Origin of the sequence: Rahnella sp. BIGb0236, assembly GCF_004364755.1 — a bacterium.
GTDB lineage: Bacteria > Pseudomonadota > Gammaproteobacteria > Enterobacterales > Enterobacteriaceae > Rahnella > Rahnella victoriana.
Genome location: NZ_SOAO01000007.1, coordinates 145,765 through 203,435, shown reverse-complemented (window position 1 = coordinate 203,435; position 57,671 = coordinate 145,765). Strand labels below are relative to the sequence as shown.

The following is a 57,671-nucleotide window of genomic DNA, read 5'->3' as shown; positions in this document are numbered from 1 at the left end:
ACGCGCCACTGATGGATTCCTCTGACATGACGCCGGAAGACTGGCAACACATTGCCGACGATATTCAGGCGCATTACGACGAGTACGACGGTTTCGTCATCCTGCATGGTACGGACACCATGGCGTTTACCGCCTCCGCACTCTCTTTTATGCTTGAAAACCTGAGCAAGCCGGTTATTGTGACAGGGTCACAGATTCCGCTCGAAGCCCTGCGTTCTGACGGACAAATCAACCTGCTGAACTCGCTGTATATCGCGGCTAATCATCCGGTCAACGAAGTCACCCTGTTCTTCAACAACCGTCTGTATCGCGGCAACCGCAGCACTAAAGCACACGCCGATGGTTTCGATGCCTTTGCCTCACCGAACCTCTCGCCGCTGCTGGAAGCCGGGATCCACATCCGCCGTCTTTCCACGCCATCACTGCCGGAAGTCCCTGCCGCTAAACTGAAAGTGCATCACATCACGCCGCAACCTATCGGCGTGGTGACGATTTATCCGGGCATTTCTGCCGAAGTGGTACAGAATTTCCTGATGCAGCCGGTGAAAGCGCTGATCCTGCGCTCCTACGGCGTCGGCAACGCACCTCAAAAAGGTGATCTGCTGAAAGTGCTGAAAGACGCCTCAGAGCGCGGCATTGTGGTGGTTAACCTGACACAATGCATTTCAGGGCGCGTCAATATGGGGGGGTATGCCACCGGTAACGCCCTCGCACATTCCGGCGTGATCAGCGGCTTTGATATGACCGTGGAAGCGGCGCTGACCAAGCTGCATTACCTGCTCAGCCAGTCACATACGCCGGAAGAAATCCGCGAACTGATGCAGCAAAACCTGCGTGGCGAACTGACCGAATAAATAAGGGGCATTATGAAATCTGCGTTGTTGCTGGTCGATCTGCAAAATGATTTTTGTCACGGCGGTGCGCTGGCGGTGACTGACGGCGATGCCACGATTGCGGTCGCCAATCAGATGATGGCGTGGTGCAAAAGCCATGACATCCCCGTGCTGGCGTCTCAGGACTGGCATCCGGCCGGACATCGCAGTTTCGCCGCGAATTCCCACGCCGAACCCTGGACGCTGGGGGATCTGAACGGTTTGCCACAGGTCTGGTGGCCGGTTCACTGCGTCCAGCACGAACCGGGCGCAGAATTTCACCCGGCGCTGAAACTGCCGCTGGTAGATTTTGTGGTGCAGAAAGGCACCAATCCGGACATCGACAGCTACAGCGCCTTTTACGACAACGGCCACCGCGCCGCCACCGTGCTGAATGACTGGCTGAAAGCCGCGCAGATCACACATTTGTACGTGATGGGGCTGGCGACGGATTACTGCGTAAAATTCACTGTGCTTGACGCCCTGGAACTGGGTTATCAGGTGACGTTGCTGACCGATGGCTGTCGGGGTGTGAACTTACAGCCGGAAGACAGCGCACAAGCGGTTGAAGCGATGCGGGTTGCAGGTGTGAAGGTGAGTACGTCCGGGGCGGTGACGGCGTGAATTTTGTCGTCCTGCTAAAGAAATAGCAGGACGACAAAGAGCAGCAAAATCTTTAACCAGCCCACCACTTCAATGCAGAAAACTACTCAACGCAAAAACAACCAGCATTCCCCCGCCCGCAACGTTCACTGTCTTTTTCAGGGTCAGGGTGTTCATCTTGCTGGCAGAGAAAACAAGCGTCTGACTGAGGGTGATAAGCCACACAGACATCACTGCAATGTGCACACTCGCCAGAATCATATAATGCCCGATCTCTCCCTGACTGCCCGCAAATTGCGACACCACAGTCAGGTAAAACAGGATGGCTTTCGGGTTGAGTACATTCGCGATCCAGGCCTCTTTCAACGTCACCGCGCCGCCGCTGCCGTCAAACACCATTGCACGTGCGCTGAGGCCACTGCGGATAAGCTGGATGCCGAGCCAAAGCAGATAAACCATGCCGGCTATTTTCAGCATATTGAAAAGCGTCGGTGAAGCCACAAGCAATGACGTGATGCCAAGCCCGATAAGGATGGCATGGGTGTATATTCCGAGAGCCGTGCCGGTGAGCGTCTTTAGAAGCCCTTTCCGTCCACCTGACAGTGCACTGTTCATGGCAAGCGTGAAACTCGCACCGGGGGAAAGCGCAACGGGAAGTAATGCGGGGATGAAGCCGGTTAAATTGATGTCCATAGGCTGATAAGAATTTAGGGTAAATTCCTTTTTAAGTGGATTAACATCAATTTTAAAGGCGCGGCTCAGCGCCCTTTTTTTGCACCTGTGGGGTTCACTCAGGTTTGAGTTTGATCAGCGTGTCCTGCGCAAACTGCTGTTTCAGTTCCTGCTTACTTTTGGTGACGATTTGTCCGTCGGTGCCGATGCTCATATGCTGGGCATCAACGTTGTGACGCGACTGATACAGCATCACGGCCTGCAGGCTGTGCTCTTTTTGTTCCGGCGTCAGCGCGACACCGTCCGGCCATTTACCGAGTTCGACAGCCTGCGCGAGACGTGCGTAGATTTCCGGCGTCATTACATCAATAAGTTGATTAATTTCCATCTGAGCACCTTGTGTTCATCACTATTATTCAAGCGGTTTTGAATAATAGCTGAATCGATTTTGTCGGTTAGATTACAACATCATTTTCTGGCGGCTTAACCGGTGGTTTTCCCGCCATTCTGACCGTCGGTGAAACTCATCGAGGCCGAGTTTACACAGTAACGTTCGCCCGTCGGTTTCGGGCCATCGGGGAAAACATGCCCTAAATGCGCGTTACAGCTGGCACAGCGAACCTCGACACGCGCCATATTATGCGACTTATCAGTAAGATATTTAATCGCATCAGGGTTCACGGGCTGATAAAAACTTGGCCAGCCACAGCCGGAATCGTATTTGGTATCGGAGTAGAACAGCGCCGAGTCACACACCACGCAATGATAAAGCCCTTCACGGCGGTTGTGCAGCAACTTTCCAGAGTACGGAGGCTCTGTTCCGTGTTCCTGCGTGACATAACGTTGTATTTCAGTGAGTTGCTCAAGTGTAGAGGAAGATTTGGCTTCAATGCTCATGATTCTCGTTCTCTGACGAATATAAAAATCAACTAAAATAACAGTTTATAATAACAAAAAATTAACAACAGGTCTGTCTGTTTTGTCCTAAACTGTATGGCATCGGCGTTACCCTGCTCCAACTTGTGATGGCGATCACACTCCTGCTCTTCCGGTACTTTATATTCAGTTTTTCGCCCCCATGTGGTTGTGAGCCGATTAAAAAAACGGAACGTGCAATAAGCGAGCAACAGTAGGTCGTCGCTTTGACTTACAGCAATAATTGACACGATTCCGCTTGACGCTCAGCAAGGTTTTTGTAATTTTACAACCAACCTTTTATTCACTAAAAAAATAGCTGGTGGAATATATGACTATCAAAGTAGGTATCAACGGTTTTGGCCGTATCGGTCGCATTGTTTTCCGTGCTGCTCAAGAACGTTCTGACATCGAGATCGTAGCAATCAACGATCTGTTAGACGCGGACTACATGGCATACATGCTGAAGTACGACTCAACTCATGGTCGTTTCAACGGTACTGTTGAAGTTAAAGACGGTCACCTGGTTGTTAACGGCAAAACCATCCGTGTTACCGCTGAGCGTGACCCAGCTAACCTGAAATGGAACGAAGTTAACGTTGACGTTGTGGCTGAAGCGACTGGTCTGTTCCTGGATGATGCGACTGCTCGTAAGCACATCACTGCAGGCGCTAAGAAAGTTGTTCTGACTGGTCCTTCTAAAGACAACACGCCAATGTTCGTTATGGGTGTTAACCATAAAGAATACGCAGGTCAGGAAATCGTTTCTAATGCATCTTGCACCACTAACTGCCTGGCACCACTGGCTAAAGTGATCAACGACAACTTCGGTATCGTTGAAGCGCTGATGACCACTGTTCATGCAACTACCGCAACTCAGAAAACTGTTGATGGCCCGTCTCACAAAGACTGGCGCGGCGGCCGCGGCGCATCCCAGAACATCATCCCTTCTTCTACCGGTGCTGCTAAAGCAGTAGGTAAAGTTATCCCGGCTCTGAACGGTAAACTGACCGGTATGGCGTTCCGCGTTCCTACCCCTAACGTTTCTGTTGTTGACCTGACTGCACGTCTGGAAAAACCAGCTTCTTACAAAGAAATCTGCGCAGTGATCAAAGCAGCTTCTGAAGCAGGCGACCTGAAAGGCGTTCTGGGTTACACCGAAGACGACGTAGTTTCTACCGATTTCAACGGCGAAAAACTGACTTCCGTATTTGATGCGAAAGCAGGTATCGCGCTGAACGACAACTTTGTGAAACTGGTTTCCTGGTACGACAACGAAACTGGCTACTCAAACAAAGTATTGGATCTGATCGCTCACGTTTCCAAATAATTGGTTATGTGAATGAACTGATTGAAGGGCGACGCAAGTCGCCCTTTTGCTTTCTGTCGGATGCACTTTTTTATCAGCACATGAGTGCGATCAAACAGACAGGTTTGGTTCATGTGTAGTCTTGGTTGTAAATCGTAATTGTTTAACCCTGACAGGACTTTAGATAATGACAGAACAACTCTTTTCTCTTCCGGTCGTAAACCAAATCTCTACCTCCGTCAGCCAGCGTCAGATTGACGAACTGCCGGTGCTCGTTGTCACCCATCCGAAAGTTCGTGCCGCAATTGCCCTGCAAGGCGCGCACCTGTTGTTATGGCAGCCTGAAGGTGAAGAACCTGTGCTGTGGATGAGCAGCGCCAGTGCGTTCAAAGAAGGCGTCGCGATCCGTGGTGGCATTCCAATTTGCTGGCCGTGGTTCGGTCCGGCGGGTCAGCCTTCACATGGTTTCGCCCGTAATCTTCCATGGGAACTGACTGACCATAAAGAAAATGACGAAGGCGTCGTTCTTACCTTAACGCTGAAAAGCTCACCTGAAACACTGGCTCTCTGGCCACATGAGTTCACGCTGAGCGCACGTTTTTCACTGGGGGAAACCTGCCATATTGAGCTGGAATCTACCGGTGATTTCGAAGCCAACAGCGCCCTTCACACTTATTTCAACATTGGCGATATCGCGGATGTCAGCATTAAAGGTCTGGGCAACAACTTTATCGATAAAGTCGATGGCGCAAAAGCCAAGCAGGAAACGGGTGATCTGACCTTCACCGGCCAAACTGACCGCATTTACACCCAGCCGCAGGCCACCAGCGAAATCGTTGACCCGGTACTGAAACGTACGCTGGTTGTCGCACATGAAAACAATTCTGACGTGGTTGCGTGGAACCCGGGTTCTGCCCTGTCAGTCAGCATGGCGGATATGCCGGACGACGGTTACAAAACCATGGTCTGCGTTGAAACGGCACAAGTTTCCCACAAACATGTGTCTACCCATGCAGCACCTGCACGTCTGGCGGTGACTTTCTCCCTCCGTAAGTAGTTTGCAGCGCGCATGACAAAGGGGCCGGAAGGCCCCTTTTTGTCGTCTGATGGCGGGTAGGAAGCGGAGACTTCAGACCATATCCAGCGGCGTTTTATGGCGTGGCGCCGGGAACGCGGCATCAATGCGTGCAATTTCATCTGCCGTCAGGCTGAGCGTCAGCGCCGCCGCATTATCTTTTACATGCCGGGGCTGTACCGCTTTGGGAATGGCGATCACGTTACCGGAGCGTATTACCCAGGCCAGCGCAATCTGTGAACTGCTGACACCGCGTGCCTGGGCGATATCAAGCATCACCGGTGCGGTCAGCACGTCGTGGCGTAACTTACCTGCCTGTGCGAGAGGACAATACGCCATCACCGGTACGCTGTGCTCTTCACACCACGGCAGCAGGTCGAATTCGATCCCACGGGCCGCTGCGTGATACAACACCTGGTTGGTCATGCATTCATTGCCGCCGGGGATTTTCCACAGCGCCTGCATATCGTCAGTATCGAGATTCGACACGCCCCAGCGACGGATTTTGCCAGACTGCTGCAATTTTTCCATCGCCGCCACGGTGTCATGTAACGGAATCGAACCACGCCAGTGCAACAGGTACAGGTCTATACAATCGGTCTGTAATCTTTTCAGGCTTTGCTCACAGGCGGCGATCGCTTTCGCGCCACCGGCATGGTGCGGGTACACTTTTGATACCAGAAAAACCTCATCCCGACGCCCGGCGATGGCCTCTCCGACCACCCTTTCCGCGCCGCCATCGGCGTACATTTCTGCGGTATCGATCAGGGTCATACCGGCATCCAGCCCCTGCTGCAAGGCTTTCACTTCAGAGCGAATGTCACTGTTTCGCTCTCCCATATACCAGGTACCTTGTCCGATTGCGGGTACGGTCGTGCCGTCGGGGAATTGCACGGTGTTCGCTTTCATCTGTTTCCTCCGGTTGGGTTATGACTGTAATGTCTGATGATCTATAAATGTGCAAATGGGGCGAAACGCCCCATTAATGTGCAACTCATTCACTCTGACGGTGCATTGCATCAGAAGGTGTAGGTGACACCTGTCCACAGTACACCCGTCCAGTCTTTTTCGATGATCGGGCTGTCAGTCACTTCACTGCCGAGGCGCAGATAGCGGCCCGTCACGAAGCCCTGCCATGCAGGCGTGAAATTGTATTTCGCGGAAACTTCAACGTACGGGCTGAAACTGTCGTCTGCAGAATAGCTGTGGAAACCACTGCGACGCGATTCGTCTTTGGTCACGCCATAATAATAATCGTTGAGATTCGAGCTGAACCAGGTCACACCAAAGCCTGGTACCACGGCCCAGTTAGACCCTTTGATCGCATACAGATAACCCAGATCAGCGGTCATACCGTTACTGGTATCAAGGGTGTCCGCGTTAAAGCTGGCGCGAATCGTACCCCACTCAGCGTTATGAGAATAGGCCAGACCCGCCATCAGGGTGGAGTGACGTTTGTCCAGACGCTTCATGCGCTTGTCATCGCTGTCACTCGGGTCGAAGGTTAACGGGAAATAGCTGGCGGTGATGCTCAGTTTGTTCGCATCGTCATTCCACAAATAGTAACCCGCCATCAGGGTGTGGAAGTAGAAGTCATCATTGTCGTAATTGATGATCGGCACGGGATAAACGTGGTCGTTATTGCCACGGTACGGATCAGGGGCGACCAGCGCGGAACCACCGACCTGCCAGGTTCCCGCAACAGCAGCATGGCTGCAAACCACTGCCGCGCCCACGATGGACAGTGTTTTAAGAGTAATTTTTTTCATTGTCTTAATTCCATTAAGTAAAAAATCGCCGCTAGTGTAAATGAACCGTAAACGTCGCGCTTAGCAAATCTGGGTCTATGAAAAGACATATCCAGAAAAACCGGGTCGATCGCACAATTTAACTGCAAAATATGAAATAAAAATGACTAAAGAAACAACTTCCGCTCTGCAAAGCACGTCCTGCAAGGCTTTTCAGAGCATTCCTGATAACTGAGTCATTGATATGACTTAAAAAACGGCAAACGCATAGAGGAAATTTTCTTAATGCCAAACTACGCTTATAAATAGATGAAAGACTTAGCCTGAACGGTTGCCCATCCCACCGGGTCTGACAGTGAACAAATCATCGCATCTGTCGGCTTTGAAGGGGTTCTGCAAGTTGGCATAAGGGTTGCTGTATTCAGGTGGGAGATCTTTCTTCCGGGGGCGCTGAAAAAAGCTCTCATTAACCTGTGCTATACCCAACTCATTGGAATTGCAGCCAGTCGGCGGTTCCGGGGACGAAGGGTAAAATAACGAAGGACGGGCATCGTATGAACATATTTGACCACTATCGCCAGCGCTATGAGGCTGCCAAGGACGAAGAGTTCACACTGCAGGAATTTCTTACCATTGCACGGCAAGATCGCAGTGCTTATGTCAATGCGGCGGAACGTCTGTTGATGGCCATAGGTGAACCAGTGATGGTAGATACCGCGCTTGAACCACGCCTGTCGCGTTTATTCTCGAACCGTGTTGTTGCACGTTACCCTGCATTTGAAGAGTTTTACGGCATGGAAGAGGCTATCGAACAGATTGTCTCCTACCTGAAACACGCCGCGCAGGGTCTGGAAGAAAAGAAACAAATCCTTTATTTACTGGGCCCGGTGGGTGGCGGTAAATCATCTCTGGCCGAACGGCTGAAATCCCTGATGCAACGCGTACCGATTTATGTGCTGAGCGCCAACGGCGAACGCAGCCCGGTAAACGATCATCCTTTGTGCCTGTTCAACCCGCAGGAAGATGCGCATATTCTCGATAAAGAATACAACATTCCTCCGCGCTATCTCGGCACCATCATGTCGCCATGGGCGGCAAAACGTCTGCATGAATTCGGTGGCGACATCACCAGGTTTAAAGTCGTGAAAGTCTGGCCGTCGATCCTCGAACAAATTGCCATCGCCAAAACAGAACCCGGCGATGAAAACAACCAGGACATCTCGGCGCTGGTCGGGAAAGTGGATATCCGTAAACTGGAAAACCACGCGCAAAACGATCCTGATGCCTACGGATATTCCGGTGCGCTGTGCCGTGCAAACCAGGGCGTGATGGAATTCGTGGAGATGTTCAAGGCCCCGATTAAAGTACTGCACCCGTTACTGACAGCGACGCAGGAAGGTAACTATAACGGTACCGAAGGTATTTCCGCCCTGCCGTTCAACGGCATTATTCTGGCGCACTCCAACGAATCTGAGTGGGTGACGTTCCGTAACAACAAGAATAATGAAGCCTTCCTTGACCGCGTGTACATCGTGAAAGTGCCTTACTGCCTGCGCGTGTCGGAAGAGATGAAAATCTACGACAAACTGCTCAGCAACAGTGAACTTTCTCATGCGCCATGCGCACCGGGAACGCTGGAAACGCTCGCGCGCTTCTCGATCCTCTCGCGTCTGAAAACGCCGGAAAACTCCAGCAGCTATTCCAAAATGCGGGTGTATGACGGTGAAAGCCTGAAAGATACCGACCCGAAAGCCAAGTCCTATCAGGAATATCGCGATTATGCGGGCGTGGATGAGGGCATGAACGGGCTGTCGACACGTTTCGCGTTTAAAATCCTCTCCCGCGTGTTCAACTTTGACCATGCCGAAGTGGCCGCCAACCCGGTTCATCTGTTCTATGTGCTGGAACAGCAGATCGAGCGCGAACAGTTCCCGCAGGACATCGCTGAGAAATATCTGGAGCACCTGAAAGGCTATCTGATCCCGAAATACGCTGAGTTCATCGGCAAAGAGATCCAGACGGCTTATCTGGAATCCTATTCAGAATACGGACAAAACATTTTCGACCGTTATGTCACCTACGCTGACTTCTGGATCCAGGATCAGGAATACCGCGACCCGGATACCGGTCAGTTGTTTGACCGTGAAGCGCTGAATGCTGAGCTGGAAAAGATCGAAAAACCGGCCGGGATCAGCAATCCAAAAGATTTCCGCAACGAAATCGTCAACTTCGTGCTGCGTGCCCGCGCCAATAACAGCGGCCGCAATCCAAACTGGACCAGTTACGAGAAACTGCGCACGGTGATTGAGAAAAAAATGTTCTCAAATACCGAGGAATTACTGCCGGTTATCTCGTTTAACGCCAAGACGTCGACCGATGAACAGAAAAAACATGATGATTTTGTCGACAGAATGATGGAGAAAGGATACACACGCAAACAGGTACGCCTGCTGTGTGAATGGTACCTGCGCGTAAGAAAATCCTCGTAACAGAAGATCGTTGGCAACGTCGTTTGGGGGAAATATGACGTATTTTATTGACCGTCGGCTGAATGGCAAAAATAAAAGCGCGGTGAACCGCCAGCGCTTTTTGCGCCGCTATAAGTCGCAAATCAAACAGTCGATTGCCGAGGCCATCAACAAGCGTTCGGTTACCGACGTAGACAGCGGGGAATCGGTATCGATTCCCAACGCTGATATCAACGAGCCCATGTTTCATCAGGGTCGCGGTGGCTTGCGCCACCGTGTTCACCCCGGCAACGACCACTTTGTACAGAATGACCGCATCGAACGACCGCAGGGGGGCGGTGGTGGCGGCAGTGGTCAGGGCGATGCCAGCCAGGACGGTGAAGGCGAAGATGAATTTTCATTCCAGATCTCCAAAGACGAATATCTCGATCTGCTGTTTGAAGATCTGGCGCTGCCTAACCTGCGTAAAAATCAGCATAAACAGCTGAATGAATTTAAAACCCACCGCTCCGGTTACACGTCTAACGGCGTGCCGGCCAATATCAGTGTGGTGCGCTCTTTGCAAAACTCGCTGGCCCGTCGCACGGCGATGACCGCGGGTAAAAAACGGGAGCTGCGTGAACTGGAATCGACGCTGACCGAGGTCGAACACAGTGAACCGGCACAATTGCTGGAAGAAGAACGTCTGCGTAAAGAGATTGCTGAGTTGCGGGCAAAAATCGCCAAAACGCCGTTCATCGATACGTTTGATTTACGTTACCGCAACTACGAGCGTCGCCCTGAGCCTTCGAGCCAGGCAGTGATGTTCTGTCTGATGGATGTCTCCGGTTCAATGGATCAGGCAACCAAAGACATGGCCAAACGTTTCTATATTCTGCTCTATCTGTTCCTGAGCCGGACGTATAAAAACGTCGATGTGGTCTATATCCGTCACCATACCCAGGCCAAAGAAGTGGATGAACAGGAGTTCTTCTACTCGCAGGAAACCGGCGGGACCATCGTTTCGAGCGCGCTGAAACTGATGGATGACGTCATTCAGGAGCGCTACGACCCGGCGCAGTGGAATATTTACGCCGCGCAGGCCTCTGATGGCGATAACTGGGCTGACGACTCCCCTCTGTGCCACCAGTTGCTGGCACAGAAGATCCTGCCAATGGTACGTTATTACAGCTATATCGAAATCACCCGCCGCGCCCACCAGACGCTGTGGCGTGAATACGAAGTGTTGCAGGAGAAATTCGATAATTTCGCTATGCAGCATATCCGGGAACAGGAAGATATTTATCCGGTGTTCAGGGAACTGTTCCATAAGCAAACTGAAAACGGTTAAGAACGAAATAAAATACAACCGGCGATGAATCTGTCGCCGGTTTTTTTATGTTTTTTTACCGCGTTTCGATGCACCAAAATAATCCATTAAAAAAGCCGGGGGATTTCTCCTCCGGCTTTTTGCATTATTTCCCGACGGGAAAATTACAGACCGTAAACCAGGTTCACAGACGTCACGGTATCGGTTTTATCCGGTGCGCTGGCAGGTGGTTTAGTGTTGTAGGTGACGTCATAGGCCACTTTCAATGAGAAGTGGGTATTGATTGCCACAGTCAGTGCAGTTTCAGAATTCAGCGTGGTTTCGTCGTTCGCTAAAACGGAGAAGCCCTGGGTGAAACGTGCCGTGTCGCTGATCTGATAACCGTAAGTGCCGGAACCGTAGGCCAGAGCACGGGTGGTGTTACCGCCCTGTTCGAACTCATCGTGACGAACACCAGGACCTGCTTCCAGGTTCAGCGTATGAACCGGGCCGCTCCAGATCTGACGACCGTAACCGACCGCGCCGACAGTACGTGAACGGTAACCGTTATAACGGTCGCTCAGCCAGCTCGCCTGACCAAACACATAGTTCGCGGTATCCAGGTTGTAGCGCGTACGGCCGCCAGCCTGATATTTTTCAGATGAACGCACACCGGACGAAGACGTGTTACGCGCAGAACCCCACAGGCTGTAAGCCGTGTTGGTATCAAACCAGGTCATGGTGGTATCAGCATTCAGCGTGGAGTTGCTGGTGTTACCGGTTTGCGCACTGTAACCCGCCTGAACGTTGCCTTCGAACGGTTTTTTCGCCTGAGCAGGGTCATCTAACGCGGTGAAGATTGTGGTGTCTGCAAGGCTTGAAATACTGAACAGCGCTGCACCGCAGACTACGGCACAAGCTGGTAAACGACGTACAACCCGAAAAAACATTTTGTTTCCCCAATAAGACTTAAGGCAAATAACGACATTAGAACCACACGATGTATGCCATTAATTAGGATCCGTTAATCAAGCCTGGCAACTCCATTTCGATGGCACATGCATACAAATATTTCTACCGCAACAAATATAACGCACTCAGCCCAGGATATCTTAATAAAGCGGCTTTTTTAGATAGTTCCGAATGACATATATTTCCGGCAATAGAAACATACAAAATCATTACACTTCCCTTCATTGATTTCTTATTTCAATGCGGGTCAGTAATGGATCTTAACGCGCCACACTTTACTTCTTTCCTGCCGCTTTCGTTCGAAATATTGCGAGCTGGCAGCGTACAGATTTCCGCCGAACTCGTCGCTGAATCTTGTCCTTTTGAGCGATGCGGGGTAGTTTTATCCTGATAACGTCTTATTTTTGCCTCGGGTTCCTCGAAGGCAGCCTTCAGGAGGAGTGGTCATGGCTTTACAACAAGAGATTATTCAGGCTCTGCACGTTAAACCGCACATCGATGCCGCACAGGAAGTCCGTGTCAGCGTCGATTTTCTCAAAAGTTATCTGCTGGCCCATCCGTTCATCAAGACACTGGTTCTGGGCATCAGCGGCGGGCAAGATTCTACTCTTACCGGCAAACTTTGCCAAACAGCAATTAGCGAATTACGTGCGGAAACGACAGAAGCGGATTATCAGTTCATTGCGGTGCGTTTACCTTACGGCGTGCAGGCGGATGAAGCCGACTGTCAGGACGCGATCACCTTCATCCAGCCGGATCAGGTTCTGACCGTGAATATCAAAAATGCGGTGCTGGCAAGCGAAGCGACATTGCGTGAAATCGGCATTGAACTGAGCGATTTCATCAAAGGCAATGAGAAAGCCCGCGAACGCATGAAAGCCCAGTACAGCATCGCCGGGATGAAGAAAGGCGTGGTGGTGGGCACTGACCACGCAGCAGAAGCGGTCACCGGCTTCTTCACCAAATACGGCGACGGCGGCACGGACATCAATCCGATTTTCCGTCTGAACAAGCGTCAGGGAAAGGCATTGCTGAAAGAACTCGGTTGTCCGGCGCATCTTTATACCAAAGCCCCGACGGCCGATCTGGAAGAAGACCGCCCTGCCTTGCCGGATGAAGCCGCGCTGGGCGTGACCTACGAACTGATCGACGATTATCTTGAAGGCAAGAAAATCGACGATAACGCTGCCGCCATTATTGAAGGCTGGTATCTGCGTACGGAACATAAACGCCGTCCGCCGATCACCGTATTCGACGATTTTTGGCAGAAAATATAATTTCTGCGGTTCTTCGCATCAGACGGGCACCTCAGGGTGTCCGTTTTTATTCACGGCCCTGTCCCGCCTGTTTATCACAAGCCGCTTTCCATTCATTAACTAAATCATTACCCTTAGCGTCCTTTCGGATGACTGACAGTGATGTTTTCAATGCAAAAGTTTCTTTTTCTGTTGCTGAGCCTGGTGCTGCTCGGCCCTCTGGGTATTGATTTATATCTGCCCGCGATACCTGCCATTGCGCTCGGTTTACAGAGTACCGAGGCGGTCATTCAGTCCTCGATTTCGCTATTCATTCTGGTGATGGGCCTCGGTCAGCTGGTGGCCGGTCCGCTGGTGGATAAATTTGGCCGCCGCCCGATCGCGATTATCGGTGTGGTGGTTTATCTGGGCGGTGCAATAGTGGCCGCTACCGCCGTCGCGCCGTGGATGTTTCTGTTATCCCGTATTATTCAGGGGCTGGCGGTGTGCTGTACGTCGGTGGTGGTTTTCAGTGGCGTACGTGACCGGATGAATGGTAACGATGCGGCCCGTGCCTATGGCTTTCTTAACGGCACGCTGAACATCATTCCCGCGCTGGCACCGCTGATCGGTGGGCTGATTGCACAGTATTATGGCTGGCGTGCGCCTTTCTGGGCGTTAGCCGGTTATACGCTGGCGGTATTGCTGCTGGTGATATTCAAACTGCCGGAAACCCGCCCTGCCGGTACTCAGACCAACAATGGCCTGCCGTTTCGTCAGTACGCACGCATTTTGTTTAATGCCCGGTTCATTACCTTTGCCTTAGTCAACGCCGGTGCAATGGGCATGGCGCTGACTTATGTCTCGCTGGCGCCGACCGTATTGATGAATATTGCCGGGCTGACGCCTTTGCAGTTTTCCCTGGTTTTCGGCGCGAACGGTTTCTGGATTATGGCAGTGAGTTTTATCTCCAACCGCATCATCCATAAAGTGGGCCGTCCGGTGTGCCTGACGACGGGCGGCATTCTGATGTTTGCCGGTTGTCTCGGTCTGATTGCCGGTATCACGCTGGTTCCGCCTGCTGAGCAGAGGGCAACCTGGCTGTACATGCTGCCGGTGGCGAGCGCCTGTGCCGGTCTGGCATTTCTGGTCGGTCCGGCTACCAGTTACGCACTCGAACCGTTTTCCAGTGAGGCGGGTGTGGCCTCGGCGCTGGTGGGATCGGTGCAGATGGCAGGCGGCGCTTTATTCGGTTTTATCGCGATGGCATTACCGTTGCAGCCAAAACTGAGTCTGGCACTGGTGATGCTGGCAGGAGGATGTCTGGCGATGCTGGCGCGGCGTGCCAGTAAGACTTCAACGGGTCGCCTGACCCGTCTGGAAAAGTAATACGTTTTTGTTATCCGATGGTCGTCACCGGTACGCGGGGTGCCAGCGCACTCAGCAGTTCGTAGCCCAGCGTACCGGCTGCCGTCGCCACCTCATCTGCCGGAAGGTTTTTACCCCACAATTCAACCGGTGAGCCAATCCCCGCCTGCGGGCAAGGCGTTAAATCCACCGCCAGCATATCCATGGAGACTGTCCCCACCGTGGTGGTTCGTACGCCATCCACCCAGACCGGCGTACCGGTAGGCGCATGGCGCGGATAGCCGTCAGCATAGCCACAGGCCACCACGCCTATCCGTTGCGTTTGCGTGACACTGTAACGGCCGCCATAGCCCACCCGCGCACCGGCATTTAGTTCCTGCACAGCGATCAGTTCGCTTTTCAGCGTCATCACCGATTGCAGCCCGGTATCAGCGATATCCTGCCATTCCCCGCTCGGCGACGCGCCATATACAATGATGCCCGGACGGATCCAGTCGTAATGGGTATGCGGATGCCAGAGCGTGGCAGCGGAGTTCGCCAGGCATCGCGGACCGCTGATATGTTGCCCTGCGAAATTCACGGCAGCCATTTGGGCATCAACGCCTTCCACGCTGTCGGCGGTAGCAAAATGGCTCATCAGGGTTATCTCACCCACCTGCTTCAGTTCACGCAATTGTTGCCACGCGGCAGTCGTACGCTCAGGTGCAAAACCCAGACGGTTCATGCCACTGTTCACTTTCAGATAAACCTTTACCGGCTGGCTGAATTGCGCCTCCGCCAGTGCGCGGATCTGCCATTCGCTGTGCACGGCGGTGGTCAGGCGGTATTGCGCTACCAGCGGTAAATCCGCAGCACTAAAAAACCCTTCTAGCAATAATATCGGCCCCTGCCAGCCAGACTCACGCAGCAAAATGGCTTCATTGAAATCGAGTAACGCAAATCCGTCGGTGGCGGATAAACTGCGCCAGATACGGGAAATACCGTGGCCGTAGCCATTGGCTTTCACCACCGTCCAGACTTTGCTTTCCGGCGCAAAGCCGCGAATGATATTGAGATTTTGAGTTAACGCGGACAGAGATAATGTGGCTGAAATCGGGCGAGGCATACCAGCTCCGGCTATAGAAAAGTCGTGCCCGTGCACTGCTGCACGGGCGAAGAGTAACGGCAGGTTCAGCGCACAGGATGCATGCTGTGCGGGCCAGCAGGATGCGTGATAAAGCCTGGACTGTAGCGTTCGACCGATAAATCATCGGAAGGAATGGCGGGCGTCACGCCGGACATAATATCCGAGAGTAACTGACCGGAACCGCAGGCCATTGTCCAGCCCAGCGTGCCGTGGCCGGTGTTGAGGTACAAATTCCTGATGCGCGTGCGCCCGACAATCGGCGTGCCGTCCGGCGTCATCGGCCGTAACCCCGTCCAGAACGTGGCCTGCCCGATATTGCCGCCATTCGGGTAGAGATCTCTCACCACCATTTCCAGCGTTTCCCGGCGAGCCTGCGCCAGTTTCAGGTTAAAACCGACTATCTCGGCCATGCCCCCGACGCGGATACGATTGTCAAAGCGGGTAATAGCGATTTTATAGGTTTCATCCAGTACGGTTGATACCGGCGCCGATGCCGGATCAGTAATCGGAATCGTCAGTGAATACCCTTTCAGCGGATAAACCGGGATCGAAACCAGATCGGCCAGCAGTGCGGTCGAATACGACCCGAACGCCACCACATACGCATCGGCTTTCACTATTTCCTCGCCGCACTGAACGCCGGTGATTTCGCCGTTTACCACATGCAGTTTATCCACCGTGCGGTTGAATTCGAAAACCACCCCGGCCTGACGCGCCATTTCCGCCAGCTTGCGGGTAAACATCTGGCAATCGCCGGTTTCATCATTAGGCAGGCGTAATCCGCCCGTCAGTTTGTGTGCAACCTGCGCCAGGGCAGGTTCAGCGTTGGCCAGCTGGCCGGATTCGAGCAACTGGTACGGCACACCAGCATCTTCCAGCACGGCGATATCTTTCGCCGCGCTTTCAAACTGCTGTGCGGTGCGGAAAAGCTGTAACGTGCCGCCCTGACGCCCTTCGTACTGAATGCCGGTGTCATCGCGCAAGGCCTTCATGCAATCGCGGCTGTATTCCGCCAGACGAACCATGCGGCTCTTGTTGGTCTGATAGTGGTCCATGTCGCAGTTACGCAGCATCTGCCACATCCATTTCAGCTGGAACTGCGTGCCATCGAGACGGATCGCCAGCGGCGCGTGTTTCTGAAACATCCACTTCACGGCTTTCACCGGCACGCCCGGAGCCGCCCACGGTGCGGCATAGCCCGGTGAGATCTGTCCTGCATTCCCTGCGCTGGTTTCTTCTGCCGGGCCTGACTGACGATCAATGACCGTCACCTGATGACCCGCTTTAGCCAGATACCATGCACTGGCGACACCGACCACACCACTGCCTAAAATCACCACACGCATATCGACTCCACTCCACGACAAAACAAAGCATAATATTCTGATGACAGGAAACTAACCTGACTGAGAAAAATCACCAACACAGGCACGCATAACCGTGAGGTCTTTCACATTTATTTATCGTTCATGACGAGATTTATTTCAATAGTCATAAATAAATAACGATATCCCGCAACATTACCTCTGATGGCGGAGAAATTTATAGTTTTATGACAGCATTGACTTCATTGAAGTCACCCGCCCCTTCCGATAAGAAAGCGCCTTCCGTTGCAGGGCATTATTCTTGTATACAAGGATAAAATTAGCATTAAACACTACAAAGCGCGCCACCCGTGATATTACCTCAGAGAGTGACGGAAGAGGTGATGACGGCAGACCGGGGATTTATAAAGGTCAGGTGAAACGAGGAAAATCCAACGTCAGCGAAAACTGTCATCCGTATCTCGTTGTGACCGGGCTGTCTGCTCTTTTATTCGACGATTGACAGGTCCCGGTCATAAGGATATAGATTTGTGAAAGAAGGGATTCATGGTGTTTATCTAACGGCACACTCAGATTGAGCTACGATTATCAATGGACGTGCTAAATCTTAAGAAAAGGTTGTGAATCAAACACTCTGTAGCGTCCATAACTAATGAGGGTGCGGCTTATGACGACAGTGACCCAAAAGCAAAAAACTGAGGACAAACGTCTTAGCGATGGACCGGACTGGACGTTTGAGTTGTTGCAAACCTATCTCGCAGAGATTGACCGGGTAGCCAAGTCGTACCGGCTGGAAACGTATCCGCATCAAATCGAGATCATCACTTCTGAGCAAATGATGGATGCCTATTCAAGTATTGGCATGCCGATCAATTACACTCACTGGTCGTTCGGTAAAAAATTTATTGAAACCGAACAGCTGTATAAACACGGGCAACAGGGTCTGGCGTATGAAATCGTCATCAACTCCAACCCGTGTATCGCTTATCTGATGGAAGAAAATACCATTACCATGCAGGCGCTGGTGATGGCACATGCCTGCTACGGACATAATTCTTTCTTCAAAAACAACTACCTGTTTAAGAGCTGGACCGACGCCAGTTCCATCGTCGATTATCTGCTATTCGCCAAACGTTATATCAGTGAGTGCGAAGAACGTTACGGTGTCGATGAAGTGGAGCGCCTGCTGGATTCCTGTCATGCGCTGATGAATTACGGTGTCGACCGCTACAAACGTCCGCAAAAAATCTCCCTGCAGGAAGAACTCGCCCGACAAAAAAGTCGCGAGGAATATCTGCAAAGTCAGGTGAACACACTGTGGAAAACGCTGCCACGTAAAGACAGCGTGGACGCACCGGAACAGGCGCGCCGCTTCCCGTCTGAACCTCAGGAAAACCTGCTGTATTTCATGGAAAAAAATGCGCCTCTTCTGGAACCCTGGCAACGCGAGATTTTGCGTATCGTACGTAAAATCAGTCAGTATTTTTATCCGCAAAAACAGACACAAGTCATGAATGAAGGCTGGGCCACATTCTGGCACTACACCATCCTGAATCATCTGTATGACGAAGGGAAAGTGTCCGACCGCTTCATTCTGGAATTCCTGCACAGCCACACCAATGTGGTGTATCAACCGCCATATAACAGCCCGTATTACAGCGGGATCAACCCGTATGCGCTCGGCTTTGCCATGATGCAGGACATTAAGCGTATTTGTCAGGAACCGACCGAAGAAGATCGTTACTGGTTCCCGGACATTGCCGGTTCTGACTGGCTGGATACGTTGCACTTCGCGATGCGTGACTTCAAGGACGAGAGTTTTATCAGTCAGTTCCTGTCGCCAAAAGTGATGCGTGATTTCCGTCTGTTTACCGTGCTCGATGATGACCACAATAATTATCTCGAGATCGCCGCGATCCACAACGAGGAAGGCTATCGCGCCATCCGTCAGGAGTTATCAGCGCAGTATAATCTGAGTAATCATGAACCGAACATTCAGGTCTGGAACGTGGATTTACGCGGGGATCGCTCGCTGACCCTGCGTTACATACCGCAGGATCGTGCGCCGCTGGACAAGAGCCGTCGTGAAGTCATGAAACACGTTCATCGTCTGTGGGGATTCGATGTGTTCATCGAACAGCTTAATGAAGACGGCAGCGTTGAATTGCTCGAACGCTGCCCGCCGCGCCCCGCTCCACTCTAACCCGCGCCGTTTTCAGCCAGTAAAAAAGGGCGCTAAGCGCCCTTTCTGATATCTGTCTGTCTCACACTCAACGATGCTTTTGCTCAGTCAGGTCACCGGGCATCGCGCTCTGCATGCTGTGCCAGATTTCACCACTCTGTCGTCCATAATTGCGCACGCAATCCACAATCTGCTCGTAGCTTTTTTCGTGGCAGATATCTGACAGTTTTTTGTAGAAACTGATCGCCAGTTTACGCGCTTCAGGATTGGAGAAGTAATAGCGTCCGACGCGGGTATAAAGGCCACGCAATCCATTGATGATCAGGCCATAAATCGGATTACCGGAAGCAAAGGCCAGACCACGGAAGATGCCGTAATCAAGCGCCGTGAACGCTTCTGCGTGATCTTCGACTTCAGCGGCTTTTGCCAGCACCTGTTGGGTTTCTTCCGGATTGGTGCGCATGGCTTTGCGGATAAAGATGGTGGCGATGTTGGTGCGGACTGACAGCAGATTATCAATCAGTTGCGGCACGCTGTCGTGATCGAGGCGCGCAAGGGTTTCCAGAATATTCAGCCCCGACGTTTCCCAGAAGTTATTCACTTTCGTCGGTTTTCCGTGCTGGATTGTCAACCAGCCATCCCGGGCAAGTCGCTGTAACACCTCACGCAATGTGGTTCTGGTCACGCCAATGAGTTCTGAAAGTTCTCTCTCAGCAGGCAAAATTGAACCCGGAGGGAATCGGCTGTTCCAGATACTTTCGATGATATACTCTTCGGCAAAACCGGCAGGACTTTGTGCCTTAATAACCATGTGTTTGTCGTTCCGTGTGGGACTTTTATTAGGGATATAGTTCAGCTCATCATACCAGATGAAAATCGCCTGTTATAGCGCTCCGGCGGAACTAATGTTGAAACTGTGCAGGGGTTGGCAGAATTTCACATTTCTTCGCATGTGATTGCCTCGTCTTTTGCGGTGAAAATTTTTGGCCGGAAGAATAAACTGGGCTATCGTTTTGATACATCTATAAATTACTTATAAAGGATCTTTGGGGACTATGGAAACTACCTTCAGTCGTGCATTCATCAGAAACTTTTTGGGTCAATCACCCAACTGGTACAAGATTACTATTCTGGCTTTCCTGATCATTAATCCGCTGGTTTTCTTTCTTGTCAGTCCGTTTTTAGCGGGCTGGCTGCTGGTCATTGAGTTCATCTTTACACTGGGCATGGCACTCAAATGCTATCCGCTTCAGCCAGGAGGTTTGCTGGCTATCGAAGCCGTGATGATCGGCATGACCAGTGCAGAGCGCATCCGTGAAGAGATTTCGGCCAATCTGGAAGTCATCCTGCTTTTGATTTTCATGGTGGCAGGCATCTATTTCATGAAGCAGTTGCTGCTGACCGTGTTCACCAAGCTGCTGTTAAACCTGCGCAATAAAATCGCCCTGTCGATGGCGTTTTGTTTTGCGGCCGCCTTTTTATCCGCCTTCCTCGATGCGCTGACAGTGATCGCCGTGGTGATCAGTGTTTCCGTGGGTTTCTATACGATTTACCACAACGTTGCCTCAAACCAGTCTGAAAAAGACGCTGTTGATGATGACAGTTCATTTACCGGCAGCCAGCAACATGCCGCGGTGCTGGAACAATTCCGGGCCTTTTTACGCAGCCTGATGATGCATGCCGGTGTCGGTACCGCACTGGGTGGCGTCATGACGATGGTCGGCGAACCGCAAAATCTGATTATCGCCAAAAGCGCGGACTGGCAGTTTGTGGATTTCCTCATCCGTATGTCCCCCGTCACCGTGCCCGTGTTTTTCTGCGGCTTTATCGTGTGTGCCCTGGTGGAACGTTTCCGCTGGTTTGGCTACGGCGCGCAACTGCCACAGCCTGTGTTTGAAGTGCTCAGGCAATATGATCAAAAAAACAGTGAGAACAATACCAAACAGGAACGCATTAAACTGGTCATTCAGGCTGTTATCGGTGTATGGCTGATTATCGCGCTGGCCTTCCATCTGGCCGAAGTCGGCCTGATCGGACTGACCGTCATTATCTTTGCTACCGCGTTTTGTGGCGTCACCGATGAACATGCGATCGGTAAAGCCTTCCAGGATTCCCTGCCGTTCACCGCCCTGCTGACGGTATTTTTTGCCATCGTCGCCGTGATCGTCGAGCAACATCTTTTCAGCCCGATCATTCACTTCGTGTTGCAGGCCGCGCCGTCGAATCAGCTTTCGTTGTTCTATCTCTTCAACGGTTTGCTTTCTTCGGTATCAGATAATGTCTTTGTCGGTACGGTTTATATTAACGAAGCGAAATCTGCGCTGGTGAGCGGCGTGATCGACCTGAAGCAATTTGAGCTGCTGGCGGTAGCGATTAACACGGGCACCAACCTGCCGTCGGTTGCCACCCCGAATGGTCAGGCCGCATTCCTGTTCCTGCTGACCTCGGCTCTCGCCCCGTTGATCCGCCTCTCCTATGGCAGAATGGTCTGGATGGCGTTGCCTTACACGGTGGTCATGACGCTGGTTGGCTTGTTGTGCGTTCAGTATCTGCTGCCGGACATGACGCAGTGGTACACCGACATGGGATGGCTGAGCTTGCCACCGGTCAGTGAAGTGATGCCCGCACACTGATTCAGAGATTTACTGAAGTTAAAGTCGAATTGTCCGATTTATCGTAATTATTTACCGAATATTTATTCAGACAGGCTGGCAGCAGTGTGCAATTGGTTTACACTGCGTACCAGTTGCTCACTGCAGGGAAAATTTTTCTATGTTGCAATATCTTAACCGCTGCTCACAAGGACGCGGTGCATGGCTTCTGATGGCGCTAACCGCACTGGCTCTGGAGCTGGTTGCGTTGTATTTCCAGCACGTGATGTTGCTAAAACCGTGCGTCATGTGTATTTATGAGCGCTGCGCGTTGATGGGTATTCTGCTGGCAGGACTGGTGGGTGCGATTGCGCCTTCAACCTGGTTGCGTTATGCCGGTATCCTGATCTGGATTTACAGCGCTTACGAAGGGATCCGCCTGTCATGGGAACACACCATGATTCAGCTCCACCCTTCACCGTTCGCGACCTGTGATTTCGCCGCACGATTCCCGACCTGGTTGCCACTGGATAAATGGTTCCCGTGGATGTTTATCGCCAACGGTGACTGCGCAGAAAAACAGTGGGAATTCCTGTCATTGGGTATGCCACAGTGGCTGGTCGTGATTTTCAGCGTGTTTATGGTGATCGCGATTCTGGTGCTGATTTCTCAGTTCGTGAAACCGAAACGCCGCGATTTGTTCGGCCGTTAATTAGGCCCGGACTTAATAAAAAAGCGCCTTTTGGCGCTTTTTTATTAATAACTTTTTATTCGTACTGGAACGCAAAATGAACAAACTTCCCGTCTGGGCAATCTGGATCATTTGTGTAGGCCTTTGCATCGCCTTTTGGGCTGCAATCGGCTTCACTTTTTTCGGCTTGTTTGAATAACACACAAACGCAGGGAAGCGGTCATACCTTTAAGGATAAAAGCAGTTGTGGCGCTCAAAAAAACACCTTAGTGGGTAAAACTGGCAATTCGCTCTATGCTACGAGGGCAACAGGATCATCTGAGGAACAATTATGGTAGTTAAAGGATTTTCAAAAGGTTTTTTCATCGCGATTCTTCTCATCGTGACTTTGGCTTTTTTTGATGTATTACGGCCTTACTATTCTTCCGTACTCTGGGCGATTATTCTGGCGGTTATTTTTAACCCGCTTAAAAACAGGCTCAAACAGTATGTAGGTGACCGTAACGGAATTATTTCGCTGATAACCGTCCTGGTCATTTGCCTGATCGTTTTTACTCCACTGGCGATCATTACGTCTTCGCTGGCGATTGAATTCAACGCGGTGTACACCAAACTTCAGGGCAATGAAACCCAGCTGCCCGTCGTTCTTTCGGATTTCATCCATCACTTACCAAGATGGGCGCGGCATTTCCTGACAGATCACGATCTGGACAGCACGGCGGAGATCCAGAAGAAGCTTTCCGATGCGGCTATGCAGGGCAGTCAGTATCTGGCGGGAAGCGTCTTTGTCATCGGTAAGAGCACGTTCAGCTTCGTCGTGGGCTTCGGCATTATGCTCTACATCCTGTTCTTCCTGATTAAGGATGGTGCGTATCTGGTCAATCTGACGCTGGAAGCCCTTCCGCTGTCACGTCATGTCAAACATCACCTGTTTATGAAGTTTGCGGCAGTGTCACGCGCAACCGTCAAAGGTACGGTCGTTGTGGCTGTCGTACAGGGGGCTTTGGGCGGGCTGGCGTTCTATATTGCGGGGCTGGATGGCAGTCTGCTGTGGGGCGCGCTGATGGCTTTCCTGTCCATCATTCCGGCAGTAGGTTCAGCGATTATCTGGGTTCCTGCAGCGATTTATTTCTTTGCTTCAGGGATGCTGTGGCAGGGGATCTTTATTGTGGTCTTCTTCGTGGTGGTGATTGGTATCGTGGACAATGTCTTGCGTCCGTTGCTGGTCGGTAAAGACACCAAGATGCCGGATTATCTGATTCTGGTCACCACCCTGGGCGGTATGGAAGTGTATGGCATCAACGGTTTTGTCATTGGCCCGTTGATTGCTGCCCTCTTCATTGCCTGCTGGAATATCCTCTCCGGCCGGGACCATCAGAACAACACTGATGTCATCGATGAAGATTTTATCGAGGAAGGCAAAAACCATCCGGATGCCTGATGTGTATTGGGCAAACTGAGCGGTCGCATCTGGGGCCTCTCAGTTTAACGAAATATGATTATGCAGTTTTCAGAACCTGGCGTAGAAATATAAGGCACAACCCTTTCGATCTGCAGGAGTGACAAATGAAAAATATCATCTTAGGAATGATTGCAAAAATCTCCCGGATGGAAGCCGATTCCAAACAACTTACCGCACAGGTAGAAGCACAGTCACTTCTGTTGAGTGCCGTATTTCTGACTGTCGGGAAAAATGGCGGGCCGCAGGAAATCATCGAAAGCGTGAATAAAGCGATTAACTCTGCGCTGGATTCGGCGGATGAAGTGCTTAAATCTGATGCCAAAATTTTATTTGAACAGTTTCAGGTCCTGATAGACATGACACGTCTGATTGATAAAGCGGATCCTGAACTGGATTCAGATGCGCTGAACGCCCTGAACGGTATACGACCGGACTCAGAAATTTAAACTCAGACGAGCATGAAAAAAGCCCTGGCAAATTGCCGGGGCTTTTTGTTTGCGAAGCAGGGAATAAAACGCTTATCTCGCCCAGCTAGGCTTATTCATGATGTGATCCTGCCAGTCTTCCACGTCGTCTTCACGCACGGCAATATAGCGCACGGAAATCTGCGCGGTGTGCATGGCGGATTTAGACGCTTTGTTCAGCAGTGGATGCCACGGCAGTAACGGGCGGCCTTCACCGATCAGGCGATACGCGCAGGTGGGCGGCAACCAGTCAAAAGTGGTCAGGTTTTCGCGGGTCAGTTTGATGCAATCTTCTTCCAGCGTAAAACGACGCTCGTAGTTGCGGCACTGACAGGATTTGATGTTGAGCTGATTACAGGCGACGTTGGTGAAATAAATTTCATCGGTGTCTTCGTCGATCAGCTTATGTAAGCAGCATTGTCCGCAGCCGTCGCACAATGCTTCCCATTCTTCGTCAGTCATTTCAGACAGCGTTTTGTGCTGCCAAAAAGCGGGTTCAGTCATAGTGTGCATCCGGTATAAATAAAATGAGGGTGCTTATATAGACGCTTTGGCGAACAGATGCAAGCAAAGCCGCCGGAAATCCGCTCCGGCGACCTGCAACGTTGCGCTAAATCACGCGAGTGGAAACTTGCTTACCGTTAAGTGTAGCTGAGATTTCATCACCGGCTTTTAAAGGGCCGACGCCATGCGGTGTCCCGGTGAGAATGATATCACCGGCACGCAGTGTGAAGAACCGGCTCATATAAGCGATCAGCGGTAAAAGCGGCGTCAGCATGTCGCGGGTATTGCCTTGCTGACGCACTTCGCCGTTGATTTCCAAACGCAGCTCAGCCTGCTGTGCATCACCGAATTCACTCACCGGAATAAATCCGCTCATCGGGCACGAGCCGTCAAACCCCTTGGCCTTTTCCCAGGGTTGTCCGGCTTGTTTGAACGTCGACTGCAAATCCCGCAACGTCAGGTCAAGCGCCACCCCGTAACCGGCAATGGCATTGGCAACGCGGTCTTCCGTCGCCTGTTTCAGCGGCGTTCCGATCAGCACAGCCAGTTCCACTTCATGATGTACCGAACCCAGATCCTTCGGGATCGCGACAGGCTGGCGGAAATCACACAGCGCGGTTTCCGGCTTAATAAATAAAACCGGTTCCGCCGCCTTCTGCCCCCCCATTTCTTTGATGTGATCGGCATAATTGCTGCCGACGCACACCACTTTATTGACCGGAAAATCCAGTAATGCGCCGTGCCAGTCTCTGTGTTGGTACATACAGCTACTCCTTGTTATGAGGAATATCAGCCGCTAAACGGATTATGCGGCGCTGGCGCTAAGGGCGCAGGTGTGGTCTGAGCCGGTGCAGTATCACCCGAAGCCAGCGGTGTCTGCGCGCCCATGATGCCATCCGCCATCATGCCGATACTCAATGCGAAATAGGTTGAACGGTTCCAGTGCATGATCGTACGGAAGTTATCGTAAACCAGGAACGCGCGCCCCTGCGTATCATCCGGTGTGATAACCCATGCGCGGGTAGCCGTTGACGTCAGAGGGGTGCCGTCCACTTGCGTCACGCCCAATTGCTGCCAGTAACTGGCCGGATGCATCTGGTTATTTTTCAGTCCCGCCAGAGCGCCATCAAAATTAGCCGGTAATTTCACTTCCTGCCCCCAGCCCTGATTGCCCTTCCAGCCTTCTTTTGCTAAGTAATTGGCCGTCGAGGCAAATACGTCGTCAGTGTTTTTCCAGATATCAATTTTGCCGTCACCGTTGCCGTCAGCCCCGTAAGTCAGATAGGAACTCGGCATAAACTGCGACTGCCCCATTGCGCCAGCCCAGGAACCTTTCATCATGTCACTGCTGGCTTTTCCTGAATCGACGATCTTAAGCGCCGACATGAATTCTTTGGTGAAGAACGCTTCACGACGCCCTTCGAACGCCAGCGTGGCCAGGGCGGAGAACACGTCTTCTTTACCCTGAATTTTGCCGAAGCTGCTTTCCATCGCCCACAGCGCCACGATGTACTGTGGCTGCACGCCGTAACGGTCGCTGGCCTTGGTCAGCGCGGGCAAATTGTTCTGAAGCTGTTCCTGACCTTGTTTAATCTTCCATTCAGGCAGAACGCGGGTCAGATAATCGTCGAGGGTCACTTTCTTCTCGAGCTGATTGCGGTCGGAATTGATCACGCGATCAACGAAATGAAGATTAGCGAAGGTGCTGTCGATGGTTTGCTGGCTGATGCCTTGTGAAAGCGCCTGGGCTTTAAGCTGTTCGGCATAGGCCGGGAACTCGGCAGGGTCACGTCCCTGTTCGGCCAGTGACGTTTTGCCTGAGGTGGCGGCAGGTGCCGGTGCCGCCGTCTGGGTGGAGGTGGCTGACGGTGCGGGCGTTTGCCCGGAGGATGCTTTTTGTGCTGCACAACCACTCAGAATGATCAGCGGTGTTAACACGGCCAGTGCCGACAATTTCATCAATTTCTTCCTTTTGACTTCTGCAAATGATTCATCGTTGTAAGCTTTGAGCACGACAACGATGAATGCAAGTCATGACGTCTGAAAGTTCGAGAATTGCCGAAACAAATGTCAGGAATGTGTTATTTAGAGGTATCACCCAGATGGATATTCAATAAACTTTCTGCCGGCGGCGGAACCTGCAGATAATAACCTTGTTCTTCGAGCGACTGACGCACTTTGACAATATCGGCTGTGGCGAGTTTTTCGCGTTCGGCCAGATTGAGCATCATGGAGAACTGAGGCACACCGAAGCCTTTGAGTAATTCTTCCGGCACACGGGAAAAATCGTCTCTTTTTTCGACATACAGATAAGTCTGGTCGCGTTTAGTACTTCTATAGATCACACAAAGCATTTTTTTAACTCTATTTTATTGAAACGGTGGCTTGCCTAGATATAACTGTAACTATAACATGCTTATCGTACATCGGAATATCGCCCCCCGAGTGGTATTCCGGGGATTTAGAGTTGCTGAGACTGAGTCAGGATAGATGTCACAATCGCCAATAGAACTAAAAGGCAGCAGTTTTACCTTATCGGTTGTTCATTTACATAGTTCACAACCTGAGGTTATTTATCAGGCATTACAGGAAAAAGTGGAGCAAGCTCCAGCCTTTTTGAAAAATGCCCCTGTTGTTATCAACGTTGCCTCACTGACCGGTGAAGCAAACTGGAAAGACATTCAACAGGCTGTCGCTTCTGCAGGCTTTCGCGTTGTTGGCATCAGTGGTTGCAAAGATGAAGCGCAAAAACGCGCACTTTCCCGCACCGGTTTACCGCTGCTGAGTGAAGGTCGTGCCCAGCGAATCGCCGCAGAGCCACCGGTTCCTGTCGTGCCCGACAATGCCCCGGCCAAAACCCGCATTGTCAGTACCCCGGTCAGATCCGGCCAACAAATTTATGCCCGTAACAGCGACCTCATCGTGACCAACAGTGTCAGCGCAGGTGCGGAACTGATTGCCGATGGCAATATCCACATCTACGGCATGATGCGAGGCAGAGCGCTGGCCGGTGCCGCAGGCGATGCAAATTGTCAGATCTTTTGCACGCATTTAGGCGCTGAACTAGTCTCTATCGCAGGGCAATACTGGTTGAGTGATCAAATCCCGACTGATTACCTCGGTCAGGCAGCGCGCCTCAGCCTGTTAAATAATGTGTTAACCATACAACCTTTAAACTAAGCCCTTTTGACAAGGAATCCATTCATGGCACGCATCATAGTTGTTACATCGGGTAAAGGGGGCGTTGGCAAGACCACTTCAAGCGCGGCCATTGCTACCGGTTTAGCTCAAAAAGGCAAAAAGACCGTCGTTATCGATTTCGATATCGGTCTGCGTAATCTCGATCTGATTATGGGCTGTGAGCGCCGCGTGGTTTATGATTTCGTTAACGTGATCCAGGGCGATGCCACGTTGAATCAGGCGCTTATCAAAGATAAACGCACCGAAAACCTGTTTATTCTTCCGGCTTCGCAAACGCGCGACAAAGATGCGCTGACCCGCGAAGGCGTGGAAAAAATCCTGAACGATTTAGCCGAAATGGAATTTGACTTCGTGGTCTGCGATTCCCCTGCGGGTATCGAAACCGGCGCACTGATGGCGTTGTATTTCGCCGATGAAGCCGTGATCACCACCAACCCTGAAGTGTCTTCCGTTCGCGACTCCGACCGCATTTTGGGCATTTTGTCTTCAAAATCCCGCCGTGCGGAACAGGGCTTAGAGCCTATTAAAGAACATCTGCTTCTCACCCGTTACAACCCCGGACGTGTCAGCCGTGGCGACATGCTGAGCATGGAAGATGTGCTGGAAATCCTGCGTATTCCTTTGATCGGGGTTATCCCTGAAGATCAGTCTGTGCTGCGTGCGTCCAACCAGGGCGAGCCGGTCATTCTGGATCAGGAATCCGATGCAGGGAAAGCGTATGACGATACTGTCAGCCGCCTGCTTGGGGAAGAACGTGCATTCCGTTTCATTGAGGAAGAGAAGAAGAGTTTCCTGAAACGCCTTTTTGGGGGATAAACCATGGCATTGTTAGATTTCTTTCTGTCCCGCAAAAAATCGACAGCCAATATAGCCAAGGAACGGCTACAGATCATCGTAGCCGAACGGCGTCGAGGGGATAGTGAACCATCGTATCTGCCTGATCTGAAACGAGACATTCTGGCGGTCATCTGTAAGTATATTAAGATTGACCCCGAAATGTTGCAGGTTCAGTTCGAGCAAAAAGGTGACGATATTTCCGTACTGGAACTTAACGTCACCCTGCCAGAGTCGGAAGAAGCGCCTAAATGACAGCAGTCTATTTGCCTTGTTTGCAGGTGTTTTTTTCAGAATAGCGCCCTCTGTTTCCTCAGGGGGCCACTCACTTTTTGTTGATTTCCCTTCGCGTATTATTCCTTACCGCCAATAACTACTGTATATATAACCATTAAACGGATCTATTATTCGTTTATTTGCATCTATTCGTGAAAATTTTGATTAAGACTCATCTCATTCAGGCTGGAAATTAATATCCCTACACTGGCTTAATTCCCCGCTTTTTATCCTGAGTTACTGAAATTAATTCTTCAAAGTGCAGATTTTCTGAAGCCTGAATAAAAAAAGAGCGGGGAATTTACCCGCTCTTATTATCACGACCTGATGGCTAATTCCCCGCTGAGGAAAAAGAAATCAATAATTGCTCAGAATGGCATTCAATCTTTCAGCTAACAATTTTCCACGCCAGCCGCTGATTAATTCAGGCTGCGCTTCTTTATCTTTTAACTTCCAGTGGCTGTTCAGCAACTGGTTAATCTGACGACGTGAAGCCAGCAACTCAACACTCAGCTTACTCTCTTCACTGACGGTCTGGATCAGTGCTTTGATATCCTTGAAGACTTTACGGTAACCCGGCTGATCAATCAGATTCGAAATAGGTGCAGGCAGCTCTGATTCATCCAGTGCATTGGATTCCTCCACCAGCGCCAGCAACGTACGTCCATGATAGCGGATTTCAGGGCCGCTCAGCCCCAGGGCCTCCAGCTCGCCCAGTGATGTCGGCTGATAGCGCGCCACCTGCCAGAGGTTTTCCTCGCGTACCACAAAATTAACGGCCAGATCACGCTGACGAGCCTGATTGAGACGCCATGCCGCCAGCAACTTCAGACAACCCAGTTGACGCGGACGCAGCTGGAAGGCGTTGCCGATTTCCAGATACGCCAGCTCCGGTTGCAGCACTTCGCTGCGGCGACGGCACAATGCCAGACATTCATCCAGCGCGGCATCCATCCACCCTGCTTCTTCTGTTTCCCGCATCAGTTGTTCAGCCAGCGGCAGCAAATACCACACGTCAGCCGCCGCATACACACACTGTTTTTCACTCAGCGGGCGGGCGATCCAGTCGGTGCGCGATTCACTTTTATCCAGCTCAACACCCGTGGTTTCCGCCACCAGACGCGCAAAACCACAGGACAGCGGGCGTCCGCTGAACGCGGCGAGGATCTGCGTATCAATCAACGGCGAAGGCATCACACCAAACGCATTCAGAAACACTTCCAGATCTTCACTGCCCGCGTGAAGGAATTTGATCACATCAGGATTAACCAGCAAATCGATAAAAGGCTGCCAGGCGGTGATCGGCAAAGGGTCGATCAGCGTGAGCCGTTCGCCATCGAATAACTGGATCAGACCCAGTTGCGGGTAGTAAGTACGGGTGCGGACAAATTCGGTATCCAGCGCAATTTTGCTGTGCGCTTTTGCCTGAAGACAAACCTGCTCCAGCGCGTCATTGGTGGTGATCAACTGATAATTCAAATCTTAATTCTCTTAATCATTACTACGTTATAACGTGACAACGCCGGACTTCGCCGGCGTTAAGAAACTGACTATCACTGAACCCCTGAGCTGACGTTTATGCCGCATCCTGTTTCGGATCAGCCTTCGGCTTTGCCTGCTCGTCACGAAGCTCCCTTCTGAGAATTTTACCGACATTTGATTTCGGTAACTCGTCGCGGAACTCGACAATCTTCGGTACTTTGTAACCGGTTAATAACCGGCGGCAATGCGCGAGGATCTCTTCGCTGGTCAGCGACGGGTCTTTCTTCACCACGCAAATTTTGACGATTTCACCCGACGACTCGTTTGGCACACCGATGGCGGCAACTTCGAGCACTTTGTCATGTTGTGAAACCACCTCTTCAATTTCGTTAGGGTAGACATTAAAACCGGAAACCAGAATCATGTCTTTTTTGCGGTCAACAATCCGTAAAAAGCCCTGCTCGTCCACTGTAACGATATCGCCTGTCGATAACCAGCCATCTTTTAGCACCTCGTCGGTCGCCGCAGGCCGTTGCCAGTATCCCAGCATCACCTGAGGACCGCGCACCCAAAGTTCACCCGGTAATCCCGGCCCGACATCCTGACCATTATCATCGACCAGACGTACCTCTGTTGACGGCACCGGTAAGCCGATACTGCCACTGTAATGTTTCAGGTCATACGGGTTACCGGCGACCAGCGGTGAACACTCGGTCAGCCCGTAACCTTCCAGTAAATGTTTACCGGTCAGTTTTTCCCATTTTTCGGCCACGGATTTTTGCACCGACATTCCGCCGCCAACTGAGAGGCGCAGCGTGGAGAAATCCAGCTCGCGGAAATCTTCGTTATTGAGTAACGCATTGAACAGCGTATTGACGCCACTGATCGCCGTAAACGGGTATTTACCCAGCTCCTTCACCATCCCCGGCACATCGCGCGGATTGGTGATCAGCAGACTCTTCCCACCCAGTTCGAGGAACAGCAGGCAGTTCACCGTCAATGCAAAAATGTGATACAGCGGCAGAGCCGTAACCACCAGTTCGTGCCCCGGCTGCAACAACGGCGCGTACGCCGCTTTTGCCTGCTCGAGATTGGCCTGCATATTACGGTGTGTCAGCATTGCGCCTTTCGCCACGCCAGTCGTCCCGCCGGTGTATTGCAGAAACGCCAGATCGTCATTAATGATGTCGGGTTTGATGTACTGCAGACGACGCCCGCGCTGTAAGGCGGTACGGAACGAAATGGCATTCGGCAGATGGTATTTAGGCACCAGTCGTTTGACATATTTGACCACAAAGTTAACCAGCGTGCCTTTCGCTGCAGAAAGCTGATCGCCCATACGGGTCAGGATCACATGCTTAACCTGAGTTTTGTACACCACTTTTTCCAGGGTGTGGGCGAAGTTGGAGACGATAACAATCGCGCTCGCACCGCTGTCATTGAGCTGATGCTCAAGTTCACGCGGCGTATACAGCGGGTTGACGTTGACCACCACCATACCGGCGCGCAGCACGCCAAACAGGGCAATCGGGTATTGCAGCAGATTCGGCATCATCAGGGCAACGCGGTCGCCCTTTTGCAGACCCAGTTCATTTTGCAAATACGCAGCGAAAGCGCGACTGCGCTCTTCAAGCTTGCGGTAAGTCATCACCTCGCCCATGTTGATAAACGCCGGGGTATCTGCATAACGCAGCGTGGCATTTTCGAACATTTCGACCAGTGAACTGTAGCGGTCGGGATCGATGTTCTCGGGAACATCTGCCGGATAACGTTTTAGCCAAACCTTTTCCAAGGTATCACTCCTGAAATCATGTTCTGTTGCCGTCTCTATTCGACGAGTTTTATCACGTCTTTAACAATATTTTAACTCAGCTTACCAGTTGCGTTTCAAACAATGTCGAGGTTGAGAGGCGGGTCACTATTTCTGCAACCACTCGTTACAGCCATCCCTGGCTAAAAAAGAAAAAGGCGGCAATTAAGCCGCCTTAACAACGATCTTGTCTCAATGTGTTTTCTTTGGCGGGGGCACAACAGGGTGTGCCGGAGCCGGTTTTACTGCCGCCGGAGGGGGCGCGCCGTGAGGAGGCGGGCTACCGTGCGGCGGCGGTTTATTCTGTGACGACGCTTTCGACCCGTGCGGGTGTCGTGTCATACCAGCCGGGACCCCAACCGGGCCCAAACCCTCGCCCCCAGGAATCATAAGGCCCACCAAAACCGTAGCCCCACGGGCCGATAGGTTGCGGAGGCATAACCACCTGCTGCTGTACCCGCCAGCGTTTATAGCTGTTGACGTTTACAGTGACAAAGTCATACGACGTCTGCCCTACCGTGCCTTTTTCGACACCCGTAATCGGCCCGACCACGGTGACCAGTTGATCGCGGTAATCGACCGGATCGACGAAGCCATTAATGTAAGCCATGATGCGCCCGCGTGATGCCGCGCCTAATATCGGCCGGGCGGCATCATCAAGGGGAACGGTGGCGATTTCCAGACGTGTTTTGTTCTGCAGGTTGGTCACAGAGACCACCTTGCCACCAAAACGCGATTCCTGCCCGACATACAAACTCGGGGCGCCCTGCACCGCTTGTAAATTCATCTGCGGCGTTGCCGTCGTCCCGCGAATTTCTTCCGGTACGGTGACACAGCCTGATAACACCAGAACGCTGAGTGCCACCGCACTCAGGGCCATTCTCTTACCCGTCTTGCCTGATAACTGCTGAATGACAGACCACTTACGCATTACGATGACTCCTGTGCAAACTCTTCATTTTGACCGCTATTTAATGCACAAGTTGCCATCCCCTACCGGCCTGGCAGCTTTTTCCATGTCACTTCATTACGCAGATAGGTAGGTTCGGCATCTTCCGGATTGACCCGCACGCCGTTTTCCCAGAGCTGAAGCGCCAGCGGCAGCATGTCTTCCGCCTGTGGCAGTAACATTTTGCCATCAAATAAATCCGCCGCCGGAGATTCACCCAGCAAATGCGGATAGGCTTCCCAGCCCGTACCCACGGTGGCAAAACGTCCGTTTAGCTCAACGGCTCGCGCCAGCAGTTGTTCAGGTTTGATGACCGTCTCGGTATTTTCACCGCTCCAGACACCTTGTGCATTGCGGGTAAATTCACCCCAGTACACTTCGCCCATGCGGGCATCAATGGCGGCCAGCACCTGTTCCGCGCCGGTCTGGCGGTAAGCACCCTGCGCCATGGTTTGTAAGGTGGAAACAGGCAACAACGGCAACTCTGCGCCAAGTGATAAACCTTGCGCGATACCAATGCCGATACGCACGCCGGTAAAACTGCCCGGCCCCCGGCCAAATGCCAGTGCATCGAGTTGTTTCAGGGAAAGCCCCGCTTCGGCGAGGATCTGCTGCACCAGCGGCAGAATGCGCTGCGTATGCTCGCGGGCGCAGAGTTCAAAATGGGCGAGCGTTTCGCCCTGATCATAAAGCGCAACCGAACAGGCTTCTGTCGCCGTATCAATTGCTAAAATTCGCGTGGACATGCCAAACCTCAGGCGGGGAAATTAATAAGTTATACCCTCAATACGTCGCGCGCAGTCAACGCATCTGCAACGTGATATATGACGGGTACAAGAGCCTTTTTCGGGGCGGCATCTTAGCATAAACAAAGGGCTAATTCTGCTCTTCAACGTTTTGTAAAAAGCGGATCGCTTGCGTCAGATCACGCGTGCGTGGCGTCGGCGGCAAGCTGTTGAGGAAAACTTCGCCATACGGACGCATCACCAGCCGGTTGTCACAAATCACCATCACACCACGGTCATCCGTATCGCGGATCAGACGTCCGACGCCCTGTTTAAGGGTAATGACCGCATCCGGTAATTGTACGTCATTGAAAGGATCTCCGCCGCGCAGACGGCAATCTTCTATGCGCGCTTTGAGCAGCGGATCGTCCGGTGAGGTAAATGGCAGCTTATCGATGATGACGCACGACAGCGCATCACCGCGCACATCCACCCCTTCCCAGAAACTGCTGGTCGCTACCAGTAACGCATTACCGGCTTCGACAAACTGCGCCAGCAACTGTCCCTTACTGGTTTCGCCTTGTAATAAAACCGGCAGCGTCAGACTGGCCCGGAACTCTTCCGCCAGTTCACGCATCATTTTGTGGGAAGTACACAGAAAGAAACAACGGCCTTTATTCGCTTCAATCAGCGGACGCAACATTCGCGCCAGCTGCTTCGAACTGCCGTGAACATTCGATTCGGGCAGAAAACGTGGAACACATAACAGGGCCTGTTTGGCGTAATCAAACGGACTCGGCAGCAGCAGCGTTTCTGCCTGATCCAGACCCAGACGTTCGGTAAAATGATGCAGCTGATCGTTCACCGAAAGCGTTGCCGAGGTAAAAATCCACGCTCCCGGTTTTTCTTTCATCATCTCGCTGAATTTATCGGTGACCGATAACGGCGTCAGCGCCAGCACAAAGTGGCGGGAATTACATTCGTACCAGTAACTGTAGCCGGGAATGGAGACATCTTTCAGGCGCTTGAGACGGTTGCGGTAAAGCGTGGCGCGTTCGAAAGCTGCGTCCAGCAGTGCAGAACGGCCGAGTGATAATTTGACCACGTCATAGCACAGCTCCAGTGCGTCATCGAGCAGCAGCAAGGCTCGCTGGATGGCAGGCTGGCTGAGAACATCACGCAGATTGCCGCGAAAACCCGGCTCGCCGAGTGCCAGACGGAAATCCATGGTGCTCTGGCTCAGGCGGTCAGCACTTTTCTGCAACTGTACGGAGTCACGCACTTCGGTGCGGTAAGCGATGTTGATATCTTTTGCCATATCGAGCAACTGACGGCTGGTGACCTGCTGGCCGAAATACTGGCTGGCAATATCGGGGATCTGATGAGCTTCGTCGAAAATCATCACGTCAGCTTCGGGGATCAGCTCACCAAAGCCGCTCTCTTTCACCACCATATCCGCCATGAACAAATGATGGTTTACTACCACCACATCGGCGTCCATGGCCTTACGGCGGGCTTTTACCACGAAGCATTCTTTATACAGCGGGCAATCACTGCCGAGGCAATTGTCGTTGGTGCTGGTCACCAGCGGCCAGACAAAGCTGTCTTCCGGCACCACGGTGCAGGTGCTGATATCGCCCTCTTCCGTGCTGCTTGACCAGTGACGCAGATGTGCCAGTTCGCTGAGCGCCTGACTGGCGAGATCGCCGCCGGCCAGCGATTGTTGCTCCAGACGTTCCAGACATAAATAGTTTGAACGCCCTTTCAGCAGCGCCAGACGGCCTTTAAATTTCAGCGCATTGGCCACTTTGGGCAGATCGCGGGAATACAGCTGATCCTGTAAGTTTTTGGATCCGGTGGAGATGATGACTTTTTTGCCGGAACGCAGCGCCGGAGCCAGATAGGCATAGGTTTTCCCGGTCCCGGTACCGGCTTCCACCACCAGCCCTTGCTTAGCGCTGATGGCTTTGCTGACAGCCTGCGCCATCAGACGCTGAGGTTCACGGGGTTTAAAACCTTCAATTTTCTGCGCCAGTGCGCCGTCTGTTGCGAAATCGTCTGTCACTCTGTCTCTCTACCTGTACGGATCAGCAGTGATTATGCCAACCCAACGCCGTTACGGCTACCGCCATCTGCCAATCCAACGCATTCATCCTTTGTGATACCCTTAGCGCCATCAAAAAAAGTGACTAACTGGAGCCAAAAATATGACCATCGAACGTATCCGTCCTGAGCCACGGATGTCCGACATTGTTATCCATAACGACACCATTTATTACACGGCGGTGCCGGAAAATCTGGAGGCGAATGCGAAAGATCAGACTGCGGAAACGCTGGCCATTATTGATGCTGCGCTGACTGAAGCCGGTTCAGACAAAAGCAAAATTCTGGATGCCACGCTGTTTCTGGTGAATAAAGAAGATTTCCCGGCCATGAATGAAGCCTGGGATGCGTGGGTGTCGCCGGGCAATGCACCGGTGCGCTGTACCGTGCAGGCCAACCTGATGAATCCGAAATACAAAATCGAAATCAAGATCATTGCCGCGCGTTAATCATTGATTTTCAGGCATAAAAAAACCTCCCTCGGGAGGTTTTTTATTATCCGTGCAATGCCCGGTTACGCTTTTGCACCCGCGACCGCTTCTTTCGCGAGTTCAGTGATGCGTGCATAGTCACCGCTTTCCAGCGCATCGGCTGGCACCAGCCATGAACCGCCGATACACAGCACGCTTTTCAGCGCCAGGTAATCACGGTAGTTCTTCGGTGAAATCCCACCTGTCGGGCAGAAACGCACCTGCGGGAACGGACCGGCAATCGCCTGCAACGCTTTCACGCCGCCATTGGCTTCAGCCGGGAAGAATTTAAACTCGCGCAGACCGGCATCCAGACCCATCATCAGTTCGGACACGGTGCAAATTCCCGGAATCAGCGGAATAGAACCCGCGTTGGCGGCTTTGAGCAAAGCATCCGTCAGCCCCGGGCTGATGGCGAACCGGGCACCGGCTTCGGTCACTTCGGCCAGTTGCTCAGGATTCAGTACCGTGCCCGCACCAATGATGGCGTCCGGTACTTCTTTTGCGATAGCGCGGATCGCATCCATCGCGCACGGGGTACGCAACGTCACTTCCAGCACACGTACGCCACCGGCAACCAGTGCTTTGGCCAGCGGGACCGCATGCTCCAGTTTGTTGATAACAATCACAGGAACAACCGGCCCTGAGGTCAGAATTTGTTCCGCGCTTGTTTTCCAGTTTTTCATCTTGTTCTCCATTCATGCCCGCAGGCACCGTTGTGATTGATGGCGCGCCCCTGCCACAGGGACCCGCAGATTTCTCTGCAGGTGACCGACCACACCCGATTGGACGATACTACCCTCCCCGTCATACTTGAAGCCGCAGCGGCGTTGGCTGCGCTTGTTCACCCGAATCACTGACTCATGTCAGCTCATCGGGATTCTCTCACTTGCCGCCTTGCTGCAACTTCAATTATTTTGGGGAGTAATAACTTAAAGAATTATTCGTTACTCGAACTCGTTCCAGGAACGGCCGTCGCGGGTGATCATCGCCACAGACGCTACCGGACCCCATGTCCCGGACTGATACGGTTTTGGTGCTTCGCTTTCTGCCGCCCACGCATTCATGATGGAGTCGACCCATTTCCAGGCTTCTTCCACTTCGTCACGACGCACAAACAGCGCCTGGATCCCACGCATGGTTTCCAGCAGCAGACGCTCGTAAGCATCGGCAATATGCTGTTCATTGAAGGTTTCAGTGAAGCTCAGATCCAGCTTGGTGGTTTGCAGACGGTGTTTGTGCTCAAGACCCGGCACTTTGTTCAGCACTTCGATCTCGATACCTTCGTCCGGTTGCAGACGAATGGTCAGTTTATTCTGCGGCAGTTGCTGATAAGAATCACGGAACAGGTTCAGTGCCGGGTTTTTGAAATACACCACAACTTCTGAACATTTGCTCGGCAGACGCTTACCGGTACGCAGGTAGAACGGCACACCCGCCCACTGCCAGTTGTCGATATCCACGCGGATAGAAACAAAGGTCTCAGTGCTGCTGGTTTTTTTCGCGCCTTCTTCTTCCAGATACCCCGGCACTTTCTTGCCCTGCACGAAACCTGCGGTGTACTGACCACGCACGGTGTTTTCACGCACGTTGGACTGGTCGATACGGCGCAGGGAGCGCAGCACTTTCACTTTTTCGTCACGGATGCGGTCCGTGCTCAGATCCGCCGGTGGTGACATGGCGATCATGGTCAGAATTTGCAGCAAGTGGTTCTGGATCATGTCGCGCATCTGACCCGCGTCATCGAAGTAGCCCCAGCGGCCTTCGATACCCACTTCTTCCGCCACGGTGATCTGCACATGATCGATAGTGCGGTTATCCCAGTTGCTGGCGAACAGGTTGTTGGCGAAACGCAGCGCCAGCAAGTTCAGAACCGTTTCTTTGCCCAGATAATGGTCGATACGGTAAACCTGAGACTCGGCGAAATACTCCGCCACCTGATCGTTAATGACCTGGGAAGACTCCAGAGAGTGTCCCAGGGGTTTTTCCATCACCACGCGCGCAGGCTCTTTATTCAGCCCTGCTTCACCCAGACCCCGGCAGATCGCACCGAAGTGGCTTGGCGCAATGGCGAAGTAGTTAATGGTGGCGCGATTTTGCTGGTCGAGCATTTTGCCCAACACTTTGAAATGCTTCAGATCATTGACATCAAGGTTACAGAAATCAAGACGGGCACTGAGTTTTTCCCACAGTTCCGGATCAATTTTTTCTTTCATGAAGGTGGTCAGTGCTTCTTTAACCACTTCGGTATAGGCCGCTTTGTCCCATTCCGCACGTCCGACACCGATGATGCGGGTGTCCGGGTGAATGTGACCCGCTTTCTCTAACTGATACAGGGAAGGCAACAGCTTACGGCGCGCAAGGTCACCCTTTGCACCGAAAATTACCAGATCACAAGCCTGGGCTGTCTGAGTTACCGCCATGTTCTTCTCCTCAATGCAGGAATACCCTTAGTTATTGGGGTACATATTGTAATTTTATTTCAGCAACAATGTACTCTGATTGCCCGTGAGCCGTAAACCTTGATCTGACAGGGGGATAACTCTGCGGAAAACCTTATTTTTATCATAAGTCTCTCAGGTGCTGTTAAAACCCACAACATTCTGTAATTTTATGACAAAACTGAACAGAATTTACCATACTGAAAGTTAGATCTCGGTCAAACTCTGACAAAAAAAGCGGTATTTTCGCCTGACTGACGCTGCCAACGGCATTAAGCGCGTAGTATATTTTCATCAAATCAACACGATTTCCTCTTTTCAAAGAAATCGTTGAAACCTATGAGTGTCATGCTTATGAATACGTTGGAAAAAATCCAGACCCACCTTGACATTCTGAGCAAGTCAGAACGCAAAGTTGCCGAAGTTATCCTGGCCTCGCCTCACATCGCTATCCACTCCAGTATTGCCACTCTCGCCCGCATGGCCGACGTCAGTGAACCTACTGTAAACCGTTTTTGCCGTCGCCTCGACACAAAAGGGTTTCCAGATTTTAAATTGCATCTGGCACAAAGTCTGGCAAACGGTACACCTTATGTGAACCGCAACGTGGATGAAAGCGACAGCGTCAGCGCCTACACCAGTAAAATTTTCGAATCGGCCATGGCCAGCCTCGATCAGGTGAAAAATACCCTCGATATTGCTGCCATTAACCGTGCGGTGGATTTACTCACTCAGGCGAAAAAGATTTCGTTCTTTGGTCTGGGCGCCTCCGCTGCCGTGGCGCATGATGCCATGAACAAATTCTTCCGCTTTAACATTCCCGTGGTCTATTTCGATGACATCGTCATGCAGCGCATGAGTTGCATGAATTCCAGCGAAGGCGATGTGGTGATGCTGATTTCCCACACCGGCCGCACCAAAAATCTGGTGGAACTGGCACAACTTGCCCGCGAAAACGATGCCACCGTGATTGCCATCACATCCTTTAATACGCCGCTGGCGCACGAAGCGACCCTGGCGCTGTTACTGGATGTCCCGGAAGACACCGACGTGTATATGCCGATGGTCTCGCGGATCGCTCAGCTGACGCTGATTGATGTGCTGGCGACCGGGTTTACCTTGCGCCGTGGCGCAAAATTCAGAGATAACCTGAAGCGGGTCAAAGAAGCGTTGAAAGAATCGCGCTTTGATAAGGGGATGGTCGTCCCTAACCTGCCAGAGTAAGCTCGCCCTGCGGGTTGGCATACCGAATCATTCACAGATTATATGAACGAAGCACCATTGATTTAATAGGGAGTCTGGCGGGAAATCTACGCGCAACGTGCGCAGGGAGAAAGTCAGACATGAGGTCAGCGGGTCACACAGGTGAAACCCTTTTGTATTACAATTACACCAAACCCAATGTGGGCTCGCTGTTTTTTGCACTACCATGTTTCATCAGTTAACGGAGTACGGCATGTCCAGAAGGCTCAGAAGAACGAAGATTGTTACCACCCTCGGTCCTGCAACTGACCGCGACAATAATCTTGAGAAGATCATTGCTGCCGGTGCAAACGTTGTACGTATGAATTTCTCCCACGGTACCCCTGAAGATCACATCCTTCGCGCCAACAAAGTGCGTGAAATCGCGGCCCGTCTTGGCCGTCATGTTGCCATCCTCGGCGACCTGCAGGGTCCAAAAATCCGTGTGTCTACTTTCAAGGAAGGCAAAGTTTTCCTCAATATCGGCGACAAATTCCTGCTCGATGCCAACATGAGCAAAGGTGAAGGCGATAAAGAAAAAGTGGGCATTGACTATAAAGGTCTGCCTGCTGATGTGGTGCCGGGCGATATCCTGTTGCTCGATGATGGCCGTGTGCAGCTGAAAGTCCTGGAAGTTCAGGGCATGAAAGTCTTCACTGAAGTCACCGTGGGCGGTCCGCTGTCCAACAATAAAGGCATCAACAAGCTGGGCGGTGGTCTTTCTGCCGAAGCCCTGACTGAGAAAGATAAAGCAGACATCATTACTGCGGCCAAAATGGACGTAGATTATCTGGCAGTTTCATTCCCACGCACCGGCGAAGATCTTAACTATGCGCGCCGTCTGGCACGCGATGCAGGCTGTAACGCACAAATCGTCTCTAAAGTTGAACGTGCTGAAGCGGTAGCAACGGACGAAGCGATGGACGATATCATTCTGGCTTCCGACGTGGTGATGGTGGCCCGTGGTGATCTGGGTGTAGAAATCGGTGACCCTGAACTGGTCGGTATCCAGAAAAAACTGATCCGTCGCGCCCGTCAGCTGAACCGTGCGGTGATCACCGCCACGCAGATGATGGAATCGATGATCACCAACCCGATGCCCACCCGTGCGGAAGTCATGGACGTGGCAAACGCCGTGCTGGACGGTACCGATGCGGTGATGTTGTCAGCCGAAACGGCTGCCGGTCAGTATCCTGCGGAAACCGTGGCGGCAATGGCGCGCGTGTGTCTGGGTGCAGAAAAAATCCCAAGCATTAACGTCTCCAAGCACCGTCTGGATGTGGAATTCGATAACATCGAAGAAGCGATCGCCATGTCGGCGATGTACGCGGCGAACCACCTTAAAGGCGTTACCGCGATCATTTCCATGACGGAATCGGGGCGTACCGCACTGATGCTCTCCCGTATCAGTTCCGGCCTGCCCATCTTCGCCATGTCCCGCCATGAACACACCCTGAACCTGACGGCGATTTACCGTGGCGTCACACCGGTCTTCTTCGACAGCGTCAATGACGGCGTCGCAGGGGCGCAGGATGCAGTGAATTTGCTGCGTGATAAAGGTTACCTGCTTTCGGGTGATCTGGTCATCATCACGCAGGGCGATGTCATGAGCACTGTGGGCACCACGAATACCAGCCGTATTTTGCGTGTCGAATAACGGCGAAATGTAATAAAATATGTATATAAGGCCGATCATCATGATCGGTCTTTTTATTTTGCACTGTCCGAGTGTTTAGTTTCACCTTCTTCACCTCGCTTCCGTGATCTTAATTTGATCATTATTTTGCCATTTTCTTGAAATAACACTCTCCGGCGTATAAACCATCACATAGCGTAAATTAATTACACCTACATTCACTGCGTATAAATATAACTTTTCCTATCAAAAAACCTCACAAATAACAGCAATAAACGAATAACAAATACAGATTCATCCCATGGGATCTTAGCTGAACTCAGTGAGAGCAAGATTTTTATGTGAAGCAGATCACATTAGAACACCAAAAAATGCCGTTATGGGCAAATGTTCAATGTCGTTGTTGAATGATAATGATTTGCATTTATAATGATTCTCATTCGTTAAAACCTTGTATACGTCCGCACTAAGGAAATCACACAAGACATATCACTGATTATTTCAGATAACAAAACACATATATCCATACACTTTACAGGCGTGGCCATCAGCCCTGCCTGCTGATGCTTACGTTCACTGAAAAAATCCTGACTTTATCCGGGCGGCCTCCCCACGCCCGCTGCGGATAAAAAGGACACACATTAAGGGTCCATGATGAGCCAGATAAATAATTGGGAAATAATGCCGGTCAGCGCCAAAGACCTTACAATGACTCAGGCGAAAATAAGCCAGAATGAGGGTTATATTTTTAACCAACACAGCACGCAGGAATGGCAGGCACACATTGAGCAAGGGATTGAATTAATTAAATCCCATATTAACCATACTGAGAAACCTTTTTCAGGTGTCTCCCCCGCGGAATTAGCCGAGCAATTTCGCCATATTGATCTGACTAAACCTTTAGACGGAACACGGCTGGCGCTGGAGGAACTGGATGATTTATATCTGCAACACGCCGTCTATTTTCATCATCCCAAATACCTCGCGCACCTCAACTGTCCGACGGTGGTCCCTTCCCAACTGGCGGAACTGTTTATCAGCGCCATTAACTCCTCGGTAGACACCTGGGATCAGAGCGCAGGCGGCACTTTAATCGAACAAAAAGTCATCGACTGGACACTGGCCCGTATCGGATTTGGTGCGCAATCGGATGGCATCTTCACCAGCGGCGGTACCCAGTCAAATCTGATGGCGATGCTGCTGGCGCGTGACAGCCACTGCAAACGTACCCGCCCGCAACACAGCATCAAATATCAGGGGCTGCCGCCGGAAGCTAACCGCTGGCGCATCTTCAGCTCCCAGGTAAGCCATTTCAGCATTCAGAAATCTGCCGCCCTGCTCGGCCTGGGTTATGACGCCGTGGTGCCGGTTGCCTGTGACAGCGCCTTCCGTATGGACATGAGTGCGCTCAAAGCCGAAATCGACCGTTGTCATGCCGAAGGGCTGATCCCGATTGCCGTTGTTGCCACCGCCGGTACGACAGACTTTGGCAGCATCGATCCGCTGAATGACATTGCAGAAATCTGCCGCAAAGAAAAAATCTGGATGCACGCTGACGCCGCATACAGCTGTGGCCTGCTGGTATCTCCTCAGCATCGCCAGCGTATTGGAGGCATTCATCTGGCGGATTCCGTCACCGTGGATTACCACAAATCCTTCTTCCAGCCGGTCAGTTGCAGCGCGTTCCTGGTTAACGATCACAGCCATCTGGAGCATGTCACCCATCACGCCGAATACCTGAACCCGCTGAGTGCAAAACTGGAAGGCACGCCGAATCTGGTGAACAAAAGCATTCAGACCACCAAACGTTTCGATGCGCTGAAAATGTGGCTGACGCTGCGGATTATGGGCCAACAGGCGCTGGGTGAATCCTTCGATGTGCTGCTGGCGCGCGCAACAGAAACCCATCAGATGATGGAGCAGAACCCGAATATCGAGGTGCTGCACAAGCCGGAACTGAGCACGCTGGTGTTCCGTTTCGTTCCGCGTATGTCGATGAACCATGAACAAATTGATGCGATCAACGCCGGGATCCGCAAGGCGATTTTCCGCGACGGCAGTGCCGTGATCGCCGGTACCAAAGTGCATGACCGTCAGTATCTGAAATTCACCTTACTGAACCCGACCACCACCACGGAAGACGTTGCCGACGTGCTCAGCCTGATCACGCATTACGGCAAAGAACTGACAGCCGCCGCGCTGAGCGCCGCGAAAAACCGGTAACAGGAGCTGCATCATGAACATCACCCCAGACACGCAAATCTACGATTTTATCGCCATCGGCATCGGCCCGTTCAATCTCGGGCTGGCCTGCCTGACCGAGCCGGTGAAAGAGCTGAACGGTCTGTTTTTAGATCAGAATGACAGCTTCGACTGGCACACCGGCATGATGCTGGAAAGCGCGCATTTACAGACACCGTTTATGGCGGATCTGGTGACGCTCGCAGACCCGACCAGCCCTTACAGCTTCCTCAATTACCTGAAAATGAAAGGTAAACTTTACTCTTTCTACATCCGTGAAGATTTCTTCATGATGCGCAAAGAGTTTAACCAGTATTGCCAGTGGGCCTGCCAGCAACTGACCAGCCTGCAATTCTCCACGCGCGTGGAACTGGTGACCTGGGATGCGGAACAGGAATGCTATCTGGTCGCGGCGCGCTCTACCAAAGGCGGTGATAAGCAGGTTTACCGCACCAGACGGCTGGTACTGGGCACCGGCCCGTCGCCGTGGATGCCTGCCTGCGCCCGTGATGCGGGCAAAAACGTGCACCATTCCTCAGCCTATCTGCCGAACAAAGAGCAGGTACAGAACGCCCGATCCATCACCGTGGTCGGCAGCGGTCAGAGCGCCGCTGAAATCTACTACGACCTGCTGTCCGACATCGATAAACACGATTACCACCTGACGTGGGTCACCCGCGCGCCGCGTTTCTACCCGCTGGAGTACAGCAAACTGACGCTGGAAATGACCTCGCCGGAATACATCGACTATTTTCACAACCTGCCGATGGCCAAACGCGATCAGCTCAACCGGGAGCAAAAGTGCCTGTATAAGGGCATTAACATCAGCCTTATCAACGATATCTACGATCTGATGTACATCAAACGCCTCGACGGTCCGCTGAAGGTGGATCTGTACACCCATTCCGAACTGACCGCGATGACCCGCAACCGCAGCGGCGAACTGGAAATGAGCCTGCTGCATCACGAACAGCAGCAGGAATACCGCCACCGCACCGAGTCGGTGATCCTCGCGACCGGTTACGGCTATCAGCCGCCGCAATTTATCGAAGGCATTTACCCCCGCATTCAGTGGGATGAGGCAGGCCGTTATGCGGTCAACCGCAATTACAGCATCGATGCACACAACCAGATTTTTGTGCAAAACGCCGAGCTGCATACCCACGGTTTCGTCACCCCCGATCTGGGCATGGCGTGCTACCGCAACAGCACCATTATTCGCGAAATGCTGGGGCGCGAAGTCTATCCGGTGGAGAAATCCATCGCTTTCCAGACCTTCTGCACCCGCGGCCTTGCCGGAAACTAACGGAGAACGTATCTATGTCTGAACCCTTACCCGCCCGCGTCTATTCGTGCCAGCGCGCCGCCGGAACAGTGACCTTCCGCCCGCTGGATTTGCAAAAAGATGCGGCCGTGTTACACGGCTGGATGATCCAGTCTTATGCGCATTTCTGGGGCATGCAAAACAGTACCGTCGCCGACGTCGACAGTTTTTACCGCGACCTGACCAGAGGAAAACCTCAGGCCGCGCTGATGGGTGAAATCGACAGTCAGCCGCAATTTCTGATCGAATGTTATCCGGTGCAGGACGACCCGCTGCATGAGCATTACGAGGTGCAGCCGGGGGATATGGGCATGCATATTCTGCTCTCTCCGGCGGACAAACCTGTCGCAGGTTTCAGCTGGCAGGTATTTTCCGCCGTGATGGAATACCTGTTCAGCCAGCCGGAAGTGAAACGCGTGGTGGTCGAGCCGGATGTGCGCAACGAGAAAATTCACAAGCTGAATAAGCGTGCCGGTTTCCGCTATCAGAAACAGATTCAACTGACACATAAAACTGCATGGCTGGCATTTTGCCAGCGTGAAGATTTCATTAAGGCCAGCCAGAAGGAAAAAACCACTATGACTCCCGCGACTCTGCAAACCGGTCAGCACCTGCAACCGGACATCTGGGCGAAAGCCAATGCCCTGCTGTTGCGTAAATGCCTGTCAGAACTGACGCACGAACGTCTGCTGGCCCCGCAGGCACTGAAAACTACCGGCACCTGGACGGATTACCAGCTGGTAGTGCCGGCGTCGGAAATTGAATATCGCTTCCGTGCGCGTCAGTTGCCCCTGAACGACTGGATGATTGACCTCGACAGCATTCAGCGTCTGGATAATTTCAACCCGCAGCCGCTGGATGCCGTCAGATTCATCATTGAATTCGCCGATCAGATTGGCATTTCCCAGGCCATGCTGCCGACCTATCTGGAAGAAATCAGCAGCACGCTGTACAGCAGCGCCTACAAACTGGTGAATAACCACACCACAGCCAAACAGCTGTCTGAAGCCGATTTCCAGACCGTAGAAGCCAGCATGACTGAAGGCCATCCGAGCTTTATCGCCAACAATGGTCGTATTGGTTTCGATGCCGGTGACTACGTGCGCTATGCGCCGGAAGCCGCCAATCCGCTGCCACTGGTGTGGGTCGCGGTTCACCACGACAAAGCGCATTTCGCCAGCGTCGCGGGTTTGCCGTATGAAAAACTGATCGCTGAAGAACTGGGTGATGCGCAAATTTGCGCCTTCACGCAAAAGCTGGTGGATAGCGGTGTTGACCCGAAAAAGTACTATTTCATGCCGGTTCACCCCTGGCAGTGGCAGAACAAACTGCTGACCGTTTTTGCCCCGGACATCGCCCGCCAGTTCCTGATTTATCTCGGTGAAGGTGAGGATAACTATCTGGCGCAACAGTCAATCCGTACCTTTTATAACGCCAGCCGTCCCGAAGGTCGCTACGTCAAAACGGCGTTGTCGATCTTGAACATGGGCTTTATGCGTGGCCTGTCGCCTTACTACATGGCGACCACGCCGGGGATCAACGAATGGCTGGCCGAGTTGGTCGAAAACGACGCTTACCTGCAATCCACCGGCTTCAGCATCCTGCAGGAAGTGGCTTCCCTCGGTTACCACAACCATTACTTTGAACAGGCCATTAAAGGCGACAGCGCGTATAAAAAAATGTTTGCGGCGCTGTGGCGCGAAAACCCTGTCGCCCGGTTGCAGCCAAATCAGCGTCTGATGACCATGGCCGCCCTGCTGCATACCGATAAACATGGCGATGCGTTGATTGTCGAGATGATCAAATCATCCGGTCTGGCGACCGGTGACTGGCTCAAACGCTACATGCACGCTTATCTCAGCCCGCTGTTGCACTGTTTCTATCAGTACGATCTGGTGTTTATGCCGCACGGTGAAAACCTGATCCTGCGCTTTGAAAATAACATCCCGGTGAATGCCTTCATGAAGGATATTGCCGAAGAAATCGCGGTAATGAACCCGGACGCCAATTTGCCTGAAAAAGCCAAACGTCTGGCGGTGGACGTTCCGGAGGATCTGAAAATCCTGTCGATCTTCACCGACGTGTTTGCCGGTGTGTTCCGCTTTATCGCCCGTATTCTTGAAGAGCATGGCGATTATCCGGCCGGTCAGTTCTGGCAGGTGGTCGCCGACGTGGTGCGTGATTACCAGATTCAGTATCCGGAACTGGCGGAGAAATTTGCCCGTTATGACATGTTCGGTGCCGAGTTCACGCACTCCTGCCTGAACCGTCTGCAACTGGCGAATAACCAGCAGATGATTAACCTGTCGGACCCGGCACAGAACCTGAAATTTGCCGGAACGCTGGAAAACCCGATCGCGGCGTACGCTAACCGCTACTGAATAAAACGTTAACGTAATGCACTTTAGCGCGGCTTTCACAGGCCGCGCTTTTTCAATGTTGAGTACCGGAGAATTATCGTTATGTCGTCCCTTTCACCGCCCGCCTCCACACTCAGCGCGCGCCAGTGGCTGTTCCCGTTGTCGCTGGTATTATTCGAGTTCGCCACCTATATCGCCCACGATATGATCCAGCCCGGCATGTTGCAGGTGATCAGTGACTTCAGCGCCAGCGCCGACTGGGTGTCGACCTCGCTGACCGCCTATCTGTGCGGCGGAATTTTGCTGCAATGGCTGCTCGGTCCGCTGTCCGACCGGCTGGGTCGCAGACCGGTTTTACTGGCTGGCGTGGCCTTTTTCACCGTCACCTGTTTGCTGACCGTTTTCACCCGAAATATCGAACAGTTCATTCTGATGCGCTTTTTGCAGGGCATGAGTCTGTGCTTTATCGGTGCTGTCGGGTACGCCGCCATTCAGGAAGCGTTCAGCGAAACCCTGAGCGTCAAACTGATGGCGCTGATGGCGAACATTACCCTGATCGCCCCGCTGCTCGGACCGCTGGCGGGCGCGGCGTTTATTCATTACGCACCGTGGAAAGCGATGTTTGCGTTGTTTGCTCTGGTCTCGGCTTTGTCATTCTGGGGATTATGGCGCAGCATGCCGGAAACCGTGTCAGGTCGTGGCGAACGCTTCTCCCTGCGCCGACTGCTGAGCGATTACCGTGAAGTCTTCAGCAATTCCGGCGTGATGCTCGGTTCGCTGTCCATCGGGCTGATCACCCTTCCTCTGCTGGCCTGGGTGGCACAGTCGCCGGTGTGGCTGATTCAGGATGCGGGAATGACGCCGCTTCAGTACGGAGGGTTGCAGGTGCCGGTGTTCACCGGGCTGATCATCGGTAACATCACCCTGAGCAAACTCAGCGGAAAAGTGAATATCCGCACACCGGTCTGGTCGGGCATCATTCCGATTGTCCTCGGCCTTGCAATCAGCGCGTATGCGTCGCTGTTTATGGTGCATGCCTGGCTGTGGATCATTGGCGGGCTGAGCCTTTATGCGCTGGGATCAGGGCTGGTGAATGCCGGACTTTACCGCCTGACGCTCTTTTCCAGCCCGACCGGCAAAGGCACCGTCGCGGCCGCGCTGGGGTTGATCACCATCGCTGTGTTTGCGGCGGGCATCGAAGTCGCCAAGCAATTCTATTTTGCCTACGGCAACGGGATTTTTATGCTCACAGGCATGTTCTCCGGCGTGGCCGGGGTGGTGCTGATCGCGTTATTTCTCCGACGTTCCGGGAAAAAAACTTAAAAAAAAGCTGAGGTGCGAGCCTCAGCTTTTCAGATCTTTATTCGCTTACTTTTTAGGGTAAAGTTCTTTGCGCGAATAGGGTTCCGGCTCGCCCGGTTTACGGGTTTTCAGCAGTTTGAGGATCCAGGTGTACTGCTCCGGATTCGGCCCGACCAGCACCTCCACTTCCTCATTCATTCTGCGCGCGATACGGTTATCGTCCGCCGTCGCCAGATCGTCCATCGGCGGGCGTACATAGATATCGAGACGTTGTTCGTGGCCGTTATACACCGGGAACAGCGGTACGATCGCGGCGCGGCAGACTTTCATCAGGCGACCCACCGCAGGCAATGTCGCTTTATAGGTCGCGAAGAAATCCACGAATTCACTGTGTTCCGCACCGTGATCCTGATCCGGTAAATAGTAGCCCCAGTAACCCTGACGTACCGAACTGATAAACGGCTTGATGCCGTCGTTGCGGGCATGCATGCGGCCACCAAAACGGCGGCGCACGGTATTCCACAGATAATCAGTCAGCGGGTTTTTCTGATTATGGAACATCGCCGCCATTGGCTGACCTTCCGCCGCCATCAGCATCGCCGGAATATCCACCGCCCAGCCGTGGGGCACCAGGAAAATCACATTTTTACCTTCCGCCTTCATCTGATCGACAATGTCTTTGCCGTGCCAGTGAACGCGCTGCATGACTTTTTTGGGATCGCGGATCGCCAGTTCAGCCATCATCACCATCGATTGCGGCGCTGTCGCGAACATCTCATCAATGATGTGCTCACGCTCAGCTTCCGGGGTTTCCGGCAGGCAATACAACAAATTGATTTGTGCACGGCGACGCGCGCCTTTGGCAAACTTTCCGGCCAGACGGCCGAGACTGCCTAAGATCGGGTCACGGACTTTTGCGGGCAAATACGCCATACCGGCCATCGCACCGACGCCCAGCCAGACGCCCCAGTAACGTGGATGATAAAAGGTTTTCTGAAACTGCGGGATGAACTCTACGTTGGATCGTTTTTCTTTTTCTGGCTGCATGCTCAGGCTCTTATATCAAATTCTGGCTTAATGATAAGTGCCGTGAGTTATTTTGCAATAAATCACGGCGGCTAATCATTAAAACCTAAGCGATCAGTCAAACTTCAGCTGAGGAACAACCTGACGAACGGTGGCCAGATAAGTACTGCGATCTTTACCTGTCAGCCCTTCGGTACGCGGCAATTTAGCGGTCAGCGGATTCACTGCCAGCTGGTTAATCCACATTTCGAAGTGCAGATGCGGGCCGGTGGAACGGCCGGTATTACCGGAAAGCGCGATGCGGTCACCGCGTTTAATTTTCTGACCCGGTTTCACCAGAATTTTGCGCAGATGCATATAACGGGTCATGTACTGACGACCGTGGCGGATCGCCACATAGTTACCCGCTGCGCCGCCATTTTTGGCAACCACCACTTCGCCATCACCGACAGCCAGCACCGGCGTCCCGACAGGGACGGCGAAATCGACACCACGGTGTGGCGCAATGCGGCCCGTCACCGGATTAAGACGACGCGGGTTGAAGTTAGAGGAGACACGGTATTGTTTGCCGGTCGGGAAACGCAGGAAGCCTTTCGCCAGCCCGCTGCCGCTGCGGTCATAGAACTTGCCGTCTTCGGCACGCACGGCGTAATAATCTTTGCCGCCGGTACGCATACGCACAGCCTGCAATTCGCTTTGCTCGTTCTTACCGTCCAGCACTTCGTGGGACATCAGCACGGCAAAGTCGTCGCCTTTCTTCAGTTTGCGGAAATCGAGTTGCCATTGCAGTGCTTTAATCACCGCGCTGACTTCGCCGCTGCTCAGCCCCGCCGCATTCGCGCTGGTGACAAAGCTGCCGTTCAGCGAGCCTTTGACGACGGAATCCCGCCATTCGCCTTTCAGGGTTTCCAGCGAGGCTTTAAAGCTGTTGCCGGAGCGGTCAAAGGTGTACGTCTCACGGCGCGATTTCTCCCAGGTCAGACGCTGTAAATCACCGGCATCATTGAGTGTCCAGGAGATCTGCTGCCCGACTTTCAGGTTACGTAAATCACGGTTAGCGTCAGACAGCGCGGCGATTTCCGACATATCAATGCCGTACTGATTCAGGATACTGCTGAGGGTATCGCCGGTTGACACGACATATTCATGAACACCCGCTTCATTGACGGTTTTATCGTCAAGGTCATCTTGCGGGATATCGTCGTCAGCGGGAGGAGACTGGTCGATAGGTTCACTGGCTTCAGGAAGCAATGAACGCAACTGCTGATTATCGAGGGTAATGTTTTTAACCAGCGGTCTGGTATCAGAAAGGTCGTTGTCCGGGTGATAAGCTAACGGTTTCCATACGGCCACAGCCAGTGTGACGACGGTAAGTGACCCCAGCATAATGCGGTGGGGCCGTGGAAGGTTGCTATACGCCAGAGCGATAGATCGGGCTATCAGCTGCACTTAAATTCTGTCCTTTTAGCTTACTTCAGGCAGCTCAGGTACTGGTTCGTCAGCTGTGACAGAAAGTTCACATAGCTGTCCGCACCCAGTGCAATGCCGCTCCCCAGCGGATCCAATGTGCCCATACGCACTTTTGTTCCCTGGGCAACAGCCGTGATGACGGCTGGCCTGAATTGTGGCTCAGCAAAAACGCAGGTCGCTTTTTGCTCAACCAACTGTGTTCGAATGAGGTGTAATCGCTGTGCACCGGGTTGAATTTCAGGGTTGATCGTAAAGTGACCAAGTGGCGCGAGGCCGAAGTGTTTTTCAAAGTAACCGTAAGCGTCGTGAAAAACAAAATATCCCTTACCCTGCACAGGCTGCAGCATAGTACCAATATTTTTGTCAGTTTTTGTCAATCCGTCTTCAAATCGTGCCAAATTTGCATCTAATTGTTGCTTTTTCTGCGGAACCAGCTCTGCGAGCCGGTCATGGATCACAATTGCCGCTTCACGGGCGATTTCCGGCGACAGCCAGACGTGCATATTATATTCGCCATGATGGTGTTCATCGCCGTCATGATCATGCCCGTGATCATGGTCATGCTCGTCATCATCACTGCCTTTGAGCAGCAGCGGTTTCACCGCCGGTAACGTGGCGATCGCCACCTGACGGTTTGGTGGCAACTGGGCCACTGACTTGGTCATAAAGGCTTCCATTTCCGGCCCGACCCACACCACCAGATCGGCGCTGCGCATACGCTGAATGTCGGAAGGACGCAGGGCAAAATCATGTGGCGATGCGCCATCCGGCAGCAAAATCTCGGTCGGCATCACCCCGTCAGCAATGGCTGATGCGATAAACCCCAGCGGACGGACGGAGGCAAGAACGGCAGCCTGCGCGCTGAAAACGGCTCCTGAACTCAATATTGCGGCGGCCAGAAACATCCGTTTAACGCTTTTTTTCTGTATCATGCGGGGTGAACTCATCTTCAGGTTGGGGGAAAACTGGTTATTTTTCGCGAAACGCAATATTATAACATCCGATTTGTTCTGCAAGACCCTATGACATGCCCACATTAGCTACGCTCCAAAATATATCAGTGACTTTCGGTTCCAGACGCGTGCTGTCTAACATCTCGCTGAACCTGCAACCGGGGAAAATCCTGACCCTTCTCGGCCCGAATGGGGCGGGAAAATCCACATTAGTCCGTGTGGTGCTTGGCCTGATTGCGCCCACAGAAGGCGTCATGACCCGCGAACCGGGCTTGCGTATCGGCTACGTTCCGCAAAAAATTCACCTTGATCCGACCATGCCGCTCACCGTCAATCGCTTTATGCGTCTCAAACCTGGCGTGAAGAAAAGCGATATTCTGCCTGCTCTTAAACGCGTTCAGGCCGCGCATCTGCTGGATCAACCGATGCAAAAGTTATCCGGTGGCGAGAATCAGCGAGTCCTGCTGGCGCGTGCATTAATGAACAGCCCGCAATTGCTGGTGCTGGATGAACCGACGCAAGGCGTTGACGTCAACGGGCAACTCGCGCTTTACAACCTGATCGACAGCCTTCGCTGCGAACTGGGTTGTGCGGTGCTGATGGTGTCGCATGATTTGCATCTGGTGATGGCAAAAACGGATGAAGTGCTGTGCCTGAACCAGCACATCTGCTGTTCCGGCTCGCCGGAAGTGGTCTCCACGCATCCGGAATTTATTGCCATGTTCGGCAACCGCGGCGCGGAGCAACTGGCGATTTATCGCCACAATCACAACCATCGTCATGATTTAAAAGGGAAGATCATTTTACGTAATACCGGAGGTCGTGACGCATGATTGCGCTGTTATTACCGGGCTGGCTGGCCGGTGTGTTACTGGCTGTCGCGGCCGGTCCGCTGGGTTCGTTCGTGGTCTGGCGTCGTATGTCCTATTTTGGCGACACGCTGGCGCACGCGTCACTGCTCGGTGTCGCTTTTGGCCTGTTGCTCAATATCAATCCGTTTTATACCGTTATCGCCGTCACGCTGTTACTGGCTATCCTGCTGGTCGCGCTAGAGCGCAAACCGCATCTCGCGGTGGATACCCTGCTGGGGATCATGGCGCACAGCGCGCTGTCGCTTGGTCTGGTCGTGGTCAGCCTGATGTCCGGGGTGCGGGTGGATCTGATGGCGTATCTGTTCGGCGATTTGCTGTCAGTCACTTACAGCGATATCTGGATGATTGCGGCCGGTGTCACGGTGGTCATTGCGGTCTTGTGCTGGCAATGGCGGGCGTTGCTTTCCATGACCATCAGTCCGGAACTCGCCCATGTCGATGGCGTGAACCTGCAACGGTCGCGGATCATTCTGATGCTGGTCACCGCCCTGACCATCGGGCTGGCAATGAAATTTGTCGGTGCGCTGATCATCACCTCCCTGCTGATTATTCCTGCCGCCACGGCGCGTCGTTTCGCCAAAACGCCGGAACAGATGGCCTCCGTTGCCGTGGCCGTGGGCATTATTGCCGTCACTGCGGGCCTGACCTTCTCCGCGTTTTATGACACTCCGGCAGGCCCTTCGGTCGTACTCTGTGCCGCCGTGCTGTTCATGCTCAGTCTGGGCAAAAAACAGATCGCCTGACAGCAAAACGGACGCCATCGGGCGTCCGTTTTTTATGCCTCTTTTTCCTGATTTTTTTCCCGTTGTTCCCGCTCTTCCCTCGCCGCTTCCTGTCTCGCCTGCCGCCAGTGTAATACCGGCGACACCGTCACGCCGTGGATCACCACGCTGGTAACAATCACCGTAAAGGCAATATTGGTCATGTAATTGGCGTCCGCGCCATGCAACCCGTGCGTCCAGGCGTAGGCGATATAGTTCATGCTGCCGATGCCCCGGATACCAAACCAGCCGATCATCAGCCGCCTGCCCTTAGGCACATGGACGCCAAGGGTGGTGATATACACCGCCAGCGGACGGATGACGATAAACAGCAGCGCCGCGATCAGTAATCCCATCGGTTCCCAGTGCTCAGCCAGCGTGATGCCGAGCACCATGACAATCCCGGCGGCAAAAATGCGTTCAATGGTATCGCCAAAGGAAAGTGCATCGCCGACCATCAGCCCGATAGAATTACGCGGCATTTCTGCCTGCATCGAATGACGCTGATGCGGATTGACCATCCCTTCGGCCGGTGGCGGACGCGAGCCGTCGGTCAGATCCTCCGGCGGATGCATCGAAACCACCCGCACCTCGGCGCTGCGCAGCCCGACACCGGCCGCAAAGGCGGCCAGAAAACCGGAAGCATCGAGAGACTGCGCGGCGGCATAACTGAGCGCAATCAGCGCCAGCGCCAGAAAATCACTGGGAGCGACCGTGCGCTGACGGCTGTGAAAACGTGTCGCGCTCAGCCCCACCAGTTTCCCCATCGCAAACCCTATCGCCAGCCCGCCCAGTAAAGCCCACACCACATCGCGGCCCGCCCAGTGCCACAGTTCCTGCGAGGACACCCCGTCGTGCGCGGTAATCAGCATCAGGGCCAGCATCAGGATCGGCAGCGCGGAACCATCATTCATTCCCGCTTCGCTGGACAGCGCGACGCGCAATCCGTCATCGTCATTAGCGTCATTCACTGCGATCATGCTGGCCAGCACCGGATCCGTTGGCGCGATAATCGCACCCAGCGCCAGTGCCAGCGGCCAGGAAATCCCGGTGATGTAATGGGCAATCACCGCGACACAAAGCACTGTCAGTAACATCGCCGGAAAGGCCAGCAATACGCCGACGCGCCAGCTTTGCGCACGAAACGGCAGCCGCAGCTTCAGACCGGTAATAAACAATGACGCCGCCATGGCGATCTCAGTGAAATGGGCGGTGAGCGTGGAATACGCCACCAGATCGATATGCAATAAATCCAGAACCCAGGGGCCGCAGACAATACCCGCCGCCAGATACAAACCAAACGTCGTCACCGGTCCGCGGGAAATCCACCCCGATGCCAGTGACATAATCAATAGCAGTCCTCCGACCGCCGCTGTCCAACCTAAAAATCCCATGCGTATCCCATACTTAATATCAATCTATTAAGCGTAGTACATATGGATAGCTGAATGATTTTTAGGACAAAGCCCAGCGGGCACAAATGGCGCGGCACGACGCCAGCCGCTGCGCTAAAATTGATTTTTATCCGGGAAAAAGGTGAGACATAAGTGATTAAATACAGCGTGCTGTACCCAAATATCGAAAACGGAACCTTTGATCATGATTACTATCGCGATGTGCATTTACCGCTGATCAAGCGCCGTATGGGTGAGTTCTGCCATTCTTACGCTATCGACAAAATGCAGGAAGGCGCACCCGCCGACACGCCGTTTATCGCCGCCTGCCACATCTATTGCAACTCAATGGAAGACTTTGAAAAGGGCATGAAAGACAATGCTGCGGATTTCATTGCGGACGTACCGAATTTTACCAATATCGAACCGGTGAAGATGATTTTTGACGTCGTTGTCTGAGCCATTCACCCTGCCCTGAAGGCAAAAAAGGCGATTAACCCGTCAGGTTAGCCGCCTTTTTTATTGTCGCGTGGACGCTGTATAAAACCCGGCCAGCGCCATTATTTCATCAGTAACTTTTTGATTGGCGCACTCGGCTCGCGCCTGATGGTATGCAAAAATTCCTGCGCCTTATCATTGACCGCATAATCGGCGGTGACGCCAAAATCCTGCACCATTGCCCATTTTTCAAACAGTGCTTCATCACTCTTACGCATAAACCACAGCATTCTGACTGCCGTTACCGCCACTTGTGGGATCTGCGTCACCGTGCCGTTGATCCACTTATTTAACGTGCTGCGGGGCAGTCCAAGCAGGATACACAACGCGGGCTGGTCGATATCCAGCCTCCGGACATAGTCCAGGAACTCATTTGCGTTATCTGCCATAAACTTATCTCCAATTTACATAACCCTGCGCATTGTACAGGAATCTCATAGAGATTTCATCCTGTCGCTATTCGCTACGAAAATTCCTAGATCTTTACATTCCAGACACTCAAATTTGTGTCCATTAGCGACAAATAAGCGCGCTAAGTGAAACAAATTCATGTAGCGCTATAACTTTACGTTTCTTGACATAAGTCAAACGTTCGGTGAATGCGTGAAGCAAGTCACATTCACCGCATGTATGATTTTCGTGAAGAGACAGAAAGAGCGTTCTGATAATGCTTCTTATTTGTCGCTAACAGATACTTATTTCAATGTCGGAAAAAACAAATGAACACTCAGCTTACAGAACGCAACACTCAGATCATCGCTGCCTACACAGCAGGGAACATAAATAAAACGGAATTAGCGCGGTATTTTGGCGTGTCGGCTTCGACTGTAAGGAGGGTTCTGGCTGGGGTTGTGATCATCTCTGCTGGCGCAGTGACGCCTGGTGCTGAAGCAGCCCTGACGGGGAATGATTTAGCAATAGCAAATCAATATATTTCAGATCACCAAAATTATCCTGAGTACATCAAACAAGACATATTGACGTCTAATAGTCTTCAACAAGTACATGATGTTTTACTTAGAAATACATACTGGAATGGCAGTGCTACAGTTCCGGTCGAAGAAATACCTATGCAACTTAAAAACGTTGTGGCTCCCGTTGTTACTCCTCCTGTAACTCAGCCTCTGGCGCCGGTAAAACTTGATGTTGTTCCCGCTGTTACTTTGAATGTGGCACAACAAACACCTGTAGCTCCTGCCCAGACTCAGCAACTTACTCCGACACTGATTACTCCATCGGCGCCGCAAAAAACGCCGGTCGCACCGGTTCAGACCACGCAACTGACGCCGCAGGCAACGCCACAAATCGCTCCGCAGAAAATTCCTGTGGCTCTGATTCAGACCGCGCAACTGACGCCGCAGGCAACGCCACAAATTGCTCCGCAGAAAACCCCGGTAGCTCTGGTTCAGACCGCGCAACTGACGCCGCAGG

52 protein-coding genes (2 of these 52 only partly in view) are annotated in these 57,671 nt (G+C 52.5%); 27 read left to right on the top strand and 25 right to left on the bottom strand.

The window, feature by feature from the left end; all coding sequences use genetic code 11:
* Both ansA and pncA read left to right on the top strand, forming a co-directional pair.
* Nucleotides 1-854, top strand: the 3' portion of a protein-coding gene (gene ansA / locus EDF78_RS15960; RefSeq protein ID WP_095921882.1) for an asparaginase. It extends 160 nt beyond the left edge of the window; the window shows 854 of its 1,014 coding nt (coding positions 161-1,014); its start codon lies beyond the left edge, outside the window; it ends in the stop codon at nt 852-854.
* Nucleotides 855-866: 12 nt separating this feature from the next.
* Nucleotides 867-1,496: a bifunctional nicotinamidase/pyrazinamidase gene (gene pncA, locus EDF78_RS15955; protein WP_133823462.1), complete on the top strand. Its 630-nt coding sequence runs from the start codon at nt 867-869 to the stop codon at nt 1,494-1,496.
* A gap of 69 nt (nt 1,497-1,565) precedes the next feature.
* Here the strand turns inward: pncA and EDF78_RS15950 are convergent, their stop codons facing one another.
* From EDF78_RS15950 to msrB, 3 genes are all read right to left on the bottom strand, one after another.
* Nucleotides 1,566-2,168, bottom strand: coding sequence for a LysE family translocator (locus EDF78_RS15950; protein WP_133823461.1), 603 nt, complete (start codon nt 2,166-2,168; stop codon nt 1,566-1,568).
* A 94-nt stretch (nt 2,169-2,262) separates the two neighbouring features.
* Complete coding sequence (locus EDF78_RS15945; RefSeq protein WP_013575364.1) at nt 2,263-2,535, bottom strand: DUF1315 family protein; 273 nt, start codon at nt 2,533-2,535, stop codon at nt 2,263-2,265.
* 95 nt (nt 2,536-2,630) lie between these two features.
* Nucleotides 2,631-3,044 carry a peptide-methionine (R)-S-oxide reductase MsrB gene (msrB, locus tag EDF78_RS15940; protein ID WP_133823460.1) on the bottom strand — a complete coding sequence of 138 codons (414 nt, stop codon included), beginning with the start codon at nt 3,042-3,044 and terminating at the stop codon, nt 2,631-2,633.
* A 349-nt stretch (nt 3,045-3,393) separates the two neighbouring features.
* On the opposite strand from msrB, the gene gapA reads away from it, so the two are divergent.
* Nucleotides 3,394-4,392, top strand: coding sequence for a glyceraldehyde-3-phosphate dehydrogenase (gene gapA / locus EDF78_RS15935; RefSeq protein ID WP_013575362.1), 999 nt, complete (start codon nt 3,394-3,396; stop codon nt 4,390-4,392).
* Between the two features lie 166 nt (nt 4,393-4,558).
* Nucleotides 4,559-5,428 carry a D-hexose-6-phosphate mutarotase gene (locus EDF78_RS15930; protein WP_095921878.1) on the top strand — a complete coding sequence of 290 codons (870 nt, stop codon included), beginning with the start codon at nt 4,559-4,561 and terminating at the stop codon, nt 5,426-5,428.
* Between the two features lie 72 nt (nt 5,429-5,500).
* On the opposite strand, the gene EDF78_RS15925 is transcribed toward EDF78_RS15930, so the two are convergent.
* Together EDF78_RS15925 and EDF78_RS15920 are read right to left on the bottom strand one after the other, a co-directional pair.
* The gene (locus tag EDF78_RS15925) at nt 5,501-6,355 is read right to left on the bottom strand and encodes an aldo/keto reductase (RefSeq protein WP_133823459.1); all 855 of its coding nucleotides are present in this window, start codon (nt 6,353-6,355) and stop codon (nt 5,501-5,503) included.
* A gap of 110 nt (nt 6,356-6,465) precedes the next feature.
* The gene (locus EDF78_RS15920) at nt 6,466-7,215 is read right to left on the bottom strand and encodes a MipA/OmpV family protein (protein WP_133823458.1); all 750 of its coding nucleotides are present in this window, start codon (nt 7,213-7,215) and stop codon (nt 6,466-6,468) included.
* Nucleotides 7,216-7,748: 533 nt separating this feature from the next.
* Here EDF78_RS15920 and yeaG point away from each other — a divergent pair.
* Together yeaG and EDF78_RS15910 are read left to right on the top strand one after the other, a co-directional pair.
* Nucleotides 7,749-9,683 (top strand): protein kinase YeaG, encoded by a 1,935-nt coding sequence (gene yeaG / locus EDF78_RS15915; protein ID WP_095921875.1) that lies wholly within the window; start codon nt 7,749-7,751, stop codon nt 9,681-9,683.
* Between the two features lie 34 nt (nt 9,684-9,717).
* The gene (locus EDF78_RS15910) at nt 9,718-10,992 is read left to right on the top strand and encodes a YeaH/YhbH family protein (protein ID WP_119827182.1); all 1,275 of its coding nucleotides are present in this window, start codon (nt 9,718-9,720) and stop codon (nt 10,990-10,992) included.
* A 143-nt stretch (nt 10,993-11,135) separates the two neighbouring features.
* Here the strand turns inward: EDF78_RS15910 and EDF78_RS15905 are convergent, their stop codons facing one another.
* Entirely contained in the window at nt 11,136-11,900 is a 765-nt protein-coding gene (locus EDF78_RS15905) for a DUF481 domain-containing protein (protein WP_095921820.1), read from the bottom strand.
* Between the two features lie 468 nt (nt 11,901-12,368).
* Here EDF78_RS15905 and nadE point away from each other — a divergent pair, with 468 nt between their 5' ends.
* Both nadE and EDF78_RS15895 read left to right on the top strand, forming a co-directional pair.
* Nucleotides 12,369-13,199 (top strand): ammonia-dependent NAD(+) synthetase, encoded by an 831-nt coding sequence (gene nadE, locus EDF78_RS15900; RefSeq protein WP_095921819.1) that lies wholly within the window; start codon nt 12,369-12,371, stop codon nt 13,197-13,199.
* Between the two features lie 150 nt (nt 13,200-13,349).
* Nucleotides 13,350-14,546: a multidrug effflux MFS transporter gene (locus EDF78_RS15895; RefSeq protein ID WP_133823457.1), complete on the top strand. Its 1,197-nt coding sequence runs from the start codon at nt 13,350-13,352 to the stop codon at nt 14,544-14,546.
* Between the two features lie 10 nt (nt 14,547-14,556).
* Here EDF78_RS15895 and dadX read toward each other — a convergent pair whose 3' ends face one another.
* On the bottom strand, nt 14,557-15,630 hold the full coding sequence (gene dadX, locus EDF78_RS15890; protein WP_133823456.1) for a catabolic alanine racemase DadX: 1,074 nt from the start codon (nt 15,628-15,630) through the stop codon (nt 14,557-14,559).
* 65 nt (nt 15,631-15,695) lie between these two features.
* A complete protein-coding gene (locus EDF78_RS15885; protein WP_133823455.1) occupies nt 15,696-16,997 on the bottom strand; it encodes a D-amino acid dehydrogenase in 1,302 nt (433 codons plus the stop codon).
* Nucleotides 16,998-17,643: 646 nt separating this feature from the next.
* Here EDF78_RS15885 and EDF78_RS15880 point away from each other — a divergent pair.
* Complete coding sequence (locus EDF78_RS15880; protein WP_095921816.1) at nt 17,644-19,179, top strand: SpoVR family protein; 1,536 nt, start codon at nt 17,644-17,646, stop codon at nt 19,177-19,179.
* A 67-nt stretch (nt 19,180-19,246) separates the two neighbouring features.
* On the opposite strand, the gene fadR is transcribed toward EDF78_RS15880, so the two are convergent.
* Nucleotides 19,247-19,969 (bottom strand): fatty acid metabolism transcriptional regulator FadR, encoded by a 723-nt coding sequence (gene fadR / locus EDF78_RS15875; RefSeq protein WP_131692706.1) that lies wholly within the window; start codon nt 19,967-19,969, stop codon nt 19,247-19,249.
* A 244-nt stretch (nt 19,970-20,213) separates the two neighbouring features.
* Between fadR and nhaB the strand changes: the two genes are divergently transcribed.
* The 4 genes from nhaB (at nt 20,214) to iraP (ending at nt 24,348) form a co-directional block, all read left to right on the top strand.
* Nucleotides 20,214-21,791: a sodium/proton antiporter NhaB gene (gene nhaB, locus EDF78_RS15870; protein WP_095921814.1), complete on the top strand. Its 1,578-nt coding sequence runs from the start codon at nt 20,214-20,216 to the stop codon at nt 21,789-21,791.
* Between the two features lie 139 nt (nt 21,792-21,930).
* Nucleotides 21,931-22,461 (top strand): disulfide bond formation protein DsbB, encoded by a 531-nt coding sequence (gene dsbB, locus EDF78_RS15865; protein WP_095921813.1) that lies wholly within the window; start codon nt 21,931-21,933, stop codon nt 22,459-22,461.
* 310 nt (nt 22,462-22,771) lie between these two features.
* Complete coding sequence (locus tag EDF78_RS15860) at nt 22,772-23,881, top strand: AI-2E family transporter (protein ID WP_131692705.1); 1,110 nt, start codon at nt 22,772-22,774, stop codon at nt 23,879-23,881.
* Nucleotides 23,882-24,006: 125 nt separating this feature from the next.
* Nucleotides 24,007-24,348: an anti-adapter protein IraP gene (gene iraP, locus EDF78_RS15855; RefSeq protein WP_133823454.1), complete on the top strand. Its 342-nt coding sequence runs from the start codon at nt 24,007-24,009 to the stop codon at nt 24,346-24,348.
* Between the two features lie 72 nt (nt 24,349-24,420).
* On the opposite strand, the gene EDF78_RS15850 is transcribed toward iraP, so the two are convergent.
* The 4 genes from EDF78_RS15850 to EDF78_RS15835 all read right to left on the bottom strand — a co-directional run bounded on the left by EDF78_RS15850 (nt 24,421) and on the right by EDF78_RS15835 (nt 27,224).
* Complete coding sequence (locus EDF78_RS15850; RefSeq protein WP_119827194.1) at nt 24,421-24,870, bottom strand: YcgN family cysteine cluster protein; 450 nt, start codon at nt 24,868-24,870, stop codon at nt 24,421-24,423.
* 106 nt (nt 24,871-24,976) lie between these two features.
* Complete coding sequence (locus EDF78_RS15845; protein ID WP_119827196.1) at nt 24,977-25,633, bottom strand: fumarylacetoacetate hydrolase family protein; 657 nt, start codon at nt 25,631-25,633, stop codon at nt 24,977-24,979.
* 26 nt (nt 25,634-25,659) lie between these two features.
* Nucleotides 25,660-26,829 (bottom strand): lytic murein transglycosylase, encoded by a 1,170-nt coding sequence (locus EDF78_RS15840; RefSeq protein WP_133823453.1) that lies wholly within the window; start codon nt 26,827-26,829, stop codon nt 25,660-25,662.
* A 122-nt stretch (nt 26,830-26,951) separates the two neighbouring features.
* Nucleotides 26,952-27,224: a YcgL domain-containing protein gene (locus EDF78_RS15835; protein WP_095921807.1), complete on the bottom strand. Its 273-nt coding sequence runs from the start codon at nt 27,222-27,224 to the stop codon at nt 26,952-26,954.
* Nucleotides 27,225-27,360: 136 nt separating this feature from the next.
* On the opposite strand from EDF78_RS15835, the gene minC reads away from it, so the two are divergent.
* The 3 genes from minC to minE are packed head-to-tail and all read left to right on the top strand — an operon-like array spanning nt 27,361 to nt 29,160.
* Nucleotides 27,361-28,050: a septum site-determining protein MinC gene (gene minC / locus EDF78_RS15830; RefSeq protein WP_095921806.1), complete on the top strand. Its 690-nt coding sequence runs from the start codon at nt 27,361-27,363 to the stop codon at nt 28,048-28,050.
* A gap of 24 nt (nt 28,051-28,074) precedes the next feature.
* Entirely contained in the window at nt 28,075-28,887 is an 813-nt protein-coding gene (gene minD / locus EDF78_RS15825) for a septum site-determining protein MinD (RefSeq protein ID WP_013575324.1), read from the top strand.
* Between the two features lie 3 nt (nt 28,888-28,890).
* Entirely contained in the window at nt 28,891-29,160 is a 270-nt protein-coding gene (minE, locus tag EDF78_RS15820; RefSeq protein ID WP_095921805.1) for a cell division topological specificity factor MinE, read from the top strand.
* Between the two features lie 378 nt (nt 29,161-29,538).
* On the opposite strand, the gene rnd is transcribed toward minE, so the two are convergent.
* From rnd to EDF78_RS15795, 5 genes are all read right to left on the bottom strand, one after another.
* A complete protein-coding gene (gene rnd / locus EDF78_RS15815) occupies nt 29,539-30,660 on the bottom strand; it encodes a ribonuclease D (RefSeq protein WP_119827200.1) in 1,122 nt (373 codons plus the stop codon).
* Between the two features lie 97 nt (nt 30,661-30,757).
* Nucleotides 30,758-32,455 (bottom strand): long-chain-fatty-acid--CoA ligase FadD, encoded by a 1,698-nt coding sequence (gene fadD, locus EDF78_RS15810; RefSeq protein ID WP_095921803.1) that lies wholly within the window; start codon nt 32,453-32,455, stop codon nt 30,758-30,760.
* Between the two features lie 316 nt (nt 32,456-32,771).
* Nucleotides 32,772-33,404, bottom strand: coding sequence for a Slp family lipoprotein (locus EDF78_RS15805; protein WP_133823452.1), 633 nt, complete (start codon nt 33,402-33,404; stop codon nt 32,772-32,774).
* A 62-nt stretch (nt 33,405-33,466) separates the two neighbouring features.
* The gene (gene tsaB / locus EDF78_RS15800) at nt 33,467-34,168 is read right to left on the bottom strand and encodes a tRNA (adenosine(37)-N6)-threonylcarbamoyltransferase complex dimerization subunit type 1 TsaB (RefSeq protein WP_095921801.1); all 702 of its coding nucleotides are present in this window, start codon (nt 34,166-34,168) and stop codon (nt 33,467-33,469) included.
* A gap of 130 nt (nt 34,169-34,298) precedes the next feature.
* Nucleotides 34,299-36,212: an ATP-dependent DNA helicase gene (locus EDF78_RS15795; RefSeq protein ID WP_133823451.1), complete on the bottom strand. Its 1,914-nt coding sequence runs from the start codon at nt 36,210-36,212 to the stop codon at nt 34,299-34,301.
* A gap of 142 nt (nt 36,213-36,354) precedes the next feature.
* Between EDF78_RS15795 and EDF78_RS15790 the strand changes: the two genes are divergently transcribed.
* Entirely contained in the window at nt 36,355-36,699 is a 345-nt protein-coding gene (locus EDF78_RS15790; RefSeq protein WP_119827204.1) for a RidA family protein, read from the top strand.
* 65 nt (nt 36,700-36,764) lie between these two features.
* On the opposite strand, the gene EDF78_RS15785 is transcribed toward EDF78_RS15790, so the two are convergent.
* Nucleotides 36,765-37,406 carry a bifunctional 4-hydroxy-2-oxoglutarate aldolase/2-dehydro-3-deoxy-phosphogluconate aldolase gene (locus EDF78_RS15785; protein WP_095921798.1) on the bottom strand — a complete coding sequence of 214 codons (642 nt, stop codon included), beginning with the start codon at nt 37,404-37,406 and terminating at the stop codon, nt 36,765-36,767.
* 261 nt (nt 37,407-37,667) lie between these two features.
* Nucleotides 37,668-39,143, bottom strand: a complete 1,476-nt coding sequence (gene zwf, locus EDF78_RS15780; protein ID WP_056770028.1) for a glucose-6-phosphate dehydrogenase — start codon at nt 39,141-39,143, stop codon at nt 37,668-37,670.
* 372 nt (nt 39,144-39,515) lie between these two features.
* Here zwf and EDF78_RS15775 point away from each other — a divergent pair, with 372 nt between their 5' ends.
* From EDF78_RS15775 to EDF78_RS15750, 6 genes are all read left to right on the top strand, one after another.
* Nucleotides 39,516-40,385: a MurR/RpiR family transcriptional regulator gene (locus EDF78_RS15775; RefSeq protein WP_133823494.1), complete on the top strand. Its 870-nt coding sequence runs from the start codon at nt 39,516-39,518 to the stop codon at nt 40,383-40,385.
* A 232-nt stretch (nt 40,386-40,617) separates the two neighbouring features.
* A complete protein-coding gene (gene pyk, locus EDF78_RS15770; protein WP_095921797.1) occupies nt 40,618-42,060 on the top strand; it encodes a pyruvate kinase in 1,443 nt (480 codons plus the stop codon).
* 633 nt (nt 42,061-42,693) lie between these two features.
* Nucleotides 42,694-44,262, top strand: a complete 1,569-nt coding sequence (locus EDF78_RS15765) for an aspartate aminotransferase family protein (protein ID WP_133823450.1) — start codon at nt 42,694-42,696, stop codon at nt 44,260-44,262.
* A 13-nt stretch (nt 44,263-44,275) separates the two neighbouring features.
* Nucleotides 44,276-45,586, top strand: a complete 1,311-nt coding sequence (locus tag EDF78_RS15760) for a lysine N(6)-hydroxylase/L-ornithine N(5)-oxygenase family protein (protein ID WP_133823449.1) — start codon at nt 44,276-44,278, stop codon at nt 45,584-45,586.
* A 14-nt stretch (nt 45,587-45,600) separates the two neighbouring features.
* Nucleotides 45,601-47,985: a GNAT family N-acetyltransferase gene (locus tag EDF78_RS15755; RefSeq protein ID WP_133823448.1), complete on the top strand. Its 2,385-nt coding sequence runs from the start codon at nt 45,601-45,603 to the stop codon at nt 47,983-47,985.
* Nucleotides 47,986-48,066: 81 nt separating this feature from the next.
* The gene (locus EDF78_RS15750; RefSeq protein WP_133823447.1) at nt 48,067-49,287 is read left to right on the top strand and encodes an MFS transporter; all 1,221 of its coding nucleotides are present in this window, start codon (nt 48,067-48,069) and stop codon (nt 49,285-49,287) included.
* A 45-nt stretch (nt 49,288-49,332) separates the two neighbouring features.
* Here EDF78_RS15750 and lpxM read toward each other — a convergent pair whose 3' ends face one another.
* From lpxM to znuA, 3 genes are all read right to left on the bottom strand, one after another.
* Entirely contained in the window at nt 49,333-50,313 is a 981-nt protein-coding gene (gene lpxM / locus EDF78_RS15745; RefSeq protein ID WP_095921792.1) for a lauroyl-Kdo(2)-lipid IV(A) myristoyltransferase, read from the bottom strand.
* Nucleotides 50,314-50,406: 93 nt separating this feature from the next.
* The gene (gene mepM, locus EDF78_RS15740; RefSeq protein ID WP_133823446.1) at nt 50,407-51,741 is read right to left on the bottom strand and encodes a murein DD-endopeptidase MepM; all 1,335 of its coding nucleotides are present in this window, start codon (nt 51,739-51,741) and stop codon (nt 50,407-50,409) included.
* Between the two features lie 20 nt (nt 51,742-51,761).
* Nucleotides 51,762-52,694, bottom strand: a complete 933-nt coding sequence (gene znuA / locus EDF78_RS15735) for a zinc ABC transporter substrate-binding protein ZnuA (protein ID WP_095921790.1) — start codon at nt 52,692-52,694, stop codon at nt 51,762-51,764.
* 95 nt (nt 52,695-52,789) lie between these two features.
* On the opposite strand from znuA, the gene znuC reads away from it, so the two are divergent.
* Together znuC and znuB are read left to right on the top strand one after the other, a co-directional pair.
* The gene (gene znuC, locus EDF78_RS15730; protein WP_133823445.1) at nt 52,790-53,548 is read left to right on the top strand and encodes a zinc ABC transporter ATP-binding protein ZnuC; all 759 of its coding nucleotides are present in this window, start codon (nt 52,790-52,792) and stop codon (nt 53,546-53,548) included.
* On the top strand, nt 53,545-54,330 hold the full coding sequence (gene znuB / locus EDF78_RS15725) for a zinc ABC transporter permease subunit ZnuB (protein WP_119827216.1): 786 nt from the start codon (nt 53,545-53,547) through the stop codon (nt 54,328-54,330). The genes znuC and znuB overlap by 4 nt, the downstream gene beginning before the upstream one ends.
* A 32-nt stretch (nt 54,331-54,362) precedes the next feature.
* Here znuB and EDF78_RS15720 read toward each other — a convergent pair whose 3' ends face one another.
* Nucleotides 54,363-55,742, bottom strand: coding sequence for a sodium:proton antiporter (locus tag EDF78_RS15720; RefSeq protein WP_133823444.1), 1,380 nt, complete (start codon nt 55,740-55,742; stop codon nt 54,363-54,365).
* 153 nt (nt 55,743-55,895) lie between these two features.
* On the opposite strand from EDF78_RS15720, the gene EDF78_RS15715 reads away from it, so the two are divergent.
* On the top strand, nt 55,896-56,201 hold the full coding sequence (locus EDF78_RS15715; protein WP_119827220.1) for an EthD family reductase: 306 nt from the start codon (nt 55,896-55,898) through the stop codon (nt 56,199-56,201).
* Nucleotides 56,202-56,302: 101 nt separating this feature from the next.
* Here the strand turns inward: EDF78_RS15715 and EDF78_RS15710 are convergent, their stop codons facing one another.
* The gene (locus EDF78_RS15710; protein ID WP_037034705.1) at nt 56,303-56,629 is read right to left on the bottom strand and encodes a hypothetical protein; all 327 of its coding nucleotides are present in this window, start codon (nt 56,627-56,629) and stop codon (nt 56,303-56,305) included.
* 330 nt (nt 56,630-56,959) lie between these two features.
* On the opposite strand from EDF78_RS15710, the gene EDF78_RS25820 reads away from it, so the two are divergent.
* Nucleotides 56,960-57,671, top strand: partial view of a YadA C-terminal domain-containing protein gene (locus tag EDF78_RS25820; RefSeq protein ID WP_243839461.1) — the 5' end (the start) only. It continues 842 nt past the right edge of the window; 712 of the gene's 1,554 nt are visible here — the first part of the coding sequence; it begins with the start codon at nt 56,960-56,962; the stop codon falls past the right edge of the window.

Coding starts and splice junctions, on each gene's coding strand:
- pncA (WP_133823462.1), top strand. CDS start 867: ATGAAATCTGCGTTGTTGCTGGTCGATCTGCAAAATGATTTTTGTCAC.
- EDF78_RS15950 (WP_133823461.1), bottom strand. CDS start 2,168: ATGGACATCAATTTAACCGGCTTCATCCCCGCATTACTTCCCGTTGCG.
- EDF78_RS15945 (WP_013575364.1), bottom strand. CDS start 2,535: ATGGAAATTAATCAACTTATTGATGTAATGACGCCGGAAATCTACGCA.
- msrB (WP_133823460.1), bottom strand. CDS start 3,044: ATGAGCATTGAAGCCAAATCTTCCTCTACACTTGAGCAACTCACTGAA.
- gapA (WP_013575362.1), top strand. CDS start 3,394: ATGACTATCAAAGTAGGTATCAACGGTTTTGGCCGTATCGGTCGCATT.
- EDF78_RS15930 (WP_095921878.1), top strand. CDS start 4,559: ATGACAGAACAACTCTTTTCTCTTCCGGTCGTAAACCAAATCTCTACC.
- EDF78_RS15925 (WP_133823459.1), bottom strand. CDS start 6,355: ATGAAAGCGAACACCGTGCAATTCCCCGACGGCACGACCGTACCCGCA.
- EDF78_RS15920 (WP_133823458.1), bottom strand. CDS start 7,215: ATGAAAAAAATTACTCTTAAAACACTGTCCATCGTGGGCGCGGCAGTG.
- yeaG (WP_095921875.1), top strand. CDS start 7,749: ATGAACATATTTGACCACTATCGCCAGCGCTATGAGGCTGCCAAGGAC.
- EDF78_RS15910 (WP_119827182.1), top strand. CDS start 9,718: ATGACGTATTTTATTGACCGTCGGCTGAATGGCAAAAATAAAAGCGCG.
- EDF78_RS15905 (WP_095921820.1), bottom strand. CDS start 11,900: ATGTTTTTTCGGGTTGTACGTCGTTTACCAGCTTGTGCCGTAGTCTGC.
- nadE (WP_095921819.1), top strand. CDS start 12,369: ATGGCTTTACAACAAGAGATTATTCAGGCTCTGCACGTTAAACCGCAC.
- EDF78_RS15895 (WP_133823457.1), top strand. CDS start 13,350: ATGCAAAAGTTTCTTTTTCTGTTGCTGAGCCTGGTGCTGCTCGGCCCT.
- dadX (WP_133823456.1), bottom strand. CDS start 15,630: ATGCCTCGCCCGATTTCAGCCACATTATCTCTGTCCGCGTTAACTCAA.
- EDF78_RS15885 (WP_133823455.1), bottom strand. CDS start 16,997: ATGCGTGTGGTGATTTTAGGCAGTGGTGTGGTCGGTGTCGCCAGTGCA.
- EDF78_RS15880 (WP_095921816.1), top strand. CDS start 17,644: ATGACGACAGTGACCCAAAAGCAAAAAACTGAGGACAAACGTCTTAGC.
- fadR (WP_131692706.1), bottom strand. CDS start 19,969: ATGGTTATTAAGGCACAAAGTCCTGCCGGTTTTGCCGAAGAGTATATC.
- nhaB (WP_095921814.1), top strand. CDS start 20,214: ATGGAAACTACCTTCAGTCGTGCATTCATCAGAAACTTTTTGGGTCAA.
- dsbB (WP_095921813.1), top strand. CDS start 21,931: ATGTTGCAATATCTTAACCGCTGCTCACAAGGACGCGGTGCATGGCTT.
- EDF78_RS15860 (WP_131692705.1), top strand. CDS start 22,772: ATGGTAGTTAAAGGATTTTCAAAAGGTTTTTTCATCGCGATTCTTCTC.
- iraP (WP_133823454.1), top strand. CDS start 24,007: ATGAAAAATATCATCTTAGGAATGATTGCAAAAATCTCCCGGATGGAA.
- EDF78_RS15850 (WP_119827194.1), bottom strand. CDS start 24,870: ATGACTGAACCCGCTTTTTGGCAGCACAAAACGCTGTCTGAAATGACT.
- EDF78_RS15845 (WP_119827196.1), bottom strand. CDS start 25,633: ATGTACCAACACAGAGACTGGCACGGCGCATTACTGGATTTTCCGGTC.
- EDF78_RS15840 (WP_133823453.1), bottom strand. CDS start 26,829: ATGAAATTGTCGGCACTGGCCGTGTTAACACCGCTGATCATTCTGAGT.
- EDF78_RS15835 (WP_095921807.1), bottom strand. CDS start 27,224: ATGCTTTGTGTGATCTATAGAAGTACTAAACGCGACCAGACTTATCTG.
- minC (WP_095921806.1), top strand. CDS start 27,361: ATGTCACAATCGCCAATAGAACTAAAAGGCAGCAGTTTTACCTTATCG.
- minD (WP_013575324.1), top strand. CDS start 28,075: ATGGCACGCATCATAGTTGTTACATCGGGTAAAGGGGGCGTTGGCAAG.
- minE (WP_095921805.1), top strand. CDS start 28,891: ATGGCATTGTTAGATTTCTTTCTGTCCCGCAAAAAATCGACAGCCAAT.
- EDF78_RS15805 (WP_133823452.1), bottom strand. CDS start 33,404: ATGCGTAAGTGGTCTGTCATTCAGCAGTTATCAGGCAAGACGGGTAAG.
- tsaB (WP_095921801.1), bottom strand. CDS start 34,168: ATGTCCACGCGAATTTTAGCAATTGATACGGCGACAGAAGCCTGTTCG.
- EDF78_RS15790 (WP_119827204.1), top strand. CDS start 36,355: ATGACCATCGAACGTATCCGTCCTGAGCCACGGATGTCCGACATTGTT.
- EDF78_RS15785 (WP_095921798.1), bottom strand. CDS start 37,406: ATGAAAAACTGGAAAACAAGCGCGGAACAAATTCTGACCTCAGGGCCG.
- zwf (WP_056770028.1), bottom strand. CDS start 39,143: ATGGCGGTAACTCAGACAGCCCAGGCTTGTGATCTGGTAATTTTCGGT.
- EDF78_RS15775 (WP_133823494.1), top strand. CDS start 39,516: ATGAATACGTTGGAAAAAATCCAGACCCACCTTGACATTCTGAGCAAG.
- pyk (WP_095921797.1), top strand. CDS start 40,618: ATGTCCAGAAGGCTCAGAAGAACGAAGATTGTTACCACCCTCGGTCCT.
- EDF78_RS15765 (WP_133823450.1), top strand. CDS start 42,694: ATGAGCCAGATAAATAATTGGGAAATAATGCCGGTCAGCGCCAAAGAC.
- EDF78_RS15760 (WP_133823449.1), top strand. CDS start 44,276: ATGAACATCACCCCAGACACGCAAATCTACGATTTTATCGCCATCGGC.
- EDF78_RS15755 (WP_133823448.1), top strand. CDS start 45,601: ATGTCTGAACCCTTACCCGCCCGCGTCTATTCGTGCCAGCGCGCCGCC.
- EDF78_RS15750 (WP_133823447.1), top strand. CDS start 48,067: ATGTCGTCCCTTTCACCGCCCGCCTCCACACTCAGCGCGCGCCAGTGG.
- lpxM (WP_095921792.1), bottom strand. CDS start 50,313: ATGCAGCCAGAAAAAGAAAAACGATCCAACGTAGAGTTCATCCCGCAG.
- znuA (WP_095921790.1), bottom strand. CDS start 52,694: ATGATACAGAAAAAAAGCGTTAAACGGATGTTTCTGGCCGCCGCAATA.
- znuC (WP_133823445.1), top strand. CDS start 52,790: ATGCCCACATTAGCTACGCTCCAAAATATATCAGTGACTTTCGGTTCC.
- znuB (WP_119827216.1), top strand. CDS start 53,545: ATGATTGCGCTGTTATTACCGGGCTGGCTGGCCGGTGTGTTACTGGCT.
- EDF78_RS15720 (WP_133823444.1), bottom strand. CDS start 55,742: ATGGGATTTTTAGGTTGGACAGCGGCGGTCGGAGGACTGCTATTGATT.
- EDF78_RS15710 (WP_037034705.1), bottom strand. CDS start 56,629: ATGGCAGATAACGCAAATGAGTTCCTGGACTATGTCCGGAGGCTGGAT.